Raw genomic sequence first — 56,614 nt, 5'->3', positions numbered from 1 at the left:
GGGTTGGCGGGGAGTACGGCAAGGCGCGGGGACGCGACCGGGCGCCCCGCCAGCCGTGCACGCGGTGGCGAAGCGCTCCCATCTGCGGGGTGATGCTCCGGAATGCGACGGCAGTGTCGTTGGCGAAGACTTTCGATTCAATAACCTGGTGAGCGGTCAAATGAGGTTTTCAGGATCATGCGCTGGCTGGCACTCGTCTTTCCCGACTGGCCCCTGCAGGCCCTGTTCCGCAACCCTTCGCACACCCGTCCGCTGGCTGTGGTGCATCGGCAGCGCGTGTGTGCGCTGGACGCGACGGCACTGGCACAGGGCGTGCGCCCCGGACAGGGTGTGGCCGACGCACTGGCAATAGCCCCGGATCTGCTCGTACGACCGAAATCTCCCGAGGCCGAGCGCTCTGCACTGCGTGAAGCCGCGGGCTGTGCGCTGCGCTACACGCCGCGGGTCGTGCTGGAAGATGACGGCCTGCTGCTCGACATTGCCGGCAGCACGCGGCTGTTCGGCGGGCTGGACGCCCTGCTGCGCCATCTGCGCAGCGATCTGGCTGCGGCCGGCTTCCGGGCGCTGAGCGCCTGCGCCCCCACCCCACGCGCAGCCCGCTGGCTGGCGCGCGCCACGCCAGGTCAATGCGTCGCAGACGATGATCACGCCCTGGCCGAAGCACTGGCCGCCTTGCCACTGCGTGCGATGGAAGCCGATGCGTCCCTGCTCGCCCTGCTTGCCGGCAGCGGCCTGCGTACCGTGGGTGAAGTGATGAAGCTGCCGCGCGACGCCCTGGCGCGACGCGATGCCGCCGGACTGCGTCGCCTGCTCGACCAGGCGCTCGGTCAGCGACCTGATCCGCGGCCGTATTTCGAGGCACCACCGCAGATCGACAGCCGACTCGAACTGCCGGTGCCGCGACACGACAGCGACGTGCTGCTGTTCGCGGCCAACCGGCTGTTCAACGCCTGCTGCACGCAGCTGGCCGCCGTGCATGCCGGCATCGAAAGCTGTCGGCTCGAACTGGAACACGAACACCATCCGCCGACCGTGCTGACGCTGACACTGGGCACGCCGTCACGTGACGCCCATCGCATGGCACTGCTGACGCGCGAACACCTGGCACGGCTTGCCTTGCCCGAAGCCGTCGGCGCGCTGCGCCTGAAGGCTGCACACTGGATCGAACTGGCAGGGCGCAGCGAAGACCTGTTCGGTCCGCAGGCCCCCTCGCCCGCCCGGCGGCAGGAAGCCGGCAGGCTGCTGATCGAACACCTGCGCGCCCGGCTCGGACCGGACAGGGTGTACGCACTGTCCGCCTGCGCAGACCACCGGCCGGAACGGTCGCAGCAGCAGGTCGAGCCCGGTCCGGGCACGACCGTCGCTGCGCCAGGCGGCAGACGCCCGCTCTGGCTACTGCCCGAACCCCGGTTGCTGCAGACCCTCGGCAACCAGCCGTGGCGCGGCGGACCGCTCGAACTGGTCAGCGGCCCCGAACGCATCGAATCCGGCTGGTGGGACACCGATGGGGACGCCAGTCCGGGCGACGCGCTGCGCGACTATTTCGTCGCGCTGGGCACCGATCACGCTGAGTTGTGGATCTTCCGCGAACACCTGCCACCACACCGCTGGTATCTGCACGGGCTGTTCGCGTGAAGTAGCATCCGCCTGGATGACCGATATCGCGAGCGCACATGAATACCCTGGAATCATTGAAATCCACCTTCGCCCAGCCGGGCTGCGTGACCTGGATCGGGGTACGGCCGGCGCGGCTGAAGCCGCTCCAGCCGGTCGAATCGGTACAGGCCATCGAGGCACTCGGGCTGGAAGGCGACCATTACGCCAGCCCGGGCGGCAAGCGCCAGGTCACGCTGATACAGGCCGAACATCTGCAGACGGTGGCCGGCCTGCTCGGTACGGATGTCGTCAGCCCGGAACAAGTGCGACGCAACATCGTGGTCAGCGGCATCAATCTTCTGGCGCTGAAGGGCCGACGCTTCCAGCTGGGCGAAGCGCTGCTGGAATACACCGGAACCTGCGACCCCTGCTCGCGCATGGAAAGCAATCTGGGCCGTGGCGGCTACAACGCGATGCGCGGCCATGGCGGCATCACCGCGCGGGTGCTGCGCAGCGGTCGCGTCGGTCTGGGTGACGCTGTGCTTGCCGGCGACGAATGATCCTGAAAACCTCCGTTGATCGGCGCTGTGAGCGGGTTTGGCGGAGAGCACGGCAAGGCGCGAGGACGCGGCAGCATGGCGCCCTTCAAGGACGCGCAACGTCGTCGGGCGGCCCGCTGGCCGTGCCCGCGGCCCCGCAGATCTCATCCGAAAGGAGAAGCTCCGGAGAACCACAACCGACGCGACGGCCAGGGCTTTGAAGCGTATGGCAAGCGGTCAGCCGAGGTTTTCAGGATGAATGCGTCCGGCAGTCTGCCGCGCAGGCCATAATTCGCTCCAACACAACAGGGAGACAGCCGGATGGACAGACGACGCATGCTCACGCGCTTGCTGGTGGCCGGCAGTGCCGCCCCGCTGGCACTGGACACGCTGGTACGCGAGGCGCTGGCCCGCGACGACCGCCCCGGGCTGCGCGGCTTCCGTGGCAACGTGACGATCAACGGCGTGCCGGCGAAATTCGGCATGCCGGTACATCCGGGCGACACGGTGCGCACCGGCGCGGGGTCGGAAGCGATCTACGTGATAGGCCGCGACGCGTTCATGCAGCGTGGCAACTCGCATGTCGCCTTTGGCAGCGGCGTTGCCGCCGACCTGATGCGCGTCATCACCGGGCGCCTGCTGTCGGTGTTCGACCGCGGCCAGCGGCGCATCGCGACCCCGGCGGCCACGATCGGTATCCGGGGCACCGGCTGCTACATCGAAACGGCCGAGGACCAGACCTACTTCTGTCTGTGCTACGGCGAAGCGGTCATCGCGCGCAACGGTGATCCGGGGCAGACCGAAACCATCCAGACCCGCCATCACGACAAGCCGATGTGGCTGCGCGACAAGCCGGGTGGCGACATGATGTCGGCCGCCCGACTGATCAACCACACAGATGCGGAACTGACGCTGCTCGAAGGACTGGTCGGCCGCAAGCCGCCCTTCGTCGGGGTCGGCTGGCCACCGGGCGAAGGGTACTGAGCACGGCGGCGCGCAGCCGGCTTCAGGCCGGCGGCGCCACCTTCATGACTTCGCCCAGTGTGGTCACGCCCTGGGCGATCTTCAGGGCACCGGACACCCGAAGCGGATACATGCCTTCGCGATAAGCCTGTTCGCGCAGCGCGGCAATGTCGGCGCTGGCCGAAATCAGGTTCTTGATTTCCGGCGACATCAGCAGGATTTCGTAGATGCCGATGCGGCCCGCGTAGCCCGTCATGCGGCATTCCAGGCAGCCGACCGACTGCATGAAACGATCCGGACGGCTCGCCTTCCACGGCGACACCAGTTCGTTCCAGGCTTGCGGATCGGTTTCCTGCGGCGTGGCCGGCTTGCGGCAGTGCGGACACAGCGTGCGGACCAGCCGTTGCGCCATCACGCCCAGCACCGTAGCGTTCAGCAGATAGCTGGGTACGCCCAGATCCATCAGGCGGGTAATCGCCGACGGCGCATCGTTGGTATGCAGCGTCGACAGCACGAGGTGACCGGTCAGCGCCGCCTGGATCGCCATTTCGGCCGTTTCGAGGTCGCGTATCTCGCCCACCATGATGATGTCCGGGTCCTGCCGCATCAGCGATCGGATACCGGCCGAAAAGGTGACGCCGATGTCGGCCGACACCTGCACCTGATTGAACGACGGCTCGATCATTTCGATCGGGTCTTCGAGCGTGCATACATTGACCTCGGGCGTGGCGAGGTTCTTCAGTGTCGAGTACAGCGTGGTGGTCTTGCCCGAGCCGGTCGGACCGGTCACCAGCACGATGCCGTTCGGCTGTGTCGTCATGTTCTTCCAGCGCCGCGCGTCCTCGTCGGAAAAGCCCAGATCGCGGAAGTCGCGCACCAGCACTTCCGGGTCGAACACCCGCATCACCAGCTTTTCGCCAAAGGCGGTCGGCAGCGTGGACAGACGCAGCTCGATTTCCTGGCCGTCGGGTGCGCGCGTCTTGATCCGCCCGTCCTGCGGCCGGCGCTTTTCCACCACGTCCATGCGGCCCAGTATCTTGATGCGCGAAGTCATCGCCCCCAGTACCGGCATCGGAATCTGATAGACCTGATGCAGCACGCCATCGATGCGGAAGCGCACGACGCCGAAGTCGCGCCGCGGCTCGATGTGGATGTCGCTGGCACGCTGCTCGAAAGCGTATTGCCACAGCCAGTCGACGATGGTGACGATGTGCTGGTCATTGGCATCGAGCGGCCGGTTGCTGCGGCCCAGTTCGACCAGCTGTTCGAAATTCGACGCGCCGACACCGCTGACATCACCCCGCTTGGCCGCACCCTTGACCGATTTCGCCAGACTGTAGAACTCGACCACGTAGCGGGCGATATCGTCCGGGTTGGCGATGACGCGCCGGATCGGCCGGCGCAGGATGGGCGCCAGCTCCTTTTCCCATTCGTTCATGAAAGGCTCGGCGGTCGCGATCACCACCTCGCGCGCCGATGCCTGGACCGGCAGGATGCGGAACCGGTTGGCGTAGGCGCTCGACACCACCTCGGTCACGGCCGCAAAATCAACCTTCAGCGGGTCGATGTGGTAGTACTCGTGACCGCTCCAGCCGGCCATCCATTCCGTCAGCGCATCCAGATTGAGCGGGCGGTGCGGCGGATGCAGCGAGCGCCATTTCTGCTGTGCCAGCACGACGAGCGGATGCTCGCCGCCTCGCCAGTAGCGGCGGTCGTGCATGAAGGTACGCGCCACCGCATCGCCCAGCAGGCCGTCGGCCACCATGGCGTCAACGAGCTCCTGCAGGGTCAGTTTGTGTTCGCGTTGCTCGGTGCCGGATGCGGCTGCTGTCATCGATTCCTCCTGTTGCGTCCGACTATAGCCGAGCAGCAGATTGATCCCCGTCCGGTGCAATCAAAATTTCAAGCAAAAAATTCTCATGTTGTCGTAACATGCACTTACAGGGTCAGACTCTGTCTGGAATCGTGCACCAGACAGCAGGAATAAAAGGCAAATAAATGCCTCTCCAGTTCGCCTGATTGGCGACGTTTTTCAGCATGCTTTTTTGTCGGCTATTCCGACGGAGGCTGAAATGGATCTGTTGACCCCGTGCAATACGGTGCGCACGTCGTGCGCGTCGTCTGATGCTCCGATTCCGAACACCGCTGACCCAACCGCTACTCATGCTCTGCCTGTCTGCATCACCAAGGCAGAAACGTCTTTACAGTCGCATGAAAAACAGCGTGTGCATGTCGACAACGTCGTTCAGTTCGGTGCTGCCCCGCGCGGACCCCGACTGCTGTCGACACCGCTGATCACTTCGCGCTACGACGCCGACACCCGATCGCTGTGGATGTACGCGCATCCGGTCGGCCGCCCCTGCTTCACCCCGGAACTGCTGGCGGATGTCGTTGCCCAGCAGCAAGAGGTGGAACTGGCTCCGGGCACTGTGGATTTCTTCCTGAACTGCTCATCCGTTCCCGGCGTATACAACCTGGGCGGCGACCTCGACCTGTTCCGCCGGCTGGTCGAAGCCGGTGACCAGCAGGCGCTGATGCGTTACGCCCAGGCCTGCATCCGCGCCATTAACAACAATGTATCCGGTCTGCATGCCGATGCGGTGTCGATGGCGGTCATCCAGGGGGATGCGCTCGGCGGCGGTTTCGAGGCTGCGCTGTCCTGCCACGTGGTCATTGCCGAGCGCGGCAGCAAGCTGGGCTTTCCGGAAATGATGTTCAACCTGTTCCCGGGCATGGGCGCCTACAGTCTCGTGGCGCGCAAGGTCGGGCCGCGGATCGCCGAGGATCTCATCCTGAACGCCCGCATCATGAGTGCCGAAGAAATGCACGCGCTCGGTCTCGTCGATCACCTGGCCGAGCCCGGCACCGGAGAGCAGGTGGCGCGCGATGTCATGCGCTCCATGAGTTCCCAGCTCAAGGGCTTCCGTGCCTTCCAGCGCGCCAAGATGCACGCCTTCATCCGCCTGACCTACCAGGAACTGGAAGACGTGGTGCGCGAGTGGGTGCGTGGCGCAATGAAGCTCGACCGGCGCGACCTGCGTACGATGGAACGTCTGGTCAAGGCACAGAACCGGCTGCACGCGGGACAGGAAATCGTCAGCGCCTGACGATTGATCGCCAGGGCACCGACGTGCCCTGGTCGCTCTCCATTCGCGGTGCGTGGTAGGGCAGGCGCACCGGATCCCGCCCCGTGGAACCCTCAGTTCGCGTATTTCACCGAGCACCCATAGGCGCGCGTCACCGGCTTGGTGACCGGCTTCCCATCCAGCACCTGATTGATGGCCAGCCGCGCCAGCGGTTCGGCCTTCGGAATGTCGGCCGGGTCGGTCGATGCGATGCTGTCGATTCCCCCCATGTAGGCCAGCTTGCCGTCCGGTGCGATCACGTACATGTGCGGCGTGACCTGCGCACCGTAGGCACGCCCGATGACACCTTTGGGGTCGAGCACGAAATGGGTCGGTGACGCATTTCTGTCCGCCGTCTGCTTCAGCGCCGTTTCGCCGTCGACATGGCCCTGCTCGCCCGGCGCCGAACTGGCCACGGTCAGCCATACGGCGCCCTTTGTGGTCGCGTCGCGCTGCAGCTTCTGCATTTCGCCGCTCTTGTACCACTTGACGACATACGGGCAACCATCGTTCATCCATTCCAGCACCACGGTCTTGCCGGCGAGTCCGGACAGCGTGACGGTCTTGCCGTGGGCATCCACACCCGTAAAGGCAGGCGCAGGTTCGCCGACCTTCGGCGCGGCGAGCGCAGCCGCCGGCAGCAGTGCAACCGCCGCCGACATCAGCAGGCGGGACGTTCGGGAACTGAAGAGCATGGCCATTCCTCCGTGAAAGGATCAGGAACCGATCCGGTCGAGCACGATCTGCTCGGTCAGGATCTGCGGAAGCACCGCCGGCGGTGCGCCATCCGGCGGGAAATAGACGTAGAGCGGCACGCCGTCGCGGCCGTGCTGACGCAGAAAATCAGTGATCAGCGGATCGCTGCGCGTCCAGTCACCCTTCATGTAGGTGATGCCGCGCCGGGCGAATGCCTGCTGCACGCCGGTCGTCGACAGCGCCACCTTCTCGTTTACCAGGCAGGTGACGCACCAGGCCGCTGTCATGTTGATGAATACCGGCCTGCCGGCTGCGCGCAGTTCGCCCAGGCGCGCGGGCACATAAGGTTCCGCCCCGGCCGACGCAATGCCGACGGAGGGTGCGCCGCCGGCAGGCTCCGGCGCGCGCGCGATGCCGACGGCCGCAAGCAGTGCCACCAACAGTGCGCCGGTCCGCCACGTGCCCGCGTTTGGCGCGCCACCCTGCGCCACCCCGAGCAACCAGCCGGCGAGCGCCAGCAACAACAACACGACCAGTGCCATCAGCACGCCATCGGCGCCGGATTGCTGGCTCAGCACCCACACCAGCCAGGCGGCCGCTGCGTACATCGGAAAGGCCAGCGCCTGCTTCAGGCGGTCCATCCACGGACCGGGTCGGGGCATGCGGCGCGCCAGACCCGGCACGAAGGCGAGCAGCGCATAAGGCAATGCCAACCCGACACCCATGGCGACGAACACCGCAACGGTCTGTGCCGCCGGCGCTGCAAGCGCGAACGCCAGCGCCCCTCCCATGAAGGGCGCGGTGCACGGTGTGGCGACGACGACCGCCAGGGCGCCGGTGAAGAAGCTGCCGGACAGGCCCGGTCGTGATGCCAGCGCATCCCCGGCGGACGCGAATCCGCTGCCGAAGCCGAACACGCCGGACAGATTCAGGCCGATGACGAACAGCAGCGCCGCCATGGCGGTCACGAACACCGGTGACTGGAACTGGAAGCCCCAACCTGCCTGCAACCCTGCTGTGCGAAGTGCGAGCAGCACGCCGGCCAGCAGCAGGAAAGTGGTCACGACACCGGCGCAGTAGGCAAGCGACTGCGCACGCACCGTGCGCTGCGCGTGACCGCCCAGACGGGCGAACGACAGCGCCTTGATCGCCAGCACCGGGAATACACAGGGCATCAGGTTGAGCAGCAGACCACCGGCCAGCGCGAACAGCACAGCCCAGGCGAGGCCGAGGCCATCTGCCACCGGCGCTGCGGCGGACGCCAACCCGGCCGGCGCTGGCAAGGGCGCGTCGCCGGTCGCAAGCAGCACGGCGGGCGCGCGTTCGGTGGCGGCTCCGGGCGTCGCCACCCAGAGCACGCGGGTGATGCCGTCGCGGTCGCGCACATGGAGCACGCCGGACAGCGCGCGCGCCGGATCGAACGCGGCGCCCGCCTGGAATGCGAGTGCGGCGCGGCCGTCGGAAACTGTCAGCGTCTGCGCCGCACCATGTTCGACCTGGCCCCAGTCTGCCGGCAGAAAGTCAGCCGTGACGATGGCATCAGCGCCCGGCCCGCTCACTGTGAGCACGCCATCCGCGCTGACCGCCGCCTGCCAGTCGGACTTCACGGGAACCGCATCGCGTGCCGCATCGAACAGCAGCGCTTCGGCGCTGCGGGTCGCCTCACCCGCCGGCAACGTCAGCCTGAACACGCCCTCTTCCGGAATGCAGATGTCCTTGCACACCAGCCAGCCGGCTTTCGCCGTCAGCGTCTGCGGGCCTTCAAGGCCCGCCGGCAGTGTCACGCTGAAGGGCAACAGCACTTCACCTTCGTGAATGAAGGTGGTCACCGGCCCGTCGACGTGGCGCTTCGGCGCCGGCCAGCGGATGTCCGACACCGTGCTGCCGGCCGGCGCAAACAGTTCGATGCGCGGCGGCTGCCCGGCGTCGCCCGGATTCATCCAGTAGATATGCCAGCCTTCGGCCAGGCGCAGATGCAAGGCGAGATCGACCGTATCGCCGGCACGCGCAGCATCCTGTGCCGACACCATCGTGACGGTGGCGCGCGCGCTGACGACCGCTCCGCTCTCCAGTGCCGATGCAGGCGACTGGATGAGCACGGCGAGAAGCAGCAACAGACGGATGAAAGTGGCGCGCATGGTTAGGCAAGGGATCGTTTTCAGCGTCGTCGGTTCCTGAAGCGGTGTCCAGCCAAGTGGTGAAAGTCGTCACCGCGGCAGAAAAGCATGCATCCCGTCGCGGTGAAGGTTGTGTGAGGACTCGGTGACAAGGGCTGCCTAGCATCCGGACACCGGTCAGCAGTTCAGGGGCCGGCTCACCTCACATATCCCATATCCCGGAGAGTCCTCATGTTTCCCATTTCATTGCGCACGTCCCGTCTGGCCGCAGCCATGGTGCTGGTCGGCCTCGCTTCGTCGGCCCAGGCGGCCCTCGTCGACATCACGGTCACCGTGGAAAACCTCGTACCCGCCAACGGCATCAGCTTCGCGCCACTGCACTTCGGATTCAACAACGGCAGCTTCGACGCCTTCAATCTGGGCAGCGTCGCGACCGAGCCCATCATTTCGGTCGCCGAGGGCGGTGCGGGTGGCGCATGGCAGGCGGCCTTCGCCGCAGCCGACCCGACAGCAACCCGCGGCACGCTGGGCGGCTTGTTGCAGCCAGGTGGCACGAGCAGCGCCACCTTCACCGTTGACAGCGCGCTCAACCGGTTCTTCACGTTCGCGGCCATGGTCGTGCCGAGCAACGATTTCTTCATCGGCAACGATTCGCCGATGCGCTACCAGCTGTTCGACGCCGCAGGCAATCTGGTCATCAGTTCGATCAACCAGACCGCCCGGCAAATCTGGGATGCCGGCTCCGAGGTATTCGACCCCGCCGCGTCGGCGTTTGTCGGCAACAACGACCTGCGCGCGCCGCAGAATTCGGTGGTTGCGTTCAATTTTGCCGAGCTCGCTGCCTACAACGGCCTCACGACTGCGACCGGCTACACGCTCGACAGCACACTCGCAGCCGACACCAGCGTTTATCGCATTTCGTTTGCTGTCGCGCCGGTACCCGAGCCGGAAACCTACGCCATGATGCTGGCGGGCCTGCTCATGATCGGCAGCATCGCGCGCCGGCGACTGGGCTGAACGCGGTCGACAAGCTTCACGCCGGCGTGAAGTCAGTCGGCGGCAGACCTGCTAGTCTCGATTTTTCAGCCTGCCGGGCGCCAGACCGATGAACGAGCATGTGTTGCTTGTCGAGGACGACAACGCCATCGCGGGTACCTTGCGTCTCCATCTGGAAGGCGCAGGGTACCGCCTGCACCGCGAATCGGACGGTCTGCAGGCCATCGCCGCCATCGATCGCCGGCGCTGGGACCTGGTGCTGCTCGACCTGATGTTGCCGGGTGCGGACGGATGGGACGTCTGTCGCCACCTCAAGGCACGGCACGCGGATATTCCGGTCATCATGCTGAGTGCCCGTTCGGCGGAGGCTCACCGCGTGCTCGGGCTCGAACTCGGTGCCGACGACTACCTCGCCAAACCCTTCTCGATGCTCGAACTGGTGGCACGCGTACGTGCGCTGCTGCGCCGTGTCGAGCAGCTGCGCAGTGCACCTTCGGTCGCCGTTGACGTGCGCTTCGGATCGTTTCGACTTGACACGCAGCGACGCGAACTGGCGCGCGATGACGTGCCGATCCCGCTCACCTTGCGCGAATTCGATCTGCTGCACTTTCTGGCACGGCATCCCGGGCAGGCCTTCAGTCGCGGCAGTCTGTTGCAGCGCGTCTGGGGACCCGGCTTTGATGGGTACGAACACACGGTCAATTCGCACATCAACCGCTTGCGCAACAAGATCGAGGACGACCCGAGAAATCCGCAGCGCATCGTGACGGTCTGGGGCGTGGGCTACCGATTCGAGGACACCGTGCCGTGATGCGTTCGCCCTCCTTCGCGACACGTCTCATCGTCACCATGGCGTTGCTGCTGCTCGCCTATGGCGCATTTGTCGGCCTGCTCGGACGGCAGGTCGCGGCACAACACGAAAAGGAGTCGCTGCAACGCCTGTCGCACGGGCTGGCCCGGCACATCATCGAACACTGGCCGGACATTGCACGGACTGATGCGGACGCCGCCGACCGGTCGGCCCGCGAAACCCTGCTGTCGATGCTGATGGTCGTCAATCCAGGCGTTCAGGTCTATGTGCTGGACGCCGACGGACGCGTCGCCCACTACATCGGCGAGCCCGGCATGGTGCGGCAGCCGCAGGTCGATCTGGCTCCGGTTCAGCAGTTTCTCGACGGCGCGCCCTTGCCGCTGTTCGGCACCGATCCGATGGACGTCGGCGTGTCCCGCATTTTCAGCACTGCGATGTTTGCGCCGCGACCCGGCGACCCGAAGCCGCCCGGTTACCTCTACATCGTGCTCGACGGTCAGGCGCGCACGCTTGTGGCCGGTCAATCCAGCCTGCAGCGCGTCTGGCAGGGCGCTGCGGTCGCGGCCACGCTGGGGCTCCTGCTCGCGGTGGCGAGCGGGGTCATCGCATTCCATCGGCTGACGCGGCCCCTGCATCGCATCGCGCACCGCATGCGCCGCTTCGGCAAGGACGACGCCGGTACCGCGGGCATCAGCGACGTCGTCGCGATGCAGCAAGGTGACGAGGTGCAGGCGATAGAACGCGCTTTCGAGGACATGACCGAAAGGCTGCGGGCACAGGGCACGCGGGAACAGCAGCAAAGCGACGCACACCGGGAAATGATGGCGGGCGTGGCGCATGATCTGCGGTCGCCCCTGACAGCGCTTCACGGTCAGCTCGAAGCACTTGCCGGACACCGCTCGTCGCCGCCGGCAACGTTCGATCGCATCCTGTCGACTGCGCTGGCGCAAAGCGACAAGGTGCGCCGGCTGTCGCAACAGCTGTTCGAACTGTGCGCGTTGCAGTCGAGCGGTCAGTCGCTCAACCGGGAGCGGTTCCGGCTCGACGAGCTGGTGACCGACGCCGTGCAGAAATTCGATCTGACCGACAGCGCCCAGCCGCCCGTCATGCTTCAGGGACCGCCACCCGGAAGGCTTGAACTCGAGGGCGACCTGCAACTGATCGAGCGCGCCTTGACCAACCTGATCGACAACGCCATGCGTCACGCACCCGGCGCCGGGCCGGTGCACGTCAGCCTGAGTCGCAACGGCGTATTGGCGCAGATCGTCGTGGAAGATGCCGGCCCCGGGCTGCCTGAAGATCTGATCGAACGACTCGAACGCGGACAGTCCTTGCGTGATCCGCCGCTGCAAAGAAAGAGCGGCGGCATCGGCGGGCTCGGTCTGGCAATCGCCCAGCGCGTGGCCGATCTGCACGGAGGGAGCCTGCGGCCGTTGCCGGCCCGTAACGGGGGCACTCGCCTGTGTCTTGCGCTGCCGCTGAGTCTCTGAACAACCCTCAGGGACGCGGTTGCGCCACCACCGTCCCGACGAAAGCCGCCACGTCATCGACGACCGGGGCCAGTCCGCGCAGCGGGCGGCCGAAGGCGCCCACCAGGGTCAGGTGATTGACCCCGTCGTAGTAGCGCTCATCGACCGCGACACCCGAATCGCGCAAGGCCTGCGCGAGACCGCCGGTGTTGCGTTGCGGATTGACGAGAACGTCTTCCCGCGCGGCGATCAACAGGCTGCGCGGCGCCGCGGCCGACACGTGCCGGAGCGGTTGCGAGTCGGCGGGCGCCGGATCTTCGACACCCGGGCGGTTGAATACGGGTTTGACGTCCGGATTGACGATGGGCAGGAAATCGTAAGGCCCTGCCAGACCGACCAGTCCCGCCAGCCGGTCAGTCCCGCGACCGAGCCTGCCCAGCCAGCGCGCGTCCAGCGCCAGCATGGCGGCGTTGTAGGCGCCGGCGCTGTGTCCGGCCACATGCAGCCGACCGGGATCGGCGCCATGCGCCGCCGCGTTGTCCATCGCCCAGGCAACGGCTGCGGCACAATCGTCGAGAAAGGCCGGATACACCACTTCCGGGTACAGCCGGTAATCGGGAATCACCGTGACGATGCCGCGCTCGGCCAGCGCGGCGCCGACGAACAGGTAGTCCTCGCGCCGACCGGCGTTCCAGCTGCCGCCGTAGAAAAACACGACGACCGGCGCCGGGCCCGACGTGTCGAGCGGACGATAGACATCCAGCTTCATGCGCGGGTGCGTGCCGTAGGCGATGCCGGCTTCGCGCCGGTGCGCGGACGGCGCCAGCAGATTCAGCAGACCGGTGGCGGAACAGCCGGCGAGCAGCGGCAGGCCGGACAGCAGGCCCAGCAAGGCGCGTCTTTTCATGTGACGAAGGCGGTCGGTCGAATGATCCGGTTACCCACAACGACGCCTGGCGGATGCATCCGCATCAGGCGCCGAAGGCACCGCTGCGCAGCTTGAACAGCCGGTCGCGCGCCGCGGCAGCCTTCTCGAATTCGAGATTCTTCGCGTGTTCGATCATTTCCTTCTCCAGCTTCTTGATCTCGCGCGACAGATCCTTCTCGCTCATGGACTCGAAGCGGGCGTGCTCCTCGGCCACCTTCAGTTCGCGCGCGACTTCGTCCTGGTCGTATACGCCGTCGATGATGTCCTTGATGCGTTTGACCACCGAGCGCGGCGTGATGCCCTGCGCGAGGTTGTGTGCGATCTGACGGGTGCGGCGCCGCTCGGTTTCCCCGATGGCGCGCTTCATCGACTCGGTCATCTGATCGGCGTACAGGATGGCGGTGCCGTGCAGGTGGCGGGCCGCCCGGCCTATGGTCTGGATCAGGCTGCGCTCCGAGCGCAGGAAGCCTTCCTTGTCGGCATCCAGAATCGCCACCAGCGACACCTCGGGAATATCCAGCCCCTCGCGCAGCAGGTTGATACCGATCAGCACGTCGAATTCGCCCAGCCGCAGGTCGCGGATGATTTCCACCCGCTCCACCGTGTCGATGTCCGAATGCAGATAGCGCACGCGGATGCCGTTCTCGGCGAAGTAGTCGGTCAGGTCCTCGGCCAGCCGCTTGGTCAGCACGGTAACCAGAATGCGCTCCTGCACCGCCACCCGCTTGCGGATCTCGCCCAGCAGGTCATCGACCTGGGTGATGGCCGGTCGGATTTCTATCATCGGGTCGATCAGCCCGGTCGGCCGCACCAGCTGTTCCACCACCTGTCCCTGGTTCGCCGCCTCGTACGCCGACGGCGTGGCCGATACGAACACGGTCTGCGGCATCAGCTTTTCGAATTCGTCGAACTTCAGCGGCCGGTTGTCGAGCGCAGACGGCAGGCGGAAGCCGAAATCGACCAGATTGGTCTTGCGCGCCAGATCGCCCTTGAACATGCCGCCGATCTGCGGAATGGTCACATGCGACTCGTCGATGAACATCAGCGCATCCGGCGGCAGATAGTCGATCAGCGTCGGCGGCGCATCGCCCGGCTGGCGGCCCGACATGTGACGCGAATAGTTCTCGATGCCCTTGCAGAAACCCAGTTCGTTGAGCATTTCGAGATCGAAGCGGGTGCGCTGCTCGATCCGCTGCGCCTCGACCAGCTTGCCCTGGCTGACGAATTCCTTCGACCGCAGTTCCAGTTCGATCTTGATCGCGTCGATCGCACGCAGCACGGTGGCGCGTGGCGTCACGTAATGGCTCGACGGATAGACCGTGAAGCGGCCGATCTTCTGCTTCACCTGACCGGTCAGCGGATCGAACAGCGACAGTTCCTCGATCTGGTCGTCGAACAGCGACACGCGCAGTGCGTTTTCCGCCTGTTCGGCCGGAAAGATGTCGATCACGTCGCCGCGCACGCGGAACACACCGCGCCGGAAATCCATGTCGTTGCGCTGGTACTGCATCTGCACCAGGCGGGCGATGATGTCGCGCTGGTGCAGCGTGCCGCCCTCGCGCAGGTGCAGGATCATCGCGTGGTAATCGACCGGATCGCCGATGCCGTAGATCGCCGATACGGTTGCCACGATCACCACATCGCGCCGCTCGAGCAGACTTTTGGTCGCCGACAGCCGCATCTGTTCGATGTGCTCGTTGATCGCGCTGTCCTTTTCGATGAACAGGTCCTTCGACGGCACGTAGGCTTCCGGCTGGTAGTAGTCGTAGTAGCTGACGAAGTACTCGACCGCGTTTTCCGGGAAGAACTCGCGGAATTCCGAATACAGCTGGGCGGCCAGCGTCTTGTTCGGCGCCATGACCAGCGCCGGGCGGCCCAGTTGCGCGATGACATTGGCCATCGTGTAGGTCTTGCCCGAGCCGGTCACGCCGAGCAGCGTCTGGAACATCAGGCCGTCTTCGATGCCCTCGACCAGCTTGACGATGGCCGTCGGCTGATCGCCGGCGGGCGGAAAGGGCTGATGGAGCCTGTAGGGGCTGTTGTCAAACGTTAACAGCGCGGGTGCGACGGCGATTTCTGACATGTTAGAATTTTGCGTTGCACAAGACGTACTGACAAGGACTGCCGAAGCATCGCACGAGTTCGCATGCCTGCAGACAGCACGCCGTTTCACGCCTATCTTTCAAGCACATGACGCATCCGCCTCAGTTCGAGGCATCCACCTCACGCACTCCGGAGCACCACGCATGAACCCGTCTGTCTTCTCGTCCGTCGACATGGCACCGCGCGACCCCATCCTGGGTCTGACCGAAGCTTTCAACACCGACACCCGCACGACCAAGGTCAATCTGGGCGTCGGCGTGTATTACGACGACGCAGGCAAGCTGCCGCTGCTGCGCGCAGTGCGTACGGCCGAAGAAGCGCGCATGAAGAATGCGCCGCCACGCGGCTATCAGCCGATCGAAGGTTCGCCGGCCTACAACAAGGCGGTGCAGGACCTGCTGTTCGGCGCGGGCGCCGCGCTGACGGCCGACGGCCGCGTGGTCACGGCCCAGGCGCTGGGCGGTACAGGTGCGCTGAAGATCGGTGCCGACTTCCTGAAGCGCCTGCTGCCGCAGGCCAGGGTGTACATCAGCGATCCGAGCTGGGAAAACCATCGCGCGCTGTTCGAAGCCGCCGGGTTCGAGGTCGACACCTATCCGTATTTCGACGCCGACACGCGCGGCGTGCGGTTCGACGCGATGATCGCCCACCTGAAGGCGCTGCCGGCCCACGCCATCGTGCTGCTGCACGCCTGCTGCCACAACCCGACCGGCGCCGACCTGACCGATGCGCAGTGGGGCGAAGTGGTCGAGGTGTGCAAGTCGCGCAATCTTGTGCCCTTCCTCGACATGGCTTACCAGGGCTTCGCTGACGACATCGAGAAGGACGCCGTGGCGGTGCGCCTGTTCGTGCAGTCGGGTCTGAGCTTCGTCATTTCCAGTTCGTTCTCGAAGTCGTTCTCGCTGTACGGCGAGCGCGTCGGCGCGCTGTCCATCGTGACCGCGAGCAAGGACGAAGCCGGCCGCGTGCTGAGCCAGTTGAAGCGCACCATCCGCACCAACTACTCCAACCCGCCGACACACGGCGGCGCAGTGGTCGCGGCCGTGCTGTCGACGCCGGAACTGCGTGCCATGTGGGAACAGGAACTGGGTGAAATGCGCGACCGCATCCGCGCCATGCGCACCGGCCTGGTCGACAAGCTCGCCGCGCGCGGCGTGGCGCGCGACTTCTCCTTCGTCGTGCGTCAGCGCGGCATGTTCAGCTATACCGGCCTGAACGCTGCACAGGTCGATCGCCTGCGCGACGAATTCGGCATCTACGCCGTCGGTACCGGCCGCATCTGCCTGGCTGCGCTGAATTCGAAGAATATCGACTACGTGGCCGATTCGCTCGCAACCATCCTGAAGTAAGCGCTGCCGCCGGTCCGCAAGCGCGGATCAGCGCCCGCCGCGACGCGACCCCGGACGGGGTCCGTCGTCCTGTTCAGTCTCAGGCGGCGCGTTCGCCCGCAATGCGCAGGCTTTCCCGGCACTCCGCGACCATGCGTGCGATCAGCACGTCGCAGGTCGGAATGTCATGGATCAGCCCCACCACCTGCCCGGCCGTGATGATGCCGCCGTCGACGTCGCCATCGGCCAGCGCGGCGGCGCCGCGGGCGCCGCTGACCAGCGGCCGGATGTCTTCGAACTGGCAGCCGCCCGGCCGACTTTCCGCCGCTGCAACCTCTTCCGACACGGCATTGCGGAACACCCGCGCGGTGTTGTGCAGGCTGCGCAGGATGAGCCGGGTGTCGCGTTCAGTGGCATTCACCAGCGCCTGCTTGATGTTGTCGTGGATCGGCGCCTCCTGCGTGGCGCAGAAGCGCGTTCCCATATTGACGCCTTCGGCGCCGAGAGCGAGCGCGGCCGCCATGCCGCGACCGTCGCCAATGCCACCCGACGCGATGACCGGTACATCGAGCGCCTGCACCGCGAGCGGAATCAGCACCAGGCCGGGCACGTCGTCTTCCCCCGGATGGCCGGCGCATTCGAAGCCGTCGATGCTGATGATGTCCACGCCGTTGCGCTGCGCCGACAGTGCGTGGCGCACCGCCACACATTTGTGGATCAGCGTCACACCACGCGCCTTGGCCTTGTCGATGAAGGCTTTCGGATTGTTGCCGGCGGTTTCCAGAATGCGGATGCCGGCATCGAGAATCACGTCCAGATAGGCCTCGTAGGGTGGCGGCTTGATCGCCGGCAGGATCGTCAGATTGACGCCGAACGGTGCATCGGTCATGCCGCGGCAGCGTTCGATCTCCTTCGCCAGCGCCTCGGGCGTCGGCTGGGTCAGCGCGGTCAGGATGCCGAGGCCGCCGGCATTCGATACCGCCGACGACAGCTCTGCGGTGCCCACCCACATCATGCCGCCCTGCACGATGGGGTAGCGGATGCCCAGCATGTCGGTGATGCGTGTCTTCATGATTCAAGCTCCTGACGATCGTGGCCCACGAGCCCGGATGATGCCTGCGCGAACTGTGATCAGGGCGTTTGAAACGCTGTGGAGGCCTGGGTTGTTGGGCATCGCTGCGCTCTCCCCAACTTACCCACCGACCACGTGAAGAAACGTAGGTTGGGGTGAGCGCAGCGATGCCCAACAACGGACTCGATGCACTTACATCCCGTTGTAGATCGGTCCTTCGCCACCCTGCGGCGTCACCCAGTGGATGTTCTGCGTCGGATCCTTGATGTCGCAGCTCTTGCAGTGGACGCAGTTCTGCGCGTTGATCTGGAGCCGCGGCCCGCTGGATTCGCGGACGATTTCATACACGCCGGCCGGGCAATAGCGCTGCTCGGGTGACTCGTAGGCCGCCAGATTGACGGTGATGGCCACGCCTGCGTCCTTCAGCGTCAGATGACAGGGCTGGTCCTCTTCGTGGTTGGTGCTGGACAGGAAGACCGACGACAGGCGGTCGAAGGTCAACACGCCATCGGGTTTCGGGTAGTCGATCGGCGTGCGGGTCGCCGCTGGCGCCAGCGTGGTGTGGTCGGCTTCGTTGCGCAGCGTCCACGGCACATTGCCCTTGAACAGCAATTGCTCGGCACCGAACAGGAAGGACCCCAGCCACAGTCCCTTCTTCATGTACGGCTTGAAGTTGCGGGTCTGGTGCAGCTCTTCCCTCAGCCAGCTGATGCGGAATGCGGCCGGATAGGCGTCCAGCGCGTCCTGCGCACGCCCCGCCAAGAGCGCATCGACCGCGGCATCGGCGGCCAGCATGCCGCTCTTGATCGCCGCATGACTGCCCTTGATGCGTGCCGCGTTCAGGAAGCCGGCGTCGTCGCCGATCAGCGCGCCGCCCGGGAACACCAGCTTCGGCAGGCTCTGCAGGCCGCCCGCCGTGATGGCGCGCGCACCGTACGCCAGCCGCGTGCCGCCTTCTATGTGGCTGCGGATCGTCGGGTGGGTCTTGTAGCGCTGGAATTCCTCGTACGGCGACAGCCACGGGTTGCTGTAATTGAGGCCGACCACGTAACCGACGGCGACCAGATTGTCTTTCAGGTGGTAGATGAAGCCGCCGCCGTAGGTGTCGTTGTCGAGCGGCCAGCCGGCGGTATGGACGACCAGCCCGGGCTGACTCTGCGCCGCGGGCACTTCCCACAATTCCTTGATGCCCAGGCCGTAGGTCTGCGGGTCGACGCCGTCGCGCAGGTGGTAGCGCGCCTCCAGCTGCTTGCCCAGATGACCGCGACAGCCTTCGGCGAACAACGTGTACTTCGCGCGCAACGCCATGCCGGGCTGGTAGGCGCTGCCCGGCGTACCATCCCGCCCGACGCCCATGTCGCCGGTGATGACGCCGGCCACCCGGTTCTCGTCATCGAACAGCGGCGCGCTGCCGGCAAAGCCGGGGAAGATGTCCACGCCCAGCGCTTCGGCCTGTTCGCCCAGCCACTTCACGACATGACCCAGCCGCACGATGTAATTGCCATCGTTGTGGAAGCTTTGTGGCAGCAGTCCGCCCGGCACCGCGCGCGCGCCGGTTTCGGACAGGAAGTACATCCTGTCCTGTGTCACCGGCGTGTGCAGCGGCGCGCCGAGCGCCTTCCAATCCGGCAGCAGCTCGGTCAATGCACGCGGATCCATGACCGCGCCGGACAGAATGTGCGCGCCGACTTCAGCCGCCTTGTCGATGACGCAGACCGACAGCTCATGGCCGGCCGCGGTGGCTTTCTGCTTCGCGCGGATCGCCGCCGCCAGTCCGGCCGGACCCGCGCCGACGACCAGCAGGTCGAAGTCCATGGATTCGCGTTCGATGTCGGACATAGGTGAAGTCTTCCGGAAAGCTGAACCGTCGATAGAAGCGGATCAGTTAAATACTGTTGGCCCAGGCAGCCCGAGAAACCGGCGCTTAAAGCACCCCGTGCGATCTCACCCGCCGCGATCCGTTGCTCCAGTGTCCATCTGCGGCGACTACTATTTCCCCTGCGCCCGCGCAAAGATGCCGGCCACCGCATCCTGCAGGTCGGCCGGCAGCACGACGATCTTGGCATTCGGCGATTCGCCTAGCTTACCCAGCGCAGCCACGTATTTTTCGCCCAGCAGATACATCATCGGCAGTTGCTGTTCGCCGAGCGACACCGTGACGCGACGGATCGACTCGGCACTGGCCTCGGCGAGCGTGACCTGTGCGGCGGCATCCCGCTTGGCCGATTCAAGGCGCGCTTCGGCTTCCAGAATCATCGACTGCTTCTGCCCTTCCGAGCGGGTCACCATGGCCTTGCGTTCGCGCTCCGCGCTGGCTTGCTGTTCCATCGCGCGCTGCATCGAATCCGACGGATTGATGTCCTGAATCTCCACCGATTTCACGGTCAGGCCCCAGTCGATCGCCTCGTCGGCGATGCTTTCGCGCAGACGGATCTTGATCTTGTCGCGGCTCGACAGCGCCTGATCCAGATCCATTTCGCCGACGATGGAGCGCAGCGTGGTCATGATCAGGTTGCGGATGGCTTCGGAAAAGTCGGTCACGCCATAGACCGCCTTGACCGGGTCGGTCACCTTGATGAACGCCACGGCATTGGTGCGGATCACCGCGTTGTCGCGCGTGATCACCTCCTGCTCCTGCACGTCCAGAATGATGTCCTTGGTGATCACCTTGTAGGCCACGTCATCGAGGTAGGGAATGATGATGTTCAGGCCCGGCAACAGCGTGCTCTGGTACTTGCCGAGCCGCTGCACGATCCACTCCTCGCCCTGCGGCACGATGCGCAGGCCCTTGGCCAGCGTGACGAAAGCAAAAACCAGTATCGCGATGGCGACGACGATGCCCGAACTCATGCCGAAACTCCCTTGTTGATCAGCCCCACCTTGAGCAGCGACCCTTCCACCGACAGCACCTTCACCCGTTCGCCGGCCGCAATGGTGTCGTCGGCGATGCACTCCCACACATCGCTGCCGAGCAGCGGCTTCTGGAAGCGCACCTTGCCGCGACCATAAGGCGTCACCTCGCCGACCAGCAGACCGACCTCGCCGATCTGCTCGCCATCCGACATGCCGGCGTGCGTCTTGTGCTGATCGGTGCGGAACACCTTGAACCAGACAAACACCAGCAGGCAGGACAGTGCTGTCCACACTCCGAGCAGCAGGGTCAGCGACAGCGCCGGCAGGGCGGCCACCAGCAAGCCGATCGCCACCGCAGCCACGCCGAACCACACCAGCACCATGCCGGGCACCGCCAGTTCGAACAGGATCAGCGCCAGACCCGCGACCAGCCAGTGCCACCATTCGATATTCATGCCGTCAGTCCATCTCCGTTGCAACGGCCAGTGTAGCGGCTCAGCGGCTGCAATCGCCAAGCGCCATCAGGTGTGCGGCCACGGCCGCGCCGATATTGCCCAGGCCGTAGCCACCTTCCAGCGTCGAAATGATGCGGCCCTTGCCCGACGCTTCGGCGATGTCGCGCAACGCGTGCGTGAGCCAGCGGTAATCGGCCGCTTCGAGCTGGATGTTGGCCAGCGGATCGTCCCGATGCGCATCGAAGCCGGCCGAAATGAACACGATCTGCGGCTTGAAGGCGCGCAGCGCGGGCAGCGCAGTCTGTGTCCAGTGTCGGCGAAAAGCGTCACTGCCGTCACCTGCCGCCAGACGCATGGGCAGATAACCCGCCCGTTCCGGAAAATTGCCCTGCGGGTAATACGGATGCTGGAAGCTGTCGGCCATCAGCACGCGCGGCTCGCGCCGGAACATGCTCTCGGTGCCGTTGCCGCGATGCACGTCGAAGTCGGCCACCGCGACGCGCTCGATGCCGTGTGCCGCCAGCGCGTGCGCCATGCCGACCGCCACGTTGCCATAGAGGCAGAAACCCATCGCATCTCCCGCGCGGGCGTGATGGCCGGGCGGGCGCGTGGCGCAGAACACGCTGCGCGTGCGGCCACTCATCACAAGATCGACCGCATGCACCACGGCGCCGGCCGCGCGCGACGCGGCCGCAAGCGAACCGGGCGACATGACGGTATCGGGATCGAGTTTGTGCAGGCCGGACGCGGGCGCGACGTTCTCCACCTCATCCAGATAAGCCGGGTGATGCACGCGTTCGAGCTGCTCGCGGGTGACCCGGGGCGCATCGATGCGTTGCCAGGTGCGCAACAGGCCGGCGGCGGCGATGCCATCGAGCACCGCCGTCAGCCGCGCCGGTGCTTCCGGGTGACGCTCGCCGGGTTGGTGACCGAGACAATCGGCGTGGGTCAGCAGTACGCAGTCCATTCAGCAGGGGGCGGCGGGCAGTCCGTTCGAAGACCAGAGCCAGCGCGAATATGTGAACAGGCCGGATGATAGCGGCAAGCATCGTCCTCATGACCTACGACACGCTGTGCATCCGGTTTGCGGGTTTTCAAGGCGATTGCAAGCGCCTAGACTGCCGACGTCGCCCGAAAATCGACCCTGCACGGACATTCAGGATGCCGCGCGGGCCCCGTGGAGCACACCATGAGCAGCGTCGCCTCGTGCATCGGCATCAAGGACCGTTCCGTCAATGGCACGGCGCCTGGTAGTTGCCCGGACGCAGGCACCGTGAGGGTGCGCCGCATGGCCTTCATCCCCTGCATCGCGCACTGAGGCCATAACGCATGGCACGCCTTTTCATTTCGTATCGACGCAAGGACAGCAGCGGCTACGCACAGACGCTGCATGAGGACCTGCTGCAGGCCTTTCCGGGCATGGAGGTTTTCCGCGACCTCGAAAGCATCGCGGCCGGTGAGGACTTCGTCGACGCCATCGAGCGCGAGCTTGACCGCTGCAACGTCGTGCTCGTGCTGGTCGGTCCGCACTGGCTGTCGATGACCGACGCCCAGGGCAAGCGCCGGCTCGATAATCCGAATGACCCTGTACGCATGGAGATTGCCCGCGCACTGACCCGGCGCGGCGTGCGCGTCATACCCGTGCTGGTCGGTGGCGCCGTCATGCCCGACGCAGCCGAACTGCCGGAAGAGCTGTCGGCGCTCGGCCGACGCAACGCACACGAAATGACCGACAAGCGCTGGCAGTATGACTTCGGCGAGTTGTGCGGCGTGCTGGAAAAGCTGCCCGGCATGCCGATGCGCAGCGCGGCGACGGACAGCACGACCCAGTCCACCTCGAACCGGAGCGTCACCGGCGACGACGATCTGCCGCTCCCGGAAAGCTTCAAGAAGCCGGTCGGCCGCGTCATCGGTGCCGCGCGCAAGTTGGTCTGGGGGGTCGGGATTTTCTTCACCTTCATCCTCATCGTCGCGGTATTCGTCGGCGAGGAGGAGACCACACCCCAGCCCGCCCCGCCGCCCCCGCCGTTCGTCGCCGATGACCCGGCTCCGGCACCCGTCGCGCCGGTTGCGGTCGCCAGCCTGCCCACCCCCACTCCCGCTGCGCCCGCGCCGGAACCCGAGCGCGACCTGACCGGCAACTGGACCATGGTCGATGCACAGGGCGAGCGGATTCCGCTGACGCTGACCCGACAGGGCAACGACCTGACGTTGCGCAGCCCGCGCATCAACGTCACGCAGCACCCGGTGTGGCAGGTGTACAACGCTGTGCTGATCCAGACCTACGGCCAGGGCGTGACCGACATCCATTTCGAAGGGGCGGGCGAAGCGTACGAGCGCGACGTGAATTTCGCACTGAACATCTTTGCCAACGGCAACGTGATGATCAACACCGGCAGCCTCAGCCTGCGCGTCGCCAACAGCAGCACGATGACCGGCACGCTGCGCTACAACAGTGGTGAAACGTCGGTTGTCACCCTGTCCCGATCATCCGGGGCGTCCGTGAACTGAGCGCCTGGCGACGGCAGCGCGCGACACAAGAACAACAGCAGGAGGTCAGGACAATGAAACAGTCGAAGTACGAGCGTTTCAGCATCCGCGCGCGCAAGGGAGCGCCGGTCAGCACACCATCCGGATCGGAAGTCACGTTCACACCGCTGGGCTCGGTGCAACCCGGCGGAAGTCGTGCCGCCGGAGCGGCCGAACCGGCTGTCATACCGGCTGATGCAATTGCCCGGGTCACGCTCGACAACGGCTTCGAGCTCTGGATACGCGCCGACGACCTGATGCAGGAGGCGGGTTCGAAGGCCGAAACGCGCAGCGATGGCGAGGTGTTGTGGGACATCGGCGACCTGAACGCACACACTCCGGGCAGCCGCGGGCTGGGCAGTGCGCTCGGTCTGGCGACCCGCGTGATCGAATTCTTCGGCATCGACCTGAAGGACAAGGCGCAGGAATTCGTCGCCCGCCGGCTCGCGACGCGCTTCGAGCGGAAAATCCTCGGGCGCGAGCCGGGTCTGTATCGCTGCGACATCGAGAACGCTGCGCTCGGCGCGAAGATCGACCGGGTCGACGCGACGGACGACACGCCGCTGCTGGTGTTCCTGCATGGCACGGCATCGAGCTTCGACGGCAGTTTCGGCAAGCTGGCGGCTGACGACAACCCGCGCGGCAACGCCGCCTGCGCGCGACTGGCGAGTGTCTATGGCGAAGGCATCCATGCCTTCGAACACCGCACACTCACTGTCAGTCCGATCCAGAACGCGCTCGAACTGGCCGAATCGCTGCCGCAGGGCGCCACGCTGCATCTGGTCAGCCACTCGCGCGGTGGCCTGGTCGGCGAGTTGCTGTGTCTGGGGCAGCGTGTGCGCAGCAGCGACCCGCTTCGCGCCGAAGTACTGAAGCGGCTGTTCGTGGGCGACGTGTCGATCGCGCAACAGCTGAACATCGAACCGCTGGACGAAGCCGGCGAAAAGCGGCTGAAGGAAGACTACGCCGCCGACCGGGACGCGCTGCTGAAGCTGGCCGAAGTGCTCGATGCGAAGCAGTTCCGGATCACGCGCTTCGTGCGCGTCGCCTGCCCGGCCATGGGCACCACGCTCGCCTCCGGCCGGCTGGACCGCTGGTTTTCGCTGCTGCTCAACGCCAGCCGCATCGCCGGTCTGCAGCATGTGCCGCTGGCACCCGAGGCGCTCGACTTCATGGCGGCCGTGCTGCGCGAGCGTACCGACCCGCGCGTGCTGCCCGGCCTCGAAGCGATGATGCCCGGCTCGGCCGTCGTGCGACTGCTGAACCATCCGGAAACCCGCACCGAGTCCGATCTGACGGTGATCGCCGGCGACATCGAACGTGGCCACTCCATCCTGTCGGCGCTGAAGGTGTTCGTGACCGACTGGTTCTACAAGGGCGAACACGATCTGGTGGTGAATACCGGATCGATGTTCGGCGGCATCACGCGCCCGGAACACGGTGCCCGGCAGCAGATGGACCAGGGCGACGCGGTCGATCACTTCAGCTACTTCCACAATGCCCGCTCGGTCGACTGGCTGCTGCAGGGTCTGACCCGCGCAGACGGCTCCGACGCGGGCTTTCGCCCGATCAGCGAGCGGCCGCCGACGCCGCCGGCCTGGCGCAGCGCGATTGCGCGCAGCCGCGCCGGCGGGCTGCCGAAACCGCTGGCCGTCGTGCTGCCCGGCACGATGGGCAGTTCGCTGAAGGCCGATGGCGATCGCGTGTGGCTGGACTACAAATCGCTGGCATTCGGCGGACTGGAAAAGATCGGCATCGATGCGGCGCAGATCGAGGTCGATGGTCTGGTCGACAGTTTCTATGCGCCGCTGATGATGCATCTGGCGCAGACCCATCGGGTCGAGTTCTTCGCCTATGACTGGCGCAATTCGGTGCAGGCAGCCGCGGCGCAGCTGGCCGAACAGCTCACGCTCTGGCTGCCTGACCTGCAGGCGCAGCAGCAGGCGCTGCACATCGTGGCGCATTCGATGGGCGGTCTCGTGGTGCGCGCCATGATCGCCGACCGCAAGGGCGCGGAAGTGTGGCGGCGCGTCTGCGAGCTGCCGAACAGCCGCCTGTTGATGCTGGGCACGCCCAATCATGGCTCGCACGAAGCGGTGCGCTGGCTGACCGGACGCAACCCGACGCAGTTCAAGCTGATGCTGCTCGATCTGTTGAACAGCCGCGACGGCATCATCGACATCGTCCGGCGCTACCCCGGGCTGGTCGAACTGCTGCCCTTCCCTGCCGGCGGATCGGCGCCGGGTTATGACGATCCCGCACTGTGGGCCGGCATGCGTGACGGTCTGGGCGAGCGCTGGAAGCTGGCCGATGCGGGCGTGCTGCGCGGTGCGCGGCGCACCTGGGACGCGCTGGCCGGCGCGGTCGATGCGCAGCACATGATCTATGTCGCGGGCGTGCAGCCCGAAACCGTGTGCGGCCACGAACTGATCGACGATGACGGCGCCTTCCGCTTCAACCGTCGCAAGCTGGTGTTTCCGCACACGCCGGAAGGCGATGGCACGGTCACCTGGGCGTCCGGGCGACTGCCCGGCGTGCCGATGTATTTCGCCGAGGACACCGCGCACGACGCGCTGTGCTCGTACGACTTCGGCCGCAAGACCTTCGCCGGCTACACCGATCTGCTGCTCAAGGGCTCGACCACGCGGCTGCCGCGCAGCATCGGAACGGCGCGCGGTGCGCGTGCGGCGGTCGCCGGCGGCGCGCACGGCACATCGGCCCCCGTGCTCGACTCCATCCCGACGGCGGCCGAGGTCGAGCGTCTGGGCTTCGGTCCGGGCAGTCCGCAGCCCACCGAAGCGCCTGCACTGCCCGGACTCGAGGTGCAGCTCACCCATGGCGACCTGAGCTACGTCAAGCATCCGCTGATGGTGGGCCACTATCTGGGCGACAGCATCGTCAGCGCCGAACGCGCGCTCGACAAACAGCTGACTCGTCCCGGCGAGCAGGTGGGGCCGCTGACGCAACGCATGGATCTGGGCTTGTATCCAGGGCAGATCGGCAGCAGTGCCTTGTTCTACAACGACACGCCCGAAGCGCGTCCGGTCGCGGCCATCGTCGTCGGCCTGGGCGAACTGGGCACCTTGTCGCCCGGCCGACTCGAATCCACGGTGTCGGACGCACTGCTGACCTACTGTTTCGAACTGGTGCAGATGCCGGAGGCGAAACGTCCGATCCGTGCCGCCGACATGCGTTCGATGGGGCTGAGCACGGTGTTGATCGGCAGCGGTGCCGGCGGCATGACCTTGCGCGATTCGATCGAGGCGCTGCTGCGCGCGGTCGTGAACACCAATCGCCGGTTGATCGATGCCGGTCTGGGGGACCGCATCTACCTGTCGAAACTGCAACTGATCGAATTGTTCCAGGACGTGACCATCAATGCCGCCGATGCGCTGGATGACGTGCTGGCATCGGTCGATTTCGGCGCCGACGTGCGCTGGCCGGAACAGACCGTGCACGCGGGTGACGGCGGGCGCCGCCGGGTCAGCTTCGACAGCGACGGCGACTGGTGGCACCGGCTGGAAATCAGCACCGACCCGGAAGACACGCGGCTGCGCTTCGTGTCGTCGACCAACCGTGCGCGTGCCGAGGAAACCATAGGCCTGGGCCAGCTGTCGCTGGCCGCCAAGTTCATCGAGCGCGCGTGCACGCAACCCGGTCGCAATCGCGAAGCGGCGCGCACGCTGTTCGACATGCTGCTGCCCAACCGGCTCAAGGAGCTTGCACCGGAAAACCACAACCTGCTGCTGGTGCTCGACGAAAAATCGGCCGCCTACCCGTGGGAGTTGCTGGAAGATCGCTGGGCGACCAATCCGCTGCCGCCGGCCGCCCGCAGCGGCCTGCTGCGCACCCTCCGAACGCCGGAGTTCCGGGCGCAGCCGGTGCACGGCACCGAACTGTCGGCACTGGTCATCGGCCACCCGGATCTGGAAGGCTGGGACAAGTTCATCGACCTGCCGGGCGCGCGCGACGAAGCGCAGCACGTTGCCGAATGTCTGACCGAACTGGGCTACCAGACCGACGCCTGCATCGACGCGACCCATACCGACATTCTCGAAAGCCTGCACCGGCGCCGCTGGCGCATCCTGCATCTGGCCGGTCACGGCGAACACGACTATCGGGTCGAGGGGCACCACGGCGCACCGACGCCGGCCAGTGACAAGCCGCTATCGGGCATGGTGATCGGCCACGGCGTACTGCTCACGCCGGGGGATGTCGAACAGATGCGCTATGTACCCGAGCTGGTGTTCATCAACTGCTGTCACCTCGGCAAGACACGCTCGCTGGACAAGCAGGCCTTCCCCGCGCTGGCCGCCAATCTGGGGGTGCAGTTCATCCGCATGGGCGTGAAAGCGGTGGTGGCGGCCGGCTGGGCGGTCGATGACGATGCCGCCAAGACCTTTGCCGCCACGTTCTATCAGCGCATGCTGGCCGGCGACACCTTCGGCGAGTCCGTGCGGGCGGCGCGACGCGCCTGCGTGCAGCAGCATCCGCAGTCGAATACATTCGGCGCCTACCAGTGCTACGGCGACCCGGGCTTCCGCCTGCTGCGCGCGCAGGGCGACAGCGCGCGCTCGACCGCCCGACCGGCCGGACCGCTGCACTCGCATGCCGAGCTGGTCAGCCATCTCGACAACATGCGCGAGTCGGTGCGCATGCAGTCGTCCGCAACCGACGGCAGGTGGCTGCAGGGCAGCGTCGACGCACTGTTCGACCGCGTGCCCGACGCGAGCCGCGAAAGGTGGCTGGCCCGTGCCGATGTGCGGGCGGCGCTCGGCTTCCTTTGGGGCGAGATCGGTGACTACGCGCGGGCGATCGAACATCTCGACGCTGCGCTGTCGGCCAGCAAGGGCGATTGCCCGATCCGGGTGGTCGAACAGTGCGCGAATTTCCGCGTTCGCCTGGCGGGACGGCGCTGGCTGGACTCCCTCGCCAGCGGCGCGCCGGACGAAGCCCTGCGCGAATCGCTGCGCACCTCGATCATCGCCGCCATCATGGAGCTGGATCTGCTGATCCAGCGCGCCCGCACACCGGAACGCCTGAACATGATGGGTGCCGCATGCAAGCGGCTTGCGCTGGTGACCACGGGACAGGAGCGCCAGGAGTCGCTGGTCAACATGGCCACCTATTATCGCGACGCATTCGAAATGGAGGGGCACAGCAGCGCCTACCCGTTCGTCAACAGCGCACTGGCCGACCTGTTCGCCACGGCGGGTGATCCGGATTACACACCGCTGTGGGCACGTGACGCGTTGCTCAGCGAGGCGGAACGCATCCGCGTCGCGTGCGAGGCCGAGTATTGCGACGAGCCCGGCCTGTGGCTGGCGACCGGCATCGCCGATTGCCGGCTGCTGGCGATGATCACAGAAGCGCTGCCGGCACCGCCCGACAAGCCGGCCGGCAAACGTTCGCGCGCGCCGGCCCGCAAGCCGGCGAAGCGCGCGCCAGTCCGCACCGACGTCATCGATGAAAAATTCGACCGCGTGCTGAACGAATACCTGAACGCGTTTCGCCGCGGCGCCAGCCCGCGGGAGCGCGCATCGATCACCGAAAACTTCGATTTCATGGTCGCACTGCTCGATGGCGGAGATGCAGCACCATCGCGCAGTGAAGACGACGGACTGAAGCCGGTGATTTCGGCGCTGGTCGGCATGCGCAATCGCTTCCGGGAGCTGCCATGAGTGACCGCGATCTGGCAAAGGTGGCGCTCGGCGCGCTGCACATCGCCGGCTGCCAGCCGCGGGACAAGGTGTCGCCGCACTTCCGGCTGTACGAACTGACCCGCTCCGACATTGCATCGCGCCAGGGCATTCCGAACGCCTTTCCGTCGGATGCCGAGCTGCGCGCCGCGGTACATCTGGCGCGCGAGGTGCTCGAGCCGGTGCGCACGAAGTTCGGCAGCTTCTCGCCGAACAGCGTGTTCCGCAGCCAGGCCCTCGAACGCGCCCTGAAGCGCAAGCCGTCGAGCTGGGTCAGCAGCAGCCAGCATGCACGCGGTGAGGCATGCGACATCGAAATCGTCGGTGTCGCCACGATCACACTTGCCGAGTGGGTGGCGGCGCACATCAAGGTATTCGACCAGATCATCTGCGAGTGCTACGACCCGGCCAAGGGCCCGAATTCGGGTTGGGTGCACGTGTCGCTCCGCCCCCCGGGCGGCGCACCGAACCGTCGGCAACTGTTGAGCTACGTGCGTGATCCTCGCTCCGGCGCCTACTGTTATGTCCCGGGACTGCGCTGCGATACGGCATGATGCGGCGGATCGAACCTGCTTTCCTGACGCACCGCGCGCCATGACCACTTTCCTGTTCAGCGGCCACCTGATGGACCGTCCCGACCGCGCGACGCCACGCTTTCCGCCGGCCATGGAGCCCGCGGCGGCGGCGGCGATCGCCGCCGCGCTCGATCGGCACGGCGCCGGTGCCGGCGACATCGCGTTCAGTCAGGCCGCGTCGGGCGGTGACCTGCTGTTCCTGGAGGCGTGCCTCGACCGCGGGGTGAGACGCCACATCCTGCTGCCCTTCGACATCGCCACCTTCGAACAGACTTCGGTCAGGCCGTCTCTGCATGGCGAACGCTGGGTCGAACGCTATCGCCGGGCACTTGCAGCACCCGGCTCAACGGTGCTGGAAATGCCGACAGCGCTCGGCCCGCTGGCCGACGGCCGCGATCCCTACGAAGCCTGCAATCGGTGGCTGGTCGACGCAGCGCTCGCGCATGCCGGCGGCGCGCTGTGCTTCGTCTGCCTGTGGAATGGCGACGGTCCGGAGGGACCGGGCGGTACGGCTCACATGGTGGCCGAGGTCGGCGCGCACGGCGGCCTGATCGAGCACATCGACACGCGTCTGCTCACCTGACGCGGATCCCCGAATCCGGGCTGGCGCAAGGGAAACAAGCGGGAACATTTCCCGGCGACCTTCGCATTAGCATGCAAGCCCTGCCCCGACCGGATTACCCGCATGAGTCTGCGCATCAGACTCACCCTCATCATTGCGTCGCTGATGACCCTGCTGGTCGTTGCCGACAGCGTGCGCAGGCTGTACGACGCCCACGATGACGCAGTCGCCGAGATGGAATCGGTGGCCCGGCTGGCGCACGCGCTGCTGCCCAGCGCGCTGTCGCCGCCGCCGATCGGCGTCAGCGCCGAAGCGCTTCTCGCCAGCATCCAGCTCACCCGCGAACTGAGCAGCCTGCGCCACCTGACGGTGGAAGTGCGGGCAGCGGGCGGTCAGCTCATTTTGAGCTCGCGCAGCGGCCCGCAGCAATCGGCGCCCTTTGCGCTGGGCTGGATGGGTGAGCGGCTGCGCAGCCGCTCACCGCTGCGCAAGGACATACTGGTCGGCCAGCAGGTCATCGGGTACTACCTGCTGGTGCCCAACGCCGACGACGAGTTGCGCGAGATCTGGGACGACTACGTCAAGCAGACCTCGATGGTCGCCGCAATCGGGCTGATCGCCTGCCTGATGGTGTTCTGGGCGGTCGGACGGGCGCTGCATCCGCTGGGCAGCGTGATGCGTGCGCTGTCGGCGATCGGCGAAGGACGGCTCGACGCGCGGCTGGAAAACGTCGGGCCGGGCGACCTGGCACCGCTGTCGGAATCGTTCAACAGCATGGCGTCCACCCTTGAAGCGGCGGTCGACGAACGCGCGCGGCTGCTGCGCAAGCTGATCACGCACGAAGAAGAGATCCGCCATGCGCTGGCGCGCGACCTGCACGACGAGCTGAGTCCGTATCTGGTGGCGATCCACCCGCATGCACGGCTGCTGGCGGACGCCTGCGAAGGCCGGCCGGAACTGGCAGAACATCGCGAAGCGGCACGCTGGATGTCGGAACAGGTCGGCCACATGCTGCGTCTGGTGCGCAATCTGCTCGAACACCTGCGCCCGCCCGACATCGAAGAGTTGGGTCTGGGGCACGCGTTGCGCGAACTGGGCAAACAACGCAGCCGCTGTGCCGACGCGGCGCAGGTGAATTTCGATCTGCACGAGGATCTAGGCCAGTTGTCGGCGATGCATGACATCACGCTTTACCGCATCGTGCAGGAGTGCATGACCAACACCGTCAAGCATGCGCGCTGCACCCGCATCGACATCCGGCTCGACATCGATCCCTCCGCCGGTCGGGTGTCGCTGCGCGTGCGTGACGATGGCGAGCCGCGACCGCACGCCACACCGGAGAGCGGCTTCGGTCTGGTCGGTATGCGCGAACGCGCACTGGCGCTGGGCGGTGACTGCCGCGCCGGCCCGCGCCCCGAAGGTGGCTGGCAGGTTGATGCCTGGTTGCCGCTGAAAACTTCGCTACAGGAAAAAACATGAGCCTTCACAGCCCGATCCGCGTTCTGCTCGTCGACGACCATGCGGTCGTGCGCGCGGGCTACCGTCGCTTTCTCGAACACAACCGGGCCATGGAGGTGGTCGGCGAAGCCGGTACCTCGGACGAGGCCTATCAGCTGTTCCGCATGCTCAAGCCGGACGTCGTGGTGATGGACATTTCGCTGCCCGGTGCCAGCGGCATCGAAGCGACGCGGCGCATGCTGGCGCTGGATAACCGCGCCCGCGTGCTGATGTTCTCGATGCATGCGCAGCCTGCGTTTGCGCGCCAGGCACTGGAAGCCGGTGCGATCGGCTTCCTGACCAAGGACACCGAACCCGAAGCGCTGGTGCAGGCCGTGCTCGCCGCGGCGCAGGGGCGACGCACACTCAGCCCGCGCGTGGCCGAGCAACTGGCGCTGGACAACGTGATGCCGGACGAAAAGCGGCTCGACGTGCTGACGCCGCGCGAATTCGAAATCTGCCGTCTGCTGCTGGCCGGCATGTCGGTCGACGAAATCGCCGACGCACTCAAGCTCAGTCCGAAGACGATATCGAACCGCATGAGCGAAATCCGCCAGAAGCTCGACGTGCGCAGCGACGTCGAACTGGTGCGCCTGGCCACTGCCGCCGGACTGGTGCCGTGGGCGGCGCGACCGGACGCAGCCGGCGATTTCGGACAATGAGCGGACAATGAGCGGTCAGTGAGCGGTCAGCACGTCTGGCGCTGACGCACCTGTTCGAACAGGCAGACCGTTGCCGCCATGGCCACGTTCAGCGACTCGGCTGCGCCGGGCATCGGAATCCGTATCGCATCACTGGCCAGTGCGCTGATCGCCGGCGACAGCCCTGCGCCCTCATTGCCGAACAGCCAGGCGACCGGTCCGCGCAGGTCCAGGGCATAGGGCGAGGTCTGCGCATCCAGCCGCGTCGCGACGACCTTGCCTGTGAAGTCTTGCAGTAGCTCGGCCACGCCGCAGTGCTCCCGGATGCGCAGGCTGAAATGGGCGCCTTGCCCGGCGCGCAGCACTTTCGGACTCCAGGCCTGGGCGCAACCGGTGGTCAGCAGCACGTCTGCGACACCGGTCGCCCAGGCGGCGCGCAGCAGCGTGCCGAGGTTGCCGCTGTCCTGTACCGCGTCGAGCACCAGACAGTCCCCGCGCACCGGTCCGGACGCTGTGCCGGGAATATCGATCAGGCCGAGCAGACCGGTCGGCGTGTCGCTCGGACTCAGTTCGTCGAACAGGCCATCGGCCAGCAACAGCACGGCGTCGCCGTGCTCCGCCAGCAGCGCCGCCACGTCCGGATGATGCAGGGCGCGTTCGGCAACGATGGCGAGCGACGGCCGGTACCCGGCGTCCAGCGCACTGCGGAACAGGTGCAGGCCGTCGATCAGCGTGCTTGAGGTGTCGCGCCGTTCCTTCGACGACGTGGCGAGCTTGCGCAGCTGCTTGAACTGCGGATTGTCGCGTGACTGGATGTGCTTCATCCGGCCACCAGCCAGCGCCCCAGCGTCGCCGTCGCGATGGTGACGAAACCCAGCACGGTGTTGAAGCCGACCAGTTTGCGGATCTGCGCCAGCGCGGCGCCGCCGGCTGGCCAGTCGGATGCGTCGACCGCCTGCAAAAGTCGCCGGTACGGTGCGAAAAAGACGTGCGTGAAAACGGCCATCATGACCAAGCCCGCGGCCAGCATCAGATGCCAATGCAGCGGCGCATCCTTCATGCCGACCGCCAGCATCATGATCAATCCGCTGGCAAGGATGACCGCAACAGCCGACCAGACCCACGGGAAAAACCGGCCGAACACCGCGCGCCACAGGCGCAGCCGGGCCGGCGGTTCAAGCTGGACCGCCGCGACAGGACGCAGGCAGACATAGGCGAAAAACATGCCGCCGACCCAGATGGAGACGGCGGCAATATGGACGAACAACAAGAGCGGCGTGGATGACATGGCGGCGGATTCCGGTAACCGTCCGCCGCGGCGTGACGCCGTGGTCGGACGGACGACATCTTACCGCTGGCCGCTCCGTGCCGCCCGGGCCCTCAGGCCGCAGCGGCCTCTTCCGGCGCCGAATGGCGGATCAGGTAATCGAACGCGCTGATGGCTGCTTTCGACCCTTCACCCATGGCGATGATGATCTGCTTGTACGGCACGGTGGTCACGTCACCGGCCGCGAACACGCCCGGAATCGACGTTTCGCAGCGTGCATCGATGTCGATTTCACCGTACTTGGTCAGCGTCATCGAGGAGCCCTTCAACCATTCGGTATTCGGTACCAGACCGATCTGGATGAATACGCCTTCCAGATTGACATGGTTCAACTCGCCGCTCGTGCGATCGATGTAGTTCAGGCCATTGACCTTCTTGCCATCACCGACGATGTCCTTGGTCTGCGCGTGCGTGATGACCTTGACGTTCGGCAGGCTGTGCAGCTTGCGCTGCAGCACAGCGTCGGCGCGCAACTGCTTGTCGAACTCGATCAGCGTCACATGACCGACCACGCCGGCCAGGTCGATCGCCGCCTCGACGCCCGAATTGCCGCCGCCGATGACGGCCACATTCTTGCCCTTGAACAGCGGACCGTCGCAGTGCGGGCAGTAGGCCACGCCGTGATTGCGGTATTCGCGCTCGCCCGGCACGTTGATTTCGCGCCAGCGCGCACCGGTCGACAGGATGACCGAGCGACTCTTCAGCGTGGCGCCGCTGGCCAGCGTCAGATGAATGTATCCGTCGCCGGCATCGGCTGCCGGCACGAGCTTTTCGACCCGCTGCAGGTTCATCACGTCGATGTCGTAGGCCTTCACGTGCTCTTCCAGCGCGGCGACCAGCTTGGGCCCTTCGGTTTCCTTCACCGAAATGAAGTTCTCGATGCCCAGCGTGTCCATCACCTGACCGCCGAAGCGCTCGGCGACCAGCCCGGTGCGGATGCCCTTGCGCGCCGCGTAGATCGCAGCTGCCGTACCGGCCGGACCACCGCCGACGACCAGCACGTCGAAAGGTGCGCGGGCCGACACCTTTTCGGCTTCGCGTTCGGCGACCTTGGTGTCCAGCTTCGGCAGGATTTCCTCGATCGTCATGCGGCCCTGACCGAAGTGCTGACCGTTCAGGAAGATCATCGGAACCGCCATGATCTGGCGCTCTTCGACTTCCTTCTGGAACAGCGCGCCGTCGATGGTGACCGCGCTGACGCGCGGGTTCAGCACTGCCATCAGGTTGAGCGCCTGCACGACGTCCGGGCAGTTGTGGCAGGACAGGCTCATGAAGACTTCGAAGTGGAAGTCGGCGTCGAGCGCCTTGATCTGGTCGATCACCTCCTGTTCCACCTTGGGCGGATGCCCGCCCGCCTGCAGCAGCGCCAGCACCAGCGAGGTGAATTCATGGCCGAGCGGAATAGCGGCGAAGCGCAGCTTCATGTCGCCACCCTTGCGGTTGATCGAGAACGAGGGCTTGCGCTCGTCGTCGTCGCGCTTCTCGACCAGCGTGATCAGGTTCGACAGTTCGGCGATTTCCGCCAGCAGTGATTGCAGTTCGCGCGAAGCATCGCTGTCGTCCAGCGACGCCACCAGCTCTATCGGGTGGACAAGCTTCGTGAGGTAGGCCTGCAACTGGCCCTTGAGGGTGGCATCGAGCATGGTCTGTTCAGCTTCCTGTTTTCGGACTGACAAAATGAAACGCCCGGGCCAGGCGAATGAAACTCCTGGACCCGGGCGCGTGCAACGGTGAAGCTTTAGATCTTGCCGACCAGGTCAAGCGACGGGACCATCGACTGCGCGCCCGGCGTCCACTTGGCGGGGCAGACTTCGCCCGGGTGCGACGTCACGTACTGGGCAGCCTGCACCTTGCGCAGCAGTTCCTTCGCGTCACGACCGATGCCAAGTTCGACGATTTCGGCCATGCGGATCTTGCCTTCCGGGTCGATCACGAAGGTGCCACGCAGCGCCAGACCGGCTTCTTCGATCATGACGTCGAAGTTGCGGGTGATGGCACCGGTCGGGTCACCGATCATCGGGTACTTGATCTTGCGGATGGTGTCCGACGCATCGGCCCAGCCCTTGTGCACGAAGTGCGTATCGGTCGAAACCGAATAGATTTCGCAACCGATCTTCTGGAACTCGCCGTACATGTCGGCCAGGTCGCCCAGTTCGGTCGGGCACACGAATGTGAAGTCGGCCGGGTAGAACACGAATGCCGACCACTTGCCGTTCAGGTCTGCTTCGGTGATGTCTACAAACTTGCCGTTGTGGTAAGTGGTTGCCTTGAAGGGTTTAACGGTTGTTCCGACGAGGGACATCTGTATTCCTTTCTTTCTTCGTGGGTGGAGGAAAACATCTTATTTTCTAACCGAGCGGACTGGATTTTAGACTTAATCTAAAAGTTTTTCCACTCGTCACACACCGGCAGGATCAGCGCCTGCAGACACCCGGGATGCCATGCCGGTCGAACGGCGGATCACGTCCACAATTCGATTGTACCCAATATATAAACGCGTGCAGTAAAGCTTCATCCGCACATCGCCACGGTCGCACGTTGGGGCATGCCCGACACGAATCAAGACCTCCTCGAGAAAATCGGGTTCCGCAAAAGGTGACGATTCAACTCGGGAAGCGGTGCCTGTTCCGGTTGGTGAAGGCCACCAGCGACAGCATCACCGGCACTTCGACCAGAACGCCCACCACAGTGGCCAGCGCGGCGCCTGAGTGCAGACCGAACAGCGAAATCGCCACTGCAACGGCCAGTTCGAAGAAATTCGAGGTGCCGATCAGGCAGGCGGGCGCCGCCACGCCGTACGACAACTTCATGCGACGCGCTGCGATGAAGGCAATGGCGAAGATGCCGTAGGTCTGGATGATCAGCGGGATCGCGATCAGACCGATCACCAGCGGTTGTGCCCAGATCGTCTCCGCCTGGAAGCCGAAAAGAAGCACGACCGTGGCCAGCAGACCGACGATGGAAGCCGGTTTCAGACGGGCCACGAAACGCGCCAGCGCATCACCGTCGCGCAGCGCGCGTCGTGTCAGTACGCCGGCGACCAGCGGCAGCACCACATACAGCAGCGTCGACAGCAGCAGCGTTTCCCACGGCACCGCCACATCGGTCACGCCGAGCAGGAAGGCTGCGATGGGCGCGAATGCGAACACCATGACCAGATCATTCACCGATACCTGCACCAGCGTGTAGGCGGGGTCACCCTTCGTCAGCTGGCTCCACACGAACACCATCGCCGTGCAGGGCGCAACACCGAGCAGGATCATGCCGGCGATGTACTCGGTGGCCGATTGCGGATCGACCCAGGGCGCAAACAGGTAACGGAAGAACAGCACGCCGAGGGCCGCCATCGTGAACGGCTTGACCAGCCAGTTGATGACCAGCGTGAGCACCAGACCCTGCGGCCGGCGACCCACATCGCGCACCGCCGCGAAGTCGATCTGGATCATCATCGGGTAGATCATCACCCAGATGAGCACCGCGACCACCAGATTCACGTGTGCGAATTCCAGCGCCGCAACCGCCTCGAATGCACGGGGCGCCAGCAGACCGAGGCCCACACCCGCCGCGATGCACGCCGCCACCCAGACGCTCAGCCAACGTTCGAACAGTCCCATGGGATGGCCTCAGCGATCGGCCAGACTGCGCGCGGTGTGTTCAAGGCGAAGCGCATCCAGGCGTTCTGCCGGGAGCGCCACCAGTATTTCGAGCCGACGACGGATCAGTGCCATCGTGTCGCGGAAGGCCATCAGTCTTGCTGCGTCCGGACCGGTCGCTGCGGACGGGTCGGCGTAACCCCAGTGGGCGGTTGCCGGATGACCCGGCCAGACCGGGCACAGTTCGCCGGCTGCGCTGTCGCACACCGTGATGATGAGGTCCATCTGCGGCGCACCGGGTTCGGCGAAGCTGTCCCAACTCTTGCTGCGCACACCCGTCGTATCCACGCCCGCTTCGGCCAGCGCCTGCAGCGCAAACGGATTCACCCGTCCTGACGGCTGGCTGCCGGCCGAAAACGCGCGGAACCGTCCCGCACCCAGGTGGTTCAACAGGCATTCGGCCAGTATGCTGCGCGCCGAATTGTGGGTGCAGAGAAACAGCACGTTCAATGGCGCGCCCATGTCAGCAACAGCCCGAACCGGATGATTTAACGCCGATGGTCAGCGGCTTGCCGCGCGTGACGGGCGCCTTGGGCGCGCAGCAGGCGGCTGCCGCTTCAGCGGCCACCACCGCCGGTGCTTCGTTGAACACCGGGATGTCACCCAGCGTATGGAAGTGTTCCCACGCAATGCCCTGCGGATCAGTGATCCAGTGCTTTTCGCTGCGCGCATAGCAGCAGCTGGTGGCCCCTTCGTCCAGCAGCGACATGTCGGCCGCCTCGGCGCTCGCCTTCATCGCTGCGAGTTCGGTCGGGTCGTCGGTCTGGATGCCGAGATGGTCGATCCCGGGCTGGCTGCCGCGGGTTGAAATCGCGAAATTGACCGGCGGGTCTTCCAGCATCCATTTGGCGTAGTCCGCTTCGTGGCGAGCGGGTTGCGCGGAAAAGAGCTGGTTGTAGAAGGCAATGCTCCGATCGAGGTCGTCGACGTGCAGATGGACGTGAAAGCGCTTCATGGCGGACTCCGTTCAACAGGTTTTGCAGACAGGCGCTGCCGGTTCGGCACAGGACGCGCCGCGGCAGCAGTTTTCGGTCAGATAGCCAAGCAGCGCGTTCATCTGCGCGTAGTCGGCGCGGTAGATCAGGTGCCGGCCTTCGCGCGTCGGAACGATCAGACCGGCGTGGCTCAATTCCTTCAGGTGGAAGGACAGCGTGGTCGGCGCGACACCCAGTGCCTCGCCCAGCGCACCGGGCGTCATGCCGTCAGGACCGGCGACGACGAGGGCGCGAAAGACGCGCAGGCGGATTTCCTGCGCGAGCGCCGACAGCGAGCGGATGACCTTCTGTTCTTCCATAATTCAATACTACTTGAATTATTAAATCGAACAAGGTGCCGGCGCCGGTCGGACGCTGCGCCGGGTTGAATCAGGTCTCACCCTCGCGGTCGCACCATCGCAGTCGTACCCTCCTGCTCCGCCTGCATGCACACTGCACGCTGAAGCGCGACCACACCCGACACCGATGAAGATCCGATGAAGACCGCCCGCACCGACATTCTTGCCTACATCACCAAGGACGGCTCGCAGATCCGCGAACTGATGCACCCTTCGCTGCACGGCGGGCGCGCACAAAGCCTGGCCGAAGCGACCATACCTGCCGGAACACGCACCCTGCTGCATCGACACGGCGTGACCGAAGAGCTGTATCACGTGACCGCTGGCCAGGGCTGCATGACGCTGGGCGACGCGCGTTTCGACGTGGCGGCAGGCGACACCGTACTCATCGCCCCCGGCACACCGCATTGCATCGAAGCCACCGGCGCCGGGGCGCTGGTCATCCTGTGCTGCTGCAGTCCGGCGTACGCGCATGCCGACACCGAACTGCTGGAAGGCAGCTTGTCATGAACGGCAATCTGTTCGACCGCCTGCCGGCAGGCGTTCAGCAAACGGAGCGCATCGACACGCTGTGTGCCCGGCCCGGCGTGCGCGTCGAGCGCATCGTGTCGACCGGCCAGAGCAGCCCGCCCGGATTCTGGTACGACCAGCCGGACGATGAATGGGTGGCCTTGCTGAGTGGTTCCGCGACACTGCGTTTTGCCGACGAGGACGCGCCGCGGACACTTCAGCCGGGCGACTGGATATTCATCCCGGCACATCGTCGCCACCGAGTGGACCAGACCGATGCAGACGTCGCCTCGGTCTGGCTGGCCGTGCATGTGAACCCGCTGGGCTGAACGGCTTCAGTCGGCCTTGCCAAGCAGGTCGGCAACTTCCTGCACGGTCAGCACCTTGCCGACCGACATCAGCTTCCCGTCGATCACCAGCGCCGGCGTCGACATGACGCCGTGGGCGGCGATGTCGGCGAAGTCGGTCACCTTGACGATGTCCGCCTGCTGGCCGCGCGCATCGAGCGCCTTGCGCGTGTTGTCGGCAAGTTCGATGCACTTGCGGCACCCGCTGCCCAGTACCTTGATGATCATGTGCGTCTCCTCGTTGAAGCGTCAGACGAATGCGCCCGCGAAAGCATTGAACAGAAATCCGATCAGCATGATGCCGCTGGCCACAATGCCGACAAACACTGCCAGCAGCGGCGCACGGATGACGCGCTTGAGCATGATGATGGAGGGCAGCGAAAGCGCCGTGACCGACATCATGAATGCCAGCGCCGTACCCAACCCGACCCCGCGTGCCACCAGCGCCTCGGCGATCGGCAGCGTGCCGAAGATGTCGGCATACATCGGCACGCCGATCAGCGTGGCCAGCGGCACCGACCATGCCTTGTCCTGACCGAGCAATCCATTGATCAGGCTCCCGGGAATCCAGTTGTGGATCGCGGCGCCGATGCCGACGCCGATCAGGATGTACAACCAGACCCGGCGAACGATGTCGATGACCTGATCGCGCGCGAACAGCAGGCGCTCGCGTATGCCCGGCTCGCTCTCGTCAAGCTGGATGACCGGGCAGTTGAACACGAAAGGTTCTATGTGGCGCTCCATCCCGGCACGGCTGATCAGCGTACCGCCGATCACCGCAAGCACGACGCCGACGGTCACGTAAGCGATCGCGATCGGCCAGTTGAAAATGCTCGCCAGCAGGATCACCGACGCGAGATCGACCAGCGGCGAGGAAATCAGAAAGGAGAACGTGACACCGATTGGCAGGCCTGCGCTGGTGAAACCGATGAACAGCGGGATTGACGAACAGGAACAGAAAGGTGTCACCGTTCCCAGCAGCGCCGCCAGAACGTTCCCTCGCACACCGGTGAAGCGGCCCAGGATGCGCCGCGTGCGTTCCGGCGGAAAGTGGCTCTGCACGTATGAAATGGCAAAGATGAGCACGCCCAGCAGGATGAATATCTTCACCGTGTCGTAGATGAAGAAATGCACGCTGCCGCCGATGCGGCCACTGACCGGCAGGCCCATGACCTGCTCCACCAGTTGGCGAACCAGATCCGACAGCCACTGCATGCGCAGCAACTGGTCATTGAGCCAGCCGAAAACGGTCACGGGGCGTAAAGGCGGCGGAGCATGCACTGCATGCTAGTCCGATGCAGCACGCGCTTGTTGTGCGTGGTCAACAACCACGCCGGCTGAACCGGAAGGCCGGTCAGTCAGGCGGACCGAAGTCCAGCGCGCACTGCGCCACCGGCGCAAAGCTGCGGCGATGGATGGGCGACGGTCCGTGCTCGCGCAGCGCAGCCAGGTGTTCGCGCGTCGGGTAGCCCTTGTGGCGCGCGATGCCGTACTGCGGGTAGAGCAGCGCGAGCGCCTTCATTTCTTGATCACGGCCGGTCTTGGCGAGGATGGATGCAGCGGAAATCATCGGCTCGGAAGCGTCGCCGCCAACGATGGCGCGCGCAGGCACGACCAGCCCGGGCGGCACACGGTTGCCGTCGATCAGCACTTCGTCCGGCAGCACACCCAGCCCTTCGACGGCTCGCCGCATGGCCAGCATCGAAGCGTGCAGGATGTTCAGGCGGTCGATTTCCTCGACCGTCGCCACGCCCACTGCCCAGGCCAGCGCGCGCTCGCGGATCAGCGGCGCAAGCGCCTCGCGCTTTTTTTCGGACAGTTTCTTGGAGTCGTTCAGACCATCGATCGGCCGCGTCGGGTCGAGGATGACCGCCGCTGCATAGACCGGCCCGCACAGCGGTCCCCGGCCTGCTTCATCGACGCCGGCAGCCTTCCATCCGACGATGCCCGTCACGGTGCGGCCGCTGGCAGATGCGGCAGGATGGCCGCCGCTGCGCGCGCCGCCGTGCCCTGCCTCAGCACCGCATGGAGGCGTTCGAACTCTGCAATCTGCGCGTCGCGCGCCGCCTCGTCGTCCAGCAGGCTGTCGAGCGCATCCGCCAGTTCGCGTGGCGTGGCCGCGTCCTGCAAACGTTCCGGCACGACGAAGCGCCCGGCCATGATGTTGGGCAGGCTGCCCCAGGGCTGGTAGGCCATCCGCTTCATGATCTGCCAGCTCAGTGCGTGCATGCGGTAGGCCATCACGTGCGGCGCGCGACACAGTGCCGCTTCGAGCGTCGCGGTGCCGCTGGCCACCAGTGCGGCGTCGCAGGCCATCAGCGCGTCGCGCGCGTGACCGAACAGGATGGTGATCGGCAGCTCCTTCGCCTTGCAGGTCCACAGCGCCTGTTCGAACAGGGCACGCGTCTCGCGTGTGGCCAGCGGCACGAGGAAGCGCAGCTCCGGATGTCGCTCGTGCAGCAGCCGTGCAGTCTCGATCCAGACGGTCGCGTGATAGCGCAACTCCGACTGCCGGCTGCCCGGCAGCAACGCGACGACGCGGGCATCCTGAGGCAGCGCAAGCCGCTCGCGGGCGTCGAAACGCTGTGGCAGCGGAGATATTTCGTCGGCGAAGGGATGGCCGACATAACTCACCGGCACGCCCTCCTTTTCGTAAAGCGCCGGCTCGAACGGGAACAGGCACAGCATGCGCGACACGCTGCGCGCGATGCCCTTGATGCGTCCGCCTCGCCAGGCCCAGATCGAAGGGCTGACGTAATGGATCGCCGGCACCCCGGCATCGCGCAGGCGGCGCTCCAGCCACAGGTTGAAATCCGGTGCATCGACACCGATGAAAGCGGCCGGCCGCGTCTGAAGGAGGCGGGCGAGCAGCGCGCGGCGGATGCCCGACAATTCGCGATAGTGCCGCAGCACTTCGAAATAGCCGCGCACCGACAGCTTTTCGGCAGGCCACCAGGCATCGAAGCCGGCGGATCCCATGCGCGGGCCGCCGATGCCGACGAAATCGATATCCGGCCGGACGTCGCGCAGCGCCTTGATCAGGTGCGCAGCCAACTGGTCACCGGATGCCTCTCCAGCGACCATGGCCACCGTGATGCGGCCGGACATTATCGGATGATGCCGCGACCGCCCGAAGCGAGGAAGTCGGACAGCAAGGCGACTTCGGGCGTCACTTTCGCCGCCTCGGCGATGGCCGTCCTGGCGTCGTCCAGACTCAGACCTTCGCGGTACAGCGTCTTGTAGGCGCGCTTGATTGCCGAGATGGCCTCACTGCTGTAGCCGCGGCGGCGCAGGCCTTCGCTGTTGATGCCATGCGGCGTCGCCGGCACGCCGTTGGCCAGCACGAAGGGCGGCACGTCCTGCAGCACGCTGGAATGAACGCCGCAGAAGCTGTGTGCGCCCACGCGCACGAACTGGTGCACGCCGGTGAAGCCGCCGAGAATGACCCAGTCACCCACATGCACATGGCCGGCGAGCGCGGTGTTGTTGGCCATGATCGTGTGGCTGCCGACCTGACAGTCGTGCGCCACATGCACATAGGCCATGATCCAGTTGTCGTTGCCGACCCGGGTGACGCCGACATCCTGCGTGGTGCCGCAATTCATCGTCACGTACTCGCGCAGGGTGTTGCGGTCGCCGATTTCGAGGCGCGTCGGCTCGCCGGCGTACTTCTTGTCCTGCGGATCGCCACCGATCGAGCAGAACGGATGAATCTGGTTGTCGCGCCCGATCCTCGTATGGCCGGCAATCACGACGTGCGGATGCACCCGCGTGCCTGCGCCGATCTCGACATGCGGGCCGATCACACTGTAGGCGCCGATGTCGACGCCGTCAGCGAGTTGCGCTGCGGGATCGACGATGGCGGTCGGGTGTACGGTGACAGCCATCAGCTGGGCCGCACCGCACAGAGCAGATCGCATTCGGTCACGACCTGGCCGTCGACCTTGGCGCGGGCGTTGTACTTCCAGATACCGCGCGAGTGACGGATCAGGTCGACCTCGAGGATGAGCTGGTCGCCCGCCATGACTGGCTTCTTGAAGCGCGTGTTGTCGACGCCGCACAGGTAATAGACCGAGTCGGCGTCCGGCGTCGTGCCCAGCGTTTCGAAGGACAGGATGGCAGCGGCCTGGGCCAGCGCTTCGATGATCAGCACGCCCGGCATGACCGGATGGTTCGGAAAGTGCCCCGGGAAGAACGGCTCGTTGATGGTGACGTTCTTCAGCGCGTGGATGTACTTGTTCGCTTCGACGGCAAGCACCCGGTCCACCAGCAGGAACGGGAAACGGTGCGGCAGCGACTTCAGCACCGCGTGGATGTCCATGGATTTCAAGTCAGTCTTCCTTGCTGCTTTGCAGTGATTCGATCTGGCGCTCGAGCGCACGCAGCCGGTCGGCCATGGCGTCGAGCTGGCGGATGCGGACGAAGTTGCGCGACCATTCGGCATGTTCCATCGACGGCAACGAACCGGTGTAGACGCCCGGCTTGCCGATGGACTTGCTGGCGAAGCTGACCGCCGACACGACCACGTCGTCGACGATGTCGATGTGACCCATGATGTTCGACGAGCCGCCTATCATGCAGCGCTTGCCGATGTGCGTGCTGCCGGCCACGCCGGAACAGGCCGCCATGGCCGTGTGCTCGCCGATGTGTACGTTGTGTGCGATCTGGATGAGGTTGTCGAGCTTCACGCCGTCGCTGATCACCGTGTCGTCCAGCGCACCGCGATCGATGGTCGTATTGGCGCCGACTTCCACATCGTTGCCGATGAGCACACGCCCGATCTGCGGAATCTTCACCCAGCTCGCGTCGGTCTCGCGCGCGAAGCCGAAACCGTCGGCACCGATGACCGCACCGGAATGCAGGATGCAGCGCTCACCGATGACCGAACGCGGATAAAGCGTGACGCGGGCATGCAGCCGGCTTCCGGCGCCGATCGAACAGCCCTCGCCGACCACCGATCCTGCGCCAATGGACACGCCCGGACCGATGAATGCGCCTGCCCCGACCACCGCCCCGGCAGCGACCTCGGCGCTGTCATCGACGTGCGCGGTGACATCGACCGATGCATCGGCGTGGATGCCTGCGCACACGGCAGGCTCCGGGTTCAGCAGTTGCGCGACGCGCGCGAAATACAGCGCCGGATTGCGAACACGGATGTGGGGTCGATCGAGACTTTCACCGTCGGTCGGCGATACGATGAAGGCACCGCCGCGGCTTGAATCAAGCGCGCTGCGATACCTCGCACCGGCCATGAAGGCGATCTGCTGCGGCCCCGCGGTGTCGAGTGATGCCACCTGTTCGATCAACAGCTCGGGGTCACCGTGCAGCGTGCCGCCAAGTTGCTCGACCAGGGCGCCAAGTCGGGCTGGCATGGGCCGTTACTTGCCCGGAGGGGGATCTGCAAGCGCCTTCAACACCTTTTCGGTGATGTCGATACGCTGACTGCGATACACCACTTCCTGAAAGATGATGTCGTACTTTTCGGCTTCTGCAATGACCTTGATGGCCTTGTTCGCGCGATCCAGAACGCTGGCCAGTTCTTCGTTGCGCCGCTGATTCAGGTCTTCGCGATATTCGCGCTCGCGCCGCTGCATGTCGCGGGTGAGATCGTTGAATTCGCGTTCTTTCGCCCGCTTGTCGCTTTCGGACAAGGTGACCGCATTCTTTTCCATGGTCTGCTGCATCGACTGCAGCTGCTTGGCCAGCTTTTCAAGTTCCTGGCTGCGCTTCTCGAATTCCTTTTCCAGCTTCTTCTGCGAGCGGACGGCCGGTGCGGCTTCGCGCAGGATGCGTTCCGTATCCACGAAGCCGATCTTCACATCCGTTTCGGAATGTGCAGTCCGCGTCAAACCCATCATCGCCAATGAAATCAATGCGATAAAGGCGAAACGTGAGAAAGTGCTTGACCTGTTCATTCGTGGTATTCGAGGTTCAGAAAGTACTGCCGAGCTGGAACTGGAAGCGCTGGAGGCGATCCGTGGGTTCCTTGTTGAGAGGTTGCGCAATGCTGAACTTCAACGGCCCCATGGGCGAGCTCCATGCCACGGAAAGGCCCGCACTATAGCGCAAATCGCCCAGGCTCAGCGTGTCGCCGGACGCCCAGACCTGCCCTGCATCGATGAATGTACCCAGCCGCAGGGTCTTGTCCTGCGAGCCGGGCAACGGGAACAGCAGCTCGGCGTTGCCGACGATGCGTCGATTGCCACCCACCGTATTGAACAGGATGTTGCCGGCGGCGTCGCGATCCCGTTCGCCGAGTGACGAGGTCTGGAAACCGCGCACCGAGCCGATACCGCCCGCGAAGTAGTTCTTGTAGAAAGGCAGCGGCTTGTCGCTGTATCCATCGCCATAGCCCACATCACCGTTGAGCATCAGGACGAAATCCCAGAACAGCGGAAAGTAGCGCTGATGCTGGTAGGACGCCTTGTAATAGCGCAGCGATCCGGGCGGCAGCGACACTTCGACGTTCACCCGCTGCGTCGATCCCTTGGTCGGGTAGATCACGCTGTCGCGCGTATCGCGCGCCCAGCCAATCGTGCCCACCAGCGAGGTGTTGGAATCGCCGAACTCGTTGACGAAGTTCAGGTAGCGCTGCGGGCTGTTGCTGAAGGTGTCGATGCTGGTCTGATCGACTGCGAGGCCGAAATTGATGCGGTCGTCTTCGCGGATCGGGAACCCCCAGCGCAGGCCGGCGCCGACCGATGACGTGCGGTAATTGCCGATGCGCAGACGCGACGGATCGACGTTGCGCAGATACACGTCGAAACCGCGCGATATGCCGTCCGGCGTGTAATACGGATCTGTGAAGGACAGCGAATAGGTCTTGTTGATGCTGCCGCTGTTCAGGCCCAGCGACAGCGATTTGCCGCTGCCGAACAGGTTCTGCTGCGACACCGACGTGGACAGGATCAGGTTTTCCGAACTGGAGAAGCCGGCGCCGAACGCCAGATTGCCGGTCGGCTTTTCCTTCACCGTCAGATTGACGTCGACCTGGTCGGTGGTTCCCGGTACCGCAGGCGTTTCGACGGTGACACCGTCGAAGTAGCCCAGACGGTCAACCCGCGATTTCGACCGGTTGATCCGCTCGCCGTCGTACCACGCGCCTTCCATCTGGCGGAATTCCCGCCGCACCGCCTCGTCGCGCGTCTTGGTGTTGCCGGCAACGTTGATCCGCCGTACATAGACCCGGCGGCCCGGATCGACGAATACGTTGAACGACACGGTGCGCTTTTCGCGATCCGGTTCTGGCACCGCATTGACGTTGGCGAAGGCGTAGCCGTCATTGCCCAGGCGATCACTGATCGCCTTGGTCGTTTCGGTCAGCTTCTTGCGCGAGAAATCCTCTCCGGCATTCAGCTTGACCAGGCCCCGCAATTCTTCTTCGGGAATCAGCAACTCGCCCGAAAGCTTGACACCGCCGACGGTGTACTTCTCGCCTTCGGTGATCGAAATCGTGATGTAGATGTCCTGCTTGTCCGGCGTGATCGACACCTGCGTCGAGTCGACGTTGAACTCGAGATAACCGCGGTCGAGGTAGTGGCTGCGCAGCGTTTCGACGTCGGCGCTCAGCTTCTGGCGCGAGTACTGATTGTTCTTGTTGTACCAGCTCAGCCAGTCGCCGGTGCTCTGGCTCAGCAGCTTCAGCAGGTCCTTCTCCTTGAAGGACTTCGCACCGACGATGTTGATCTGCTTGATCTTGGCCGCAGCCCCCTCGTTGATTTCGAAGGTGACCGCGACGCGGTTGCGTTCCAGCGGCGTCGTCGTCGTCTTGACGTCAACCGAGTACAGCCCGCGCGTCAGGTACTGCCGCTTCATTTCCTGCTCGGACCGCTCGAGCACGCTGCGGTCGAGGATGCGTGATTCGGCGAGGCCGAAGTCCCGCATGGCCTTCTTGATCGTGTCCTTGTCGAATTCCTTCATGCCGACGAATTCGAGCGACGCAATAGCCGGCCGTTCGTCCACGACCACGACCAGCACATCGCCTTCGACTTCAACCCGCACGTCCTTGAAGAAGCCGGTCGCGAACAGTGCCTTGATGGCTTCTGCCGCCTTGTCTTCGGTGAATGTCTCGCCGACCTTCACCGGCAGGTAGCTGAATACCGTACCCGCTTCGGTGCGCTGGATGCCTTCGACCCGGATGTCCCGCACCACGAAGGGTTCGAAGGCGAACGCATGAGCCGACAACAATCCCGCGAGCAGGGCGGGAAGCAAAAACTTGCGCATGGGGAATTTCAGCGGGCAGTCAACCGAAAAGCCGATTGATATCGTTGTAGAAGGCGAACGCCATGAGCATCAGCAGCAAGGCCAGACCGATCTGCTGGCCGATTTCCATGACTCTTTCAGACACCGGGCCGCCCTTGATAAATTCGACCGTATAGTACATCAAGTGCCCACCGTCCAGCAGCGGCACGGGCAGCAGGTTCAGCACGCCCAGACTGATGCTGATGAGGGCGATGAACTTGATGTAATGCAGCGCGCCCATGGCGGCAGACTGGCCTGCATAGTCGGCAATCGTCACCGGTCCGCTGAGGTTTTTCCACGACAGGTCGCCGGTGATCATGCGGCCGAATGCCTTGAGGCTGAACAGCGCCGTATCCCAGGTCTGCGTGACCGCAAGACCGAACGATTCGATCACGCCGTGTTGCGCCCTGACGAACAGCCGCTCGCGCAGTCCTTCAGGTGTTTCGGGCGTCACGCCAAGTCGGCCGAAACGCTGGCCGCCCTCTTCCACCGCGACCACGTCGGCCTTCAGATCCATTGCGACGCCCTCGCGCAGCACCTGGATCTCCACCAGGCGGCCGCCCAGCTCGCGGACGATGCCGACCATGGAAGCCCAGTCATCGACCGGCTTGCCGTCGATCGCCACGATGCGGTCACCCGGGCGCATGCCGGCCTTGCCGGCAGCGCTGTCGTCAGCCACTGTTGCGACCACCGGATCGATGCGCGGCCGGAACAGCGTGAGGCCGGCGCGATCCATCAGACTGGCGTCCACCTCGGAACCGATGCCCGACAGGTCGATGCGCCGGCTGTTGATTTCGTTGCGCTCGCTGATCGTTTCCATCACCAGCGTGCCGCCATGCAGCGCCGCCTGTGCAACGCTCCAGCGCAGATCCTGGGCGGACACGACGTCCTTGCCGTTGATCGAGCGCACCAGTTCGCCCTCGGTCACGCCGGCCACCGCCGCCGGCGTGCCGGCCACCGGCGCAGCGAGCAGCGGGCGAAGCTCTTCCATGCCGTTGATGAACAGGCCCCAGTAGATCAGGATGGCCAGCAGGAAATTGGCGATCGGCCCGGCCGACACGATGGCGAAACGGCGTCCCACGCTCTGTCGGTTGAAGGCACGTGGAAGCTCCGATGCAGCGACCTCGCCTTCGCGTTCATCCAGCATCTTGACGTAACCACCGAGCGGAAACAGCGCCAGCACCCACTCGGTACGGTCCGGCCCGAAGCGACGCGACAACAGCGGCCGACCGAAGCCGATCGAAAAGCGCAGCACCTTGACGCCGCACAGCCGGGCGATGCTGTAGTGGCCCAGCTCGTGCACCGTGATGAGGATGCCCAGCGCCAGAACAAAGGCGCCGGCGTAGAAGAAGGGGCTCAAGTGCGCGCCCTGATGGCGCGCTGCGCCGTCTGACGGGCAGCGGCGTCGGCGGCAAATACGTCGTCGAGTGTGGTGGCAGGCATGTCGGGCAGCGTATCCAGTGTTTCGGCAATCACGTCTGCTATGGCACGGAAACCAAGCCGACGTTCCAGGAAAGCCGCGACCGCCACTTCATTGGCGGCATTCAGTACGGCCGGCGTGCCCTGTCCGGCGGCCAGCGCGGCAAACGCGAGCCGGAGACAGGGGAAGCGGTCCAGATCCGGGCGTTCGAACACGAGATTGGCCGACATGGCCAGATCGAGCGCACCGACCCCGGACTCGATGCGTTCCGGCCAGGCCAGTGCATGCGCGATCGGCGTGCGCATGTCCGGATTGCCCATCTGCGCCAGCACCGAGCCGTCGACGTATTCAACCATCGAATGCACGATGCTCTGCGGATGGATCACCACATCGATGCGTTCGGCCGGCGTGTCGAACAGCCAGTGCGCCTCGATCACCTCGAGACCCTTGTTCATCATGGTCGCCGAATCGACGGAAATCTTGCGCCCCATTTCCCAGTTCGGATGCGCGCATGCCTGATCCGGCGTCACGTGGTCAAGCTGATCGAGTGGCGTGCAGCGGAACGGACCGCCCGATGCGGTCAGCAGGATGCGGCGCACACCGGCCCTGCCCTGCGTCGGCATGCACTGGAAAACCGCGTTGTGCTCGCTGTCGATCGGCAGCAGCGTGGCGCCGTTCGATGCCACCTCGTGCATGAACACCGCACCGCACATGACGAGGCTTTCCTTGTTGGCCAGCAGGATGCGCTTGCCCGAGCGTGCGGCGGCCAGCGTCGGACGCAGACCGGCGGCACCGACGATGGCCGCCATGACGGTGTCGACCTCGGGCAGCGCGGCAATCATTTCGAGCGCTTCGCTGCCATGCATCACCTCGGTCGGCACTCGCCCCGCCAGCATGCCACGCAGGGTATCGGCGGCACCGGCGTCCGCCACCACGGCGACTTTCGGTGCAAAGGCGAGGCATTGCTCGGCCAGCTTGTCGATCTGGCGGTGGCCGGACAGCGCCACCACCTCGAAACGATCGGGGTGCCGCACCACGACATCCAGCGTGCTGACGCCGATCGATCCGGTGGCGCCGAGTATGGTCAGTCTGCGCATCACGTCTGCGCTCCGGGAAGTAGGTTGAGCAGGGCAAATCCGATCAGCGGCAGCGTTGCAGTCAGGCTGTCGACACGATCGAGTACGCCGCCATGACCGGGCAGTAGCTGACTGCTGTCCTTGATGCCGGCCTGGCGCTTCATCATCGACTCGAACAGGTCACCGACGATGCTGACCGCGGTCAGCAGCATCAGTATCACCGACCAGACCAGCCAGGCGGGCATGTCGGCCTCGGCGAACAGTAGCGGCTTTATCGCCAGACCATAGCATTGCACGGCGATCACCGCGCCGAAGGCACCTTCCCAGGTCTTGCCCGGGCTGATCGCCGGCGCAAGCTTGTGCCGGCCGAACGCTCGACCGGTGAAATATGCGGCGATGTCGGCGATCCACACCACGGCCATCAGCAACAGCAGCGGCACGAGACCCTGTGCGCGCAGCTGTATCAGCGCCAGCGCAGGCGGCAGCAACACGACCACACCGGTCAGCGCCATCCAGAAGGCCGACGGACGGCCGCCGCGCCACATCCATGCCGGGACGACCACCAGCCAGAATGCGATGGCGAGCGCGTGCAGGGCGGAGAGCGGACGCATGGCCTCCGGCAGCACGCCGGTCGGGCCGAAGGCGAACGCCGCGGCAGCCGCAACGAGCAGGAAGGTGATCACGCCGGAACCGATGGCACCGCCGGGGGCAAGACCGCTCAGACGTCCCCACTCCCAGCCGGCGAGACCGAGGATGACCGCCACCAGCCAGCCCCAGGCGGTCAGATCGAGCAGGGTCAGTGCAGCGTACAGACCTGCCAGCAATGCGATGGCGGTCAGTACCCGCTGCTTAAGCATGCCGGCCGACCGCGCCGAGCGCGGCTGCGGTGGCAGCCTGCACCTGTTCGCTGGTGCGTCCGAAACGGCGTTCGCGCTGCTGGAAGGACGCGATGGCTTCATCGACCGCCGACCCGTTGAATTCGGGCCACAGCTTGTCGGTGAAATACAGCTCGGTATAAGCCAGTTGCCAGAGCAGGAAGTTGCTGATGCGCTGTTCGCCGCCGGTGCGGATGAACAGGTCAGGTTCCGGCGCGTAGGCCATCGCCAGATGCGGGGTCAGATCACTCTCGACGAATCCTTCGCGCCGCGAGGGATTTGCCTTCAGCATGCATTCGGTCGCCTGCAGGATGTCCCAGCGGCCGCCGTAATTTGCGGCAACCGTGAGGTTGAGCCCGGTATTGCCGGCGGTCAGCGCTTCGGCGCTGCGGATCATGTCGATCAGTTTGGGTTCGAAGCGCGACAGGTCACCGATGACGCGCAGCCGTATCGAGTTCTCGTGCAGGCGGACGACCTCCTCTTCCAGTGCACGCATGAACAGCTGCATCAGGAAGCTCACCTCTTCCGGCGGACGACGCCAGTTTTCCGAGCTGAACGCGAACAACGTGAGGTAGCCGACGCCGCGCTCGGCGCAGCGCGACACCACGGCGCGCACGGCTTCGACCCCCTTGCGGTGCCCGGCCACCCGCGGCATGAAGCGGCGCCGCGCCCACCGGCCATTGCCGTCCATGATGATGGCGATGTGCTGCGGAACCGGCAGGTTGCCGCCGTCGACCGGCTTGCTGGAGCGCGAGGACACGATGCGGGTTCGGCCTCAGACCGCCATCAGGTCTTGTTCTTTCTGCGCGAGCAGCTTGTCGACCTCCGAAATGTAGCGGTCGGTCAGCTTCTGGATGTCGTCCTGCGTGCGCCGCTCGTCATCTTCCGAAATGGTTTTGGCCTTGACGGCGTCCTTCAGCACGCTGTTTGCGTCACGGCGCAGGTTGCGCACCGCGATGCGGCCGTTTTCGGCTTCGCCGCGCACCACCTTGATCAGTTCCTTGCGCCGCTCTTCGGTCAGCGCAGGCATCGGCACGCGCACCACATCGCCCATCGCCGACGGGTTCAGGCCCAGGTCGGAATCGCGGATGGCCTTCTCGACCACCGGCAACAGCTTCTTTTCCCACGGCTGTACGCCAATGGCGCGCGCGTCGATCAGCGTGACATTGGCCACCTGACTCAGCGGCACCATGGTGCCGTAGTAATCGATCTGGATGTGGTCGAGGATGCCGGTGTGGGCGCGACCGGTGCGCACCTTGCCGAAGTCGGCCTTGAGCGACTCCAGCGTCTTCTGCATCTTCTGTTCTGTGGTTTTCTTCAACTCGGGGATCATGAAGTCGCCTCTTGTTGGAAGTTGCGGCCGCTCGTCGGCAGCCTGTTGAGCCATGGCGAGCGCAAAACACGCACCACTATATATGGACCAGCGTGCCCTCGTCTTCGCCCATCACCACGCGCTTGAGTGCGCCCGGCTTGAAAATGCTGAACACCTTGATCGGCAGTTGCTGGTCGCGGCACAAGGCGAGCGCCGTGGCGTCCATCACCTTGAGGTCGCGGCTGATCGCCTCGTCGAAGCTGATGCGCTCGTAGCGGGTCGCATCGGGCACCTTCATCGGGTCGGCGCTGTACACGCCGTCGACCTTGGTCGCCTTGAGCACGATCTCCGCCTCGATTTCGCGTCCGCGCAGCGCAGCCGCCGTGTCGGTCGTGAAGAAGGGGTTGCCCGTACCGGCGGCGAAAATGACGACCTTGCCTTCTTCCAGATAGCGGATCGCCTTGCCTCGGATGTAGAACTCGACGACCGGCTCGATGCTCAGCGCCGACTGAACCCGTGCGGCAACACCGGCCTGACGCATTGCATCGCCCAGCGCGAGCGCGTTCATCACCGTCGCCAGCATGCCCATGTAGTCGGCTGTGGCGCGGTCCATGCCGGCCGCGCCGCCCGCCACACCGCGGAAAATGTTGCCCCCGCCGATCACCACACCCACTTCGACGCCCAGGGCGCGGATTTCGGCGATCTCCGCAACGATGCGGGCAAGCATGTCGCGGCTGATGCCGTAGTCGTCGTCGCCCATCAGGGCCTCACCCGACAGTTTCAGCAGTATCCGGCGGTAGGCAACAGTCATGCAGGCTCCTTCAGCGTGCTGCAGCGGCTGCAGCGGCCTGTGCGGCCACTTCGGCAGCGAAGTCGGTCGTCTTCTTCTCGATGCCTTCACCGACCAGGTAGAGCGTGAAGCCGGCGATCTTCGCCGACTTCGCCTTCAGCAGCTGCTCGATGGTCTGCTTGCCGTCTTCGGCCTTGACGAAAACCTGGCCGAGCAGCGTCACTTCCTTCAGGAACTTCTGCACCGAGCCTTCGGCGATCTTGGTGATCATCTCTTCCGCCTTGCCGGCTTCGCGCGCCTTTTCGATCGCGACGCGACGTTCGGCTTCGATCAAGTCGGCCGACACGCCACTCGAGTCGAGCGACTTCGGCTTCGACGCGGCAATGTGCATCGCCAGATCCTTGGCGAGCGCTTCGTCGCCCCCGACGACATCGACCAGCACACCGATCTTCGAGCCGCCATGAACGTAACTGGCGACCTTGCCTTCGGCGGCAATGCGCACGAAACGGCGGATCGACATGTTTTCACCGATCTTGCCGACCAGCGCAGCGCGCGTCGACTCGACCGTGCCTTCGCCCATCGGCAGCGCCGACAGCGCGGCGACGTCAGCCGGGTTGTGCTCGGCGATCAGCTTTGCGCTGCCATTGACCAGGGCGAGGAAATCGTCGTTCTTCGCCACGAAGTCGGTTTCGCAATTGACTTCGACCATCGCGGCAAGCTTGCCGTCGGCCGACAGATAGAGGCCGACAATGCCTTCGGCCGTCACACGGGCAGCGGCCTTGCTGGCCTTGTTACCCAGTTTCACGCGAAGGATTTCTTCTGCCTTCTGCAGGTCGCCACCGGCTTCGGTCAGCGCCTTCTTGCATTCCATCATCGGAGCGTCGGTCTTCTCACGCAGCTCCTTGACCATTCCTGCGGTGATTTCCGCCATGCTGAGTCCCGCCTTCCATCAACTGTTCTTGCAATTCGTCAAACACCCGGCAACCGCGCGAGCGGCCGCCGGGACGGTTCATCAGGCCTGCGGTTCCGCTTCGGCTTCGACCTCGACGAATTCGTCGTCGCCCTTGAGCTGTGCGACCAGATCCTGGGCGGCGCTGTTGCGACCTTCCAGGATGGCGTCAGCCACGCCCGATGCGTACAGGCGAATGGCACGACTCGAGTCGTCGTTGCCCGGAATCACGTAGTCCACGCCGAGCGGCGAGTGATTGGTATCGACCACCGCGATCACCGGAATGCCGAGCTTGTTGGCTTCCGTGATGGCGATCTTGTGGAAACCGACGTCGATCACGAACAGCGCATCCGGCAGGCCGTTCATGTTCTTGATGCCGCCGATGCTCTTCTGCAGCTTGATCAGCTCGCGCTGCAGTACCAGGGCTTCCTTCTTCGGCATGCGTTCCATGCTGCCGTCCTCGACCAGCTGCTCGAGGTCCTTCAGGCGCTTGACCGACAGCTTCAGCGTCTTGAAGTTGGTCAGCATGCCGCCGAGCCAGCGCTCATCGACGTACGGCACGCCTGCGCGCTGCGCTTCTTCTGCCACGATTTCACGGGCCTGGCGCTTGGTGCCGACCAGCAGGATGGTGCCCTTGTTGGAGGACATGCGGCGGATGAAGGCCATTGCCTCGTTGTAGCGGGCAACCGTCTTTTCCAGGTTGATGATGTGAATCTTGTTGCGATGGCCGAAAATGTACGGGGCCATCTTGGGGTTCCAGAAGCGGGTCTGATGTCCGAAATGGACACCCGCCTCCAGCATTTCACGCATGGATACGGACATTGAAGTCTCCGATCAGGGTTTAACCTCCGCCCGGCCGTGTTCGCAGCCGCAATGTCCGGCTACGCACCCTATCGGTCGAGCTGCCGTATCAACGGCAGCACCGGGCGTGTGGATTTGTCTGACGTACCTGATAGGTACTGGAATCAAACAGCCCACGATTCTAGCAGTCGCAGTGCAACAAACTCAAGCAGTCCGGCACGCAAGCGTTTGCCGCCGTCGGGCGCTTCGGCTAACCTGAGTGGTCCCCGAGCGTATTTGAAGAGCCGTTACCCCTATGAGCGTCACCATCAAGACTGCGGAAGAAATCGAGAGCATGCGCGTCGCGTGCAAGCTGGCGTCAGAGGTGCTCGATTTCATCGAACCGCATGTCCAGCCCGGCATCACGACCGAAGAACTTGACCGGTTGTGCCACGACTACATGGTGAATGAGCAGAAAACCATCCCGGCGCCGCTCAACTACGCGCCGCCGGGCTACAGCCCGTTCCCGAAGTCGATCTGCACGTCGGTCAATCATGTCGTGTGCCACGGCGTTCCGGCACCGCGTGCGCTGAAGAAGGGTGACATCGTCAACCTGGACATCACGGTGATCAAGGATGGCTTTCACGGCGACACCAGCCGCATGTTCATGGTCGGCAACGAAGTCAGCAAGCAGGCCAGCCGGCTGTGCCAGATCACCTTCGAATGTCTGTGGCTCGGCATCTCCCGCGTCAGACCGGGTGCGCGCCTGGGCGATATCGGTCACGTGATACAGCGGCATGCCGAAACGAACGGATTTTCGGTGGTGCGCGAATTCTGCGGTCACGGCATCGGTCGCAAGTTCCACGAGGATCCGCAGGTGCTCCACTACGGCAAGCCCGGCACCGGCATGGAACTGCAGCCCGGCATGATCTTCACCATCGAGCCGATGGTGAATGCCGGCCGCGCCGCGGTGTCCGAACTGGCGGATGGCTGGACCATCGTCACGCGCGACCGCACGCTGTCTGCGCAGTGGGAACATACGGTGGTCGTCACCGACGACGGTTACGAGGTGTTGACCGTGTCCGACGGCTGCCCACCCCCGCCAGCGCTGATCGGCGACATCCGCGGAGCGGCCTGACGGGTGGATGCCCCGGCCGGTACCGATGCGCTGCGCCTGCTGGCGGCCACGCTGCGTGCCGAGCTGTCGGCGGCCCAGCAACGGCTGCGTGAAACGTTCGAACGTGACGGCAACAGCCAGCGCCTGCTGCGCGACCGCGCCCGCGCGGTCGATGCCGCCCTGCGCCAGCTCTGGGCCGCTGCCGGCATGCCGCGCTCGGCGGCGCTGGTTGCCGTCGGTGGCTATGGTCGCGGCGAGCTGTATCCGGCGTCGGACGTCGACCTGCTGTTCCTGACCCCGCCGCAGCTGTCGCCGGACATCGAAGCGCGG

General features: G+C 65.2%; 54 protein-coding genes (1 of these 54 running past the window's edge). 19 read left to right on the top strand and 35 right to left on the bottom strand.

Annotation, left to right across the window (positions count from 1 at the left end):
- Window positions 1-177 precede the first annotated feature (177 nt).
- The 3 genes from ACTIFF_RS11100 (at window position 178) to ACTIFF_RS11090 (ending at window position 3,119) form a co-directional block, all read left to right on the top strand.
- Complete coding sequence (locus ACTIFF_RS11100; RefSeq protein ID WP_439536884.1) at window positions 178-1,635, top strand: Y-family DNA polymerase; 1,458 nt, start codon at window positions 178-180, stop codon at window positions 1,633-1,635.
- Window positions 1,636-1,673: 38 nt separating this feature from the next.
- Entirely contained in the window at window positions 1,674-2,156 is a 483-nt protein-coding gene (locus ACTIFF_RS11095) for an MOSC domain-containing protein (RefSeq protein WP_439536883.1), read from the top strand.
- 300 nt (window positions 2,157-2,456) lie between these two features.
- Entirely contained in the window at window positions 2,457-3,119 is a 663-nt protein-coding gene (locus tag ACTIFF_RS11090; RefSeq protein ID WP_439536882.1) for a hypothetical protein, read from the top strand.
- Window positions 3,120-3,141: 22 nt separating this feature from the next.
- On the opposite strand, the gene ACTIFF_RS11085 is transcribed toward ACTIFF_RS11090, so the two are convergent.
- Window positions 3,142-4,932 (bottom strand): GspE/PulE family protein, encoded by a 1,791-nt coding sequence (locus ACTIFF_RS11085; RefSeq protein WP_257093416.1) that lies wholly within the window; start codon window positions 4,930-4,932, stop codon window positions 3,142-3,144.
- Window positions 4,933-5,323: 391 nt separating this feature from the next.
- On the opposite strand from ACTIFF_RS11085, the gene ACTIFF_RS11080 reads away from it, so the two are divergent.
- Window positions 5,324-6,205 carry a crotonase/enoyl-CoA hydratase family protein gene (locus tag ACTIFF_RS11080; protein WP_439536881.1) on the top strand — a complete coding sequence of 294 codons (882 nt, stop codon included), beginning with the start codon at window positions 5,324-5,326 and terminating at the stop codon, window positions 6,203-6,205.
- Window positions 6,206-6,297: 92 nt separating this feature from the next.
- Here the strand turns inward: ACTIFF_RS11080 and ACTIFF_RS11075 are convergent, their stop codons facing one another.
- Both ACTIFF_RS11075 and ACTIFF_RS11070 read right to left on the bottom strand, forming a co-directional pair.
- Window positions 6,298-6,918 (bottom strand): redoxin domain-containing protein, encoded by a 621-nt coding sequence (locus ACTIFF_RS11075; protein ID WP_306475876.1) that lies wholly within the window; start codon window positions 6,916-6,918, stop codon window positions 6,298-6,300.
- A 21-nt stretch (window positions 6,919-6,939) separates the two neighbouring features.
- Window positions 6,940-9,057 carry a protein-disulfide reductase DsbD family protein gene (locus ACTIFF_RS11070; protein WP_439536880.1) on the bottom strand — a complete coding sequence of 706 codons (2,118 nt, stop codon included), beginning with the start codon at window positions 9,055-9,057 and terminating at the stop codon, window positions 6,940-6,942.
- Window positions 9,058-9,267: 210 nt separating this feature from the next.
- On the opposite strand from ACTIFF_RS11070, the gene ACTIFF_RS11065 reads away from it, so the two are divergent.
- The 3 genes from ACTIFF_RS11065 (at window position 9,268) to ACTIFF_RS11055 (ending at window position 12,333) form a co-directional block, all read left to right on the top strand.
- Window positions 9,268-10,053: a spondin domain-containing protein gene (locus ACTIFF_RS11065; RefSeq protein WP_439536879.1), complete on the top strand. Its 786-nt coding sequence runs from the start codon at window positions 9,268-9,270 to the stop codon at window positions 10,051-10,053.
- Window positions 10,054-10,141: 88 nt separating this feature from the next.
- On the top strand, window positions 10,142-10,843 hold the full coding sequence (locus ACTIFF_RS11060) for a winged helix-turn-helix domain-containing protein (protein WP_439536878.1): 702 nt from the start codon (window positions 10,142-10,144) through the stop codon (window positions 10,841-10,843).
- Window positions 10,843-12,333 (top strand): HAMP domain-containing sensor histidine kinase, encoded by a 1,491-nt coding sequence (locus ACTIFF_RS11055; protein ID WP_439536877.1) that lies wholly within the window; start codon window positions 10,843-10,845, stop codon window positions 12,331-12,333. The genes ACTIFF_RS11060 and ACTIFF_RS11055 overlap by 1 nt, the downstream gene beginning before the upstream one ends.
- Window positions 12,334-12,340: 7 nt before the next feature.
- Here the strand turns inward: ACTIFF_RS11055 and ACTIFF_RS11050 are convergent, their stop codons facing one another.
- On the bottom strand, window positions 12,341-13,219 hold the full coding sequence (locus ACTIFF_RS11050; protein WP_439536876.1) for an alpha/beta hydrolase: 879 nt from the start codon (window positions 13,217-13,219) through the stop codon (window positions 12,341-12,343).
- Window positions 13,220-13,283: 64 nt separating this feature from the next.
- A complete protein-coding gene (uvrB, locus tag ACTIFF_RS11045; RefSeq protein WP_439536875.1) occupies window positions 13,284-15,323 on the bottom strand; it encodes an excinuclease ABC subunit UvrB in 2,040 nt (679 codons plus the stop codon).
- Between the two features lie 163 nt (window positions 15,324-15,486).
- Here uvrB and ACTIFF_RS11040 point away from each other — a divergent pair, with 163 nt between their 5' ends.
- Entirely contained in the window at window positions 15,487-16,692 is a 1,206-nt protein-coding gene (locus ACTIFF_RS11040) for an aromatic amino acid transaminase (RefSeq protein WP_439536874.1), read from the top strand.
- 79 nt (window positions 16,693-16,771) lie between these two features.
- Here ACTIFF_RS11040 and ACTIFF_RS11035 read toward each other — a convergent pair whose 3' ends face one another.
- The 5 genes from ACTIFF_RS11035 to ACTIFF_RS11015 all read right to left on the bottom strand — a co-directional run bounded on the left by ACTIFF_RS11035 (window position 16,772) and on the right by ACTIFF_RS11015 (window position 22,018).
- On the bottom strand, window positions 16,772-17,743 hold the full coding sequence (locus tag ACTIFF_RS11035; RefSeq protein ID WP_439536873.1) for an NAD(P)H-dependent flavin oxidoreductase: 972 nt from the start codon (window positions 17,741-17,743) through the stop codon (window positions 16,772-16,774).
- A 192-nt stretch (window positions 17,744-17,935) separates the two neighbouring features.
- Window positions 17,936-19,582: an electron transfer flavoprotein-ubiquinone oxidoreductase gene (locus tag ACTIFF_RS11030; protein ID WP_439536872.1), complete on the bottom strand. Its 1,647-nt coding sequence runs from the start codon at window positions 19,580-19,582 to the stop codon at window positions 17,936-17,938.
- Between the two features lie 150 nt (window positions 19,583-19,732).
- Window positions 19,733-20,593, bottom strand: a complete 861-nt coding sequence (locus tag ACTIFF_RS11025; RefSeq protein WP_306475866.1) for an SPFH domain-containing protein — start codon at window positions 20,591-20,593, stop codon at window positions 19,733-19,735.
- Window positions 20,590-21,051: an NfeD family protein gene (locus tag ACTIFF_RS11020; RefSeq protein WP_439536871.1), complete on the bottom strand. Its 462-nt coding sequence runs from the start codon at window positions 21,049-21,051 to the stop codon at window positions 20,590-20,592. The genes ACTIFF_RS11025 and ACTIFF_RS11020 overlap by 4 nt, the downstream gene beginning before the upstream one ends.
- A 40-nt stretch (window positions 21,052-21,091) precedes the next feature.
- Window positions 21,092-22,018, bottom strand: a complete 927-nt coding sequence (locus tag ACTIFF_RS11015) for a histone deacetylase family protein (protein ID WP_439536870.1) — start codon at window positions 22,016-22,018, stop codon at window positions 21,092-21,094.
- 222 nt (window positions 22,019-22,240) lie between these two features.
- Here ACTIFF_RS11015 and ACTIFF_RS11010 point away from each other — a divergent pair, with 222 nt between their 5' ends.
- The 7 genes from ACTIFF_RS11010 (at window position 22,241) to ACTIFF_RS10980 (ending at window position 32,575) form a co-directional block, all read left to right on the top strand.
- Window positions 22,241-22,369, top strand: coding sequence for a hypothetical protein (locus tag ACTIFF_RS11010; protein ID WP_439536869.1), 129 nt, complete (start codon window positions 22,241-22,243; stop codon window positions 22,367-22,369).
- An 11-nt stretch (window positions 22,370-22,380) separates the two neighbouring features.
- Window positions 22,381-23,562, top strand: coding sequence for a toll/interleukin-1 receptor domain-containing protein (locus ACTIFF_RS11005; protein ID WP_439536868.1), 1,182 nt, complete (start codon window positions 22,381-22,383; stop codon window positions 23,560-23,562).
- A 53-nt stretch (window positions 23,563-23,615) separates the two neighbouring features.
- Entirely contained in the window at window positions 23,616-29,261 is a 5,646-nt protein-coding gene (locus tag ACTIFF_RS11000; RefSeq protein WP_439536867.1) for a CHAT domain-containing protein, read from the top strand.
- Window positions 29,258-29,833, top strand: a complete 576-nt coding sequence (locus tag ACTIFF_RS10995) for a D-Ala-D-Ala carboxypeptidase family metallohydrolase (protein ID WP_439536866.1) — start codon at window positions 29,258-29,260, stop codon at window positions 29,831-29,833. The genes ACTIFF_RS11000 and ACTIFF_RS10995 overlap by 4 nt, the downstream gene beginning before the upstream one ends.
- 40 nt (window positions 29,834-29,873) lie before the next feature.
- A complete protein-coding gene (locus tag ACTIFF_RS10990) occupies window positions 29,874-30,437 on the top strand; it encodes a hypothetical protein (protein WP_439536865.1) in 564 nt (187 codons plus the stop codon).
- Between the two features lie 102 nt (window positions 30,438-30,539).
- Entirely contained in the window at window positions 30,540-31,895 is a 1,356-nt protein-coding gene (locus ACTIFF_RS10985; RefSeq protein ID WP_439536864.1) for an ATP-binding protein, read from the top strand.
- Window positions 31,892-32,575: a response regulator gene (locus ACTIFF_RS10980; RefSeq protein ID WP_257093392.1), complete on the top strand. Its 684-nt coding sequence runs from the start codon at window positions 31,892-31,894 to the stop codon at window positions 32,573-32,575. The genes ACTIFF_RS10985 and ACTIFF_RS10980 overlap by 4 nt, the downstream gene beginning before the upstream one ends.
- A gap of 26 nt (window positions 32,576-32,601) precedes the next feature.
- Here the strand turns inward: ACTIFF_RS10980 and ACTIFF_RS10975 are convergent, their stop codons facing one another.
- The 8 genes from ACTIFF_RS10975 to ACTIFF_RS10940 form a co-directional block, all read right to left on the bottom strand.
- Window positions 32,602-33,378 (bottom strand): TrmH family RNA methyltransferase, encoded by a 777-nt coding sequence (locus tag ACTIFF_RS10975; protein ID WP_439536863.1) that lies wholly within the window; start codon window positions 33,376-33,378, stop codon window positions 32,602-32,604.
- Window positions 33,375-33,842, bottom strand: coding sequence for a CopD family protein (locus ACTIFF_RS10970; protein WP_439536862.1), 468 nt, complete (start codon window positions 33,840-33,842; stop codon window positions 33,375-33,377). Before ACTIFF_RS10970 ends, ACTIFF_RS10975 begins: the two co-directional genes overlap by 4 nt.
- A gap of 92 nt (window positions 33,843-33,934) precedes the next feature.
- Complete coding sequence (gene ahpF / locus ACTIFF_RS10965) at window positions 33,935-35,524, bottom strand: alkyl hydroperoxide reductase subunit F (RefSeq protein WP_439536861.1); 1,590 nt, start codon at window positions 35,522-35,524, stop codon at window positions 33,935-33,937.
- Between the two features lie 95 nt (window positions 35,525-35,619).
- Entirely contained in the window at window positions 35,620-36,183 is a 564-nt protein-coding gene (ahpC, locus tag ACTIFF_RS10960) for an alkyl hydroperoxide reductase subunit C (RefSeq protein ID WP_439536860.1), read from the bottom strand.
- A gap of 301 nt (window positions 36,184-36,484) precedes the next feature.
- The gene (gene arsB, locus ACTIFF_RS10955) at window positions 36,485-37,495 is read right to left on the bottom strand and encodes an ACR3 family arsenite efflux transporter (RefSeq protein ID WP_439536859.1); all 1,011 of its coding nucleotides are present in this window, start codon (window positions 37,493-37,495) and stop codon (window positions 36,485-36,487) included.
- Window positions 37,496-37,504: 9 nt separating this feature from the next.
- Window positions 37,505-37,996: an arsenate reductase ArsC gene (locus ACTIFF_RS10950; RefSeq protein ID WP_439536858.1), complete on the bottom strand. Its 492-nt coding sequence runs from the start codon at window positions 37,994-37,996 to the stop codon at window positions 37,505-37,507.
- 1 nt (window position 37,997) lies between these two features.
- The gene (locus ACTIFF_RS10945) at window positions 37,998-38,489 is read right to left on the bottom strand and encodes an ArsI/CadI family heavy metal resistance metalloenzyme (RefSeq protein WP_439536857.1); all 492 of its coding nucleotides are present in this window, start codon (window positions 38,487-38,489) and stop codon (window positions 37,998-38,000) included.
- A 12-nt stretch (window positions 38,490-38,501) separates the two neighbouring features.
- The gene (locus tag ACTIFF_RS10940) at window positions 38,502-38,828 is read right to left on the bottom strand and encodes an ArsR/SmtB family transcription factor (RefSeq protein ID WP_439536856.1); all 327 of its coding nucleotides are present in this window, start codon (window positions 38,826-38,828) and stop codon (window positions 38,502-38,504) included.
- A 177-nt stretch (window positions 38,829-39,005) separates the two neighbouring features.
- On the opposite strand from ACTIFF_RS10940, the gene ACTIFF_RS10935 reads away from it, so the two are divergent.
- Window positions 39,006-39,377: a cupin domain-containing protein gene (locus ACTIFF_RS10935; protein ID WP_439536855.1), complete on the top strand. Its 372-nt coding sequence runs from the start codon at window positions 39,006-39,008 to the stop codon at window positions 39,375-39,377.
- Entirely contained in the window at window positions 39,374-39,706 is a 333-nt protein-coding gene (locus tag ACTIFF_RS10930; RefSeq protein WP_439536854.1) for a cupin domain-containing protein, read from the top strand. Before ACTIFF_RS10935 ends, ACTIFF_RS10930 begins: the two co-directional genes overlap by 4 nt.
- 6 nt (window positions 39,707-39,712) lie before the next feature.
- Here the strand turns inward: ACTIFF_RS10930 and ACTIFF_RS10925 are convergent, their stop codons facing one another.
- From ACTIFF_RS10925 to rpsB, 17 genes are all read right to left on the bottom strand, one after another.
- Window positions 39,713-39,952 carry a thioredoxin family protein gene (locus ACTIFF_RS10925; protein WP_439536853.1) on the bottom strand — a complete coding sequence of 80 codons (240 nt, stop codon included), beginning with the start codon at window positions 39,950-39,952 and terminating at the stop codon, window positions 39,713-39,715.
- A gap of 21 nt (window positions 39,953-39,973) precedes the next feature.
- Window positions 39,974-40,978 carry a permease gene (locus tag ACTIFF_RS10920; RefSeq protein WP_439536852.1) on the bottom strand — a complete coding sequence of 335 codons (1,005 nt, stop codon included), beginning with the start codon at window positions 40,976-40,978 and terminating at the stop codon, window positions 39,974-39,976.
- A 100-nt stretch (window positions 40,979-41,078) separates the two neighbouring features.
- Window positions 41,079-41,678 (bottom strand): ribonuclease HII, encoded by a 600-nt coding sequence (rnhB, locus tag ACTIFF_RS10915; protein ID WP_439536851.1) that lies wholly within the window; start codon window positions 41,676-41,678, stop codon window positions 41,079-41,081.
- Complete coding sequence (gene lpxB, locus ACTIFF_RS10910; RefSeq protein ID WP_439536850.1) at window positions 41,675-42,832, bottom strand: lipid-A-disaccharide synthase; 1,158 nt, start codon at window positions 42,830-42,832, stop codon at window positions 41,675-41,677. The genes rnhB and lpxB overlap by 4 nt, the downstream gene beginning before the upstream one ends.
- Window positions 42,832-43,611, bottom strand: a complete 780-nt coding sequence (gene lpxA, locus ACTIFF_RS10905; RefSeq protein WP_439536849.1) for an acyl-ACP--UDP-N-acetylglucosamine O-acyltransferase — start codon at window positions 43,609-43,611, stop codon at window positions 42,832-42,834. Before lpxA ends, lpxB begins: the two co-directional genes overlap by 1 nt.
- A complete protein-coding gene (gene fabZ / locus ACTIFF_RS10900) occupies window positions 43,611-44,045 on the bottom strand; it encodes a 3-hydroxyacyl-ACP dehydratase FabZ (RefSeq protein WP_069037473.1) in 435 nt (144 codons plus the stop codon). The genes lpxA and fabZ overlap by 1 nt, the downstream gene beginning before the upstream one ends.
- A 10-nt stretch (window positions 44,046-44,055) precedes the next feature.
- On the bottom strand, window positions 44,056-45,096 hold the full coding sequence (gene lpxD, locus ACTIFF_RS10895) for a UDP-3-O-(3-hydroxymyristoyl)glucosamine N-acyltransferase (protein ID WP_439536848.1): 1,041 nt from the start codon (window positions 45,094-45,096) through the stop codon (window positions 44,056-44,058).
- Between the two features lie 6 nt (window positions 45,097-45,102).
- On the bottom strand, window positions 45,103-45,582 hold the full coding sequence (locus ACTIFF_RS10890; RefSeq protein ID WP_373691495.1) for an OmpH family outer membrane protein: 480 nt from the start codon (window positions 45,580-45,582) through the stop codon (window positions 45,103-45,105).
- A 73-nt stretch (window positions 45,583-45,655) separates the two neighbouring features.
- Complete coding sequence (bamA, locus tag ACTIFF_RS10885) at window positions 45,656-47,947, bottom strand: outer membrane protein assembly factor BamA (RefSeq protein ID WP_439536847.1); 2,292 nt, start codon at window positions 47,945-47,947, stop codon at window positions 45,656-45,658.
- 19 nt (window positions 47,948-47,966) lie between these two features.
- Window positions 47,967-49,325: an RIP metalloprotease RseP gene (gene rseP, locus ACTIFF_RS10880; protein WP_439536846.1), complete on the bottom strand. Its 1,359-nt coding sequence runs from the start codon at window positions 49,323-49,325 to the stop codon at window positions 47,967-47,969.
- Window positions 49,322-50,482, bottom strand: a complete 1,161-nt coding sequence (gene ispC, locus ACTIFF_RS10875) for a 1-deoxy-D-xylulose-5-phosphate reductoisomerase (RefSeq protein ID WP_439536926.1) — start codon at window positions 50,480-50,482, stop codon at window positions 49,322-49,324. The genes rseP and ispC overlap by 4 nt, the downstream gene beginning before the upstream one ends.
- A complete protein-coding gene (locus ACTIFF_RS10870) occupies window positions 50,482-51,318 on the bottom strand; it encodes a phosphatidate cytidylyltransferase (protein WP_439536845.1) in 837 nt (278 codons plus the stop codon). The genes ispC and ACTIFF_RS10870 overlap by 1 nt, the downstream gene beginning before the upstream one ends.
- On the bottom strand, window positions 51,311-52,096 hold the full coding sequence (gene uppS / locus ACTIFF_RS10865) for a polyprenyl diphosphate synthase (protein WP_439536844.1): 786 nt from the start codon (window positions 52,094-52,096) through the stop codon (window positions 51,311-51,313). The genes ACTIFF_RS10870 and uppS overlap by 8 nt, the downstream gene beginning before the upstream one ends.
- 15 nt (window positions 52,097-52,111) lie before the next feature.
- On the bottom strand, window positions 52,112-52,669 hold the full coding sequence (gene frr, locus ACTIFF_RS10860) for a ribosome recycling factor (RefSeq protein WP_439536843.1): 558 nt from the start codon (window positions 52,667-52,669) through the stop codon (window positions 52,112-52,114).
- A 76-nt stretch (window positions 52,670-52,745) separates the two neighbouring features.
- Entirely contained in the window at window positions 52,746-53,459 is a 714-nt protein-coding gene (gene pyrH, locus ACTIFF_RS10855) for a UMP kinase (protein WP_439536842.1), read from the bottom strand.
- Between the two features lie 10 nt (window positions 53,460-53,469).
- Window positions 53,470-54,369 carry a translation elongation factor Ts gene (gene tsf / locus ACTIFF_RS10850; protein WP_257081756.1) on the bottom strand — a complete coding sequence of 300 codons (900 nt, stop codon included), beginning with the start codon at window positions 54,367-54,369 and terminating at the stop codon, window positions 53,470-53,472.
- A gap of 81 nt (window positions 54,370-54,450) precedes the next feature.
- Entirely contained in the window at window positions 54,451-55,209 is a 759-nt protein-coding gene (gene rpsB / locus ACTIFF_RS10845; protein ID WP_439536841.1) for a 30S ribosomal protein S2, read from the bottom strand.
- Window positions 55,210-55,483: 274 nt separating this feature from the next.
- On the opposite strand from rpsB, the gene map reads away from it, so the two are divergent.
- Together map and ACTIFF_RS10835 are read left to right on the top strand one after the other, a co-directional pair.
- Window positions 55,484-56,305, top strand: a complete 822-nt coding sequence (gene map / locus ACTIFF_RS10840) for a type I methionyl aminopeptidase (protein ID WP_439536840.1) — start codon at window positions 55,484-55,486, stop codon at window positions 56,303-56,305.
- Window positions 56,306-56,308: 3 nt separating this feature from the next.
- Window positions 56,309-56,614, top strand: partial view of a [protein-PII] uridylyltransferase gene (locus ACTIFF_RS10835; protein WP_439536839.1) — the 5' end (the start) only. The gene runs 2,277 nt beyond the window's last position; the window shows 306 of its 2,583 coding nt (coding positions 1-306); the start codon lies at window positions 56,309-56,311; its stop codon lies beyond the right edge, outside the window.

This window comes from Methyloversatilis sp., from assembly GCF_051861465.1.
Classification (GTDB): Bacteria; Pseudomonadota; Gammaproteobacteria; order Burkholderiales; family Rhodocyclaceae; genus Methyloversatilis.
Note: the sequence above shows the minus strand (reverse complement) of the source record. Positions and strands in the feature narration are given on the sequence as shown.

Bases quoted from the DNA above. Each gene is read 5' to 3' on its own strand.
- ACTIFF_RS11100 (WP_439536884.1), top strand. From the start codon at position 178: ATGCGCTGGCTGGCACTCGTCTTTCCCGACTGGCCCCTGCAGGCCCTG.
- ACTIFF_RS11095 (WP_439536883.1), top strand. From the start codon at position 1,674: ATGAATACCCTGGAATCATTGAAATCCACCTTCGCCCAGCCGGGCTGC.
- ACTIFF_RS11090 (WP_439536882.1), top strand. From the start codon at position 2,457: ATGGACAGACGACGCATGCTCACGCGCTTGCTGGTGGCCGGCAGTGCC.
- ACTIFF_RS11085 (WP_257093416.1), bottom strand. From the start codon at position 4,932: ATGACAGCAGCCGCATCCGGCACCGAGCAACGCGAACACAAACTGACC.
- ACTIFF_RS11075 (WP_306475876.1), bottom strand. From the start codon at position 6,918: ATGCTCTTCAGTTCCCGAACGTCCCGCCTGCTGATGTCGGCGGCGGTT.
- ACTIFF_RS11070 (WP_439536880.1), bottom strand. From the start codon at position 9,057: ATGCGCGCCACTTTCATCCGTCTGTTGCTGCTTCTCGCCGTGCTCATC.
- ACTIFF_RS11065 (WP_439536879.1), top strand. From the start codon at position 9,268: ATGTTTCCCATTTCATTGCGCACGTCCCGTCTGGCCGCAGCCATGGTG.
- ACTIFF_RS11060 (WP_439536878.1), top strand. From the start codon at position 10,142: ATGAACGAGCATGTGTTGCTTGTCGAGGACGACAACGCCATCGCGGGT.
- ACTIFF_RS11055 (WP_439536877.1), top strand. From the start codon at position 10,843: ATGCGTTCGCCCTCCTTCGCGACACGTCTCATCGTCACCATGGCGTTG.
- ACTIFF_RS11050 (WP_439536876.1), bottom strand. From the start codon at position 13,219: ATGAAAAGACGCGCCTTGCTGGGCCTGCTGTCCGGCCTGCCGCTGCTC.
- uvrB (WP_439536875.1), bottom strand. From the start codon at position 15,323: ATGTCAGAAATCGCCGTCGCACCCGCGCTGTTAACGTTTGACAACAGC.
- ACTIFF_RS11040 (WP_439536874.1), top strand. From the start codon at position 15,487: ATGAACCCGTCTGTCTTCTCGTCCGTCGACATGGCACCGCGCGACCCC.
- ACTIFF_RS11035 (WP_439536873.1), bottom strand. From the start codon at position 17,743: ATGAAGACACGCATCACCGACATGCTGGGCATCCGCTACCCCATCGTG.
- ACTIFF_RS11030 (WP_439536872.1), bottom strand. From the start codon at position 19,582: ATGTCCGACATCGAACGCGAATCCATGGACTTCGACCTGCTGGTCGTC.
- ACTIFF_RS11025 (WP_306475866.1), bottom strand. From the start codon at position 20,593: ATGAGTTCGGGCATCGTCGTCGCCATCGCGATACTGGTTTTTGCTTTC.
- ACTIFF_RS11020 (WP_439536871.1), bottom strand. From the start codon at position 21,051: ATGAATATCGAATGGTGGCACTGGCTGGTCGCGGGTCTGGCGCTGATC.
- ACTIFF_RS11015 (WP_439536870.1), bottom strand. From the start codon at position 22,018: ATGGACTGCGTACTGCTGACCCACGCCGATTGTCTCGGTCACCAACCC.
- ACTIFF_RS11010 (WP_439536869.1), top strand. From the start codon at position 22,241: ATGAGCAGCGTCGCCTCGTGCATCGGCATCAAGGACCGTTCCGTCAAT.
- ACTIFF_RS11005 (WP_439536868.1), top strand. From the start codon at position 22,381: ATGGCACGCCTTTTCATTTCGTATCGACGCAAGGACAGCAGCGGCTAC.
- ACTIFF_RS11000 (WP_439536867.1), top strand. From the start codon at position 23,616: ATGAAACAGTCGAAGTACGAGCGTTTCAGCATCCGCGCGCGCAAGGGA.
- ACTIFF_RS10995 (WP_439536866.1), top strand. From the start codon at position 29,258: ATGAGTGACCGCGATCTGGCAAAGGTGGCGCTCGGCGCGCTGCACATC.
- ACTIFF_RS10990 (WP_439536865.1), top strand. From the start codon at position 29,874: ATGACCACTTTCCTGTTCAGCGGCCACCTGATGGACCGTCCCGACCGC.
- ACTIFF_RS10985 (WP_439536864.1), top strand. From the start codon at position 30,540: ATGAGTCTGCGCATCAGACTCACCCTCATCATTGCGTCGCTGATGACC.
- ACTIFF_RS10980 (WP_257093392.1), top strand. From the start codon at position 31,892: ATGAGCCTTCACAGCCCGATCCGCGTTCTGCTCGTCGACGACCATGCG.
- ACTIFF_RS10975 (WP_439536863.1), bottom strand. From the start codon at position 33,378: ATGAAGCACATCCAGTCACGCGACAATCCGCAGTTCAAGCAGCTGCGC.
- ACTIFF_RS10970 (WP_439536862.1), bottom strand. From the start codon at position 33,842: ATGTCATCCACGCCGCTCTTGTTGTTCGTCCATATTGCCGCCGTCTCC.
- ahpF (WP_439536861.1), bottom strand. From the start codon at position 35,524: ATGCTCGATGCCACCCTCAAGGGCCAGTTGCAGGCCTACCTCACGAAG.
- ahpC (WP_439536860.1), bottom strand. From the start codon at position 36,183: ATGTCCCTCGTCGGAACAACCGTTAAACCCTTCAAGGCAACCACTTAC.
- arsB (WP_439536859.1), bottom strand. From the start codon at position 37,495: ATGGGACTGTTCGAACGTTGGCTGAGCGTCTGGGTGGCGGCGTGCATC.
- ACTIFF_RS10950 (WP_439536858.1), bottom strand. From the start codon at position 37,996: ATGGGCGCGCCATTGAACGTGCTGTTTCTCTGCACCCACAATTCGGCG.
- ACTIFF_RS10945 (WP_439536857.1), bottom strand. From the start codon at position 38,489: ATGAAGCGCTTTCACGTCCATCTGCACGTCGACGACCTCGATCGGAGC.
- ACTIFF_RS10940 (WP_439536856.1), bottom strand. From the start codon at position 38,828: ATGGAAGAACAGAAGGTCATCCGCTCGCTGTCGGCGCTCGCGCAGGAA.
- ACTIFF_RS10935 (WP_439536855.1), top strand. From the start codon at position 39,006: ATGAAGACCGCCCGCACCGACATTCTTGCCTACATCACCAAGGACGGC.
- ACTIFF_RS10930 (WP_439536854.1), top strand. From the start codon at position 39,374: ATGAACGGCAATCTGTTCGACCGCCTGCCGGCAGGCGTTCAGCAAACG.
- ACTIFF_RS10925 (WP_439536853.1), bottom strand. From the start codon at position 39,952: ATGATCATCAAGGTACTGGGCAGCGGGTGCCGCAAGTGCATCGAACTT.
- lpxB (WP_439536850.1), bottom strand. From the start codon at position 42,832: ATGTCCGGCCGCATCACGGTGGCCATGGTCGCTGGAGAGGCATCCGGT.
- lpxA (WP_439536849.1), bottom strand. From the start codon at position 43,611: ATGGCTGTCACCGTACACCCGACCGCCATCGTCGATCCCGCAGCGCAA.
- fabZ (WP_069037473.1), bottom strand. From the start codon at position 44,045: ATGGACATCCACGCGGTGCTGAAGTCGCTGCCGCACCGTTTCCCGTTC.
- lpxD (WP_439536848.1), bottom strand. From the start codon at position 45,096: ATGCCAGCCCGACTTGGCGCCCTGGTCGAGCAACTTGGCGGCACGCTG.
- ACTIFF_RS10890 (WP_373691495.1), bottom strand. From the start codon at position 45,582: ATGATGGGTTTGACGCGGACTGCACATTCCGAAACGGATGTGAAGATC.
- bamA (WP_439536847.1), bottom strand. From the start codon at position 47,947: ATGCGCAAGTTTTTGCTTCCCGCCCTGCTCGCGGGATTGTTGTCGGCT.
- ispC (WP_439536926.1), bottom strand. From the start codon at position 50,482: ATGCGCAGACTGACCATACTCGGCGCCACCGGATCGATCGGCGTCAGC.
- ACTIFF_RS10870 (WP_439536845.1), bottom strand. From the start codon at position 51,318: ATGCTTAAGCAGCGGGTACTGACCGCCATCGCATTGCTGGCAGGTCTG.
- frr (WP_439536843.1), bottom strand. From the start codon at position 52,669: ATGATCCCCGAGTTGAAGAAAACCACAGAACAGAAGATGCAGAAGACG.
- pyrH (WP_439536842.1), bottom strand. From the start codon at position 53,459: ATGACTGTTGCCTACCGCCGGATACTGCTGAAACTGTCGGGTGAGGCC.
- tsf (WP_257081756.1), bottom strand. From the start codon at position 54,369: ATGGCGGAAATCACCGCAGGAATGGTCAAGGAGCTGCGTGAGAAGACC.
- rpsB (WP_439536841.1), bottom strand. From the start codon at position 55,209: ATGTCCGTATCCATGCGTGAAATGCTGGAGGCGGGTGTCCATTTCGGA.
- map (WP_439536840.1), top strand. From the start codon at position 55,484: ATGAGCGTCACCATCAAGACTGCGGAAGAAATCGAGAGCATGCGCGTC.